52 protein-coding genes are annotated in these 57,671 nt (G+C 43.9%); 16 read left to right on the forward strand and 36 right to left on the reverse strand.

The window, feature by feature from the left end:
- Positions 1-310 precede the first annotated feature (310 nt).
- Both fabF and CSV67_RS07795 read right to left on the reverse strand, forming a co-directional pair.
- On the reverse strand, positions 311-1,546 hold the full coding sequence (gene fabF / locus CSV67_RS07790) for a beta-ketoacyl-ACP synthase II (protein ID WP_099631036.1): 1,236 nt from the start codon (positions 1,544-1,546) through the stop codon (positions 311-313).
- A 44-nt stretch (positions 1,547-1,590) separates the two neighbouring features.
- A complete protein-coding gene (locus CSV67_RS07795) occupies positions 1,591-2,523 on the reverse strand; it encodes a beta-ketoacyl-ACP synthase III (RefSeq protein WP_099631037.1) in 933 nt (310 codons plus the stop codon).
- Positions 2,524-2,713: 190 nt separating this feature from the next.
- Here CSV67_RS07795 and CSV67_RS07800 point away from each other — a divergent pair, with 190 nt between their 5' ends.
- Positions 2,714-2,884 (forward strand): DUF2929 family protein, encoded by a 171-nt coding sequence (locus CSV67_RS07800; protein WP_233192577.1) that lies wholly within the window; start codon positions 2,714-2,716, stop codon positions 2,882-2,884.
- Positions 2,885-2,941: 57 nt separating this feature from the next.
- Here the strand turns inward: CSV67_RS07800 and CSV67_RS07805 are convergent, their stop codons facing one another.
- From CSV67_RS07805 to CSV67_RS07830, 4 genes are all read right to left on the reverse strand, one after another.
- Positions 2,942-5,080, reverse strand: a complete 2,139-nt coding sequence (locus tag CSV67_RS07805) for an ATP-dependent Clp protease ATP-binding subunit (RefSeq protein WP_369803165.1) — start codon at positions 5,078-5,080, stop codon at positions 2,942-2,944.
- 155 nt (positions 5,081-5,235) lie between these two features.
- The gene (rraA, locus tag CSV67_RS07810) at positions 5,236-5,715 is read right to left on the reverse strand and encodes a ribonuclease E activity regulator RraA (RefSeq protein WP_099631040.1); all 480 of its coding nucleotides are present in this window, start codon (positions 5,713-5,715) and stop codon (positions 5,236-5,238) included.
- Positions 5,716-6,426: 711 nt separating this feature from the next.
- Entirely contained in the window at positions 6,427-6,741 is a 315-nt protein-coding gene (locus CSV67_RS07825) for a metal-sulfur cluster assembly factor (RefSeq protein ID WP_029052483.1), read from the reverse strand.
- A gap of 46 nt (positions 6,742-6,787) precedes the next feature.
- Positions 6,788-7,564, reverse strand: a complete 777-nt coding sequence (locus CSV67_RS07830) for a prolyl oligopeptidase family serine peptidase (protein ID WP_099631043.1) — start codon at positions 7,562-7,564, stop codon at positions 6,788-6,790.
- Between the two features lie 173 nt (positions 7,565-7,737).
- Here CSV67_RS07830 and CSV67_RS07835 point away from each other — a divergent pair, with 173 nt between their 5' ends.
- Both CSV67_RS07835 and CSV67_RS07840 read left to right on the forward strand, forming a co-directional pair.
- Positions 7,738-8,562, forward strand: a complete 825-nt coding sequence (locus CSV67_RS07835) for a Cof-type HAD-IIB family hydrolase (protein WP_099631044.1) — start codon at positions 7,738-7,740, stop codon at positions 8,560-8,562.
- 12 nt (positions 8,563-8,574) lie between these two features.
- The gene (locus tag CSV67_RS07840; RefSeq protein ID WP_099631045.1) at positions 8,575-9,432 is read left to right on the forward strand and encodes a DegV family protein; all 858 of its coding nucleotides are present in this window, start codon (positions 8,575-8,577) and stop codon (positions 9,430-9,432) included.
- A gap of 313 nt (positions 9,433-9,745) precedes the next feature.
- Here CSV67_RS07840 and CSV67_RS07845 read toward each other — a convergent pair whose 3' ends face one another.
- The 7 genes from CSV67_RS07845 to addB form a co-directional block, all read right to left on the reverse strand.
- Positions 9,746-11,116 carry an alpha-amylase family glycosyl hydrolase gene (locus tag CSV67_RS07845; protein WP_099631046.1) on the reverse strand — a complete coding sequence of 457 codons (1,371 nt, stop codon included), beginning with the start codon at positions 11,114-11,116 and terminating at the stop codon, positions 9,746-9,748.
- A 174-nt stretch (positions 11,117-11,290) separates the two neighbouring features.
- Positions 11,291-11,419, reverse strand: a complete 129-nt coding sequence (locus tag CSV67_RS16995; RefSeq protein ID WP_255397341.1) for a hypothetical protein — start codon at positions 11,417-11,419, stop codon at positions 11,291-11,293.
- A gap of 30 nt (positions 11,420-11,449) precedes the next feature.
- Entirely contained in the window at positions 11,450-11,824 is a 375-nt protein-coding gene (locus tag CSV67_RS07850; protein WP_099631047.1) for a YisL family protein, read from the reverse strand.
- Between the two features lie 92 nt (positions 11,825-11,916).
- Positions 11,917-12,813 carry a fumarylacetoacetate hydrolase family protein gene (locus CSV67_RS07855; RefSeq protein ID WP_099631048.1) on the reverse strand — a complete coding sequence of 299 codons (897 nt, stop codon included), beginning with the start codon at positions 12,811-12,813 and terminating at the stop codon, positions 11,917-11,919.
- A gap of 55 nt (positions 12,814-12,868) precedes the next feature.
- Complete coding sequence (locus tag CSV67_RS07860) at positions 12,869-14,056, reverse strand: DUF418 domain-containing protein (protein WP_099631049.1); 1,188 nt, start codon at positions 14,054-14,056, stop codon at positions 12,869-12,871.
- Complete coding sequence (addA, locus tag CSV67_RS07865) at positions 14,053-17,757, reverse strand: helicase-exonuclease AddAB subunit AddA (protein WP_099631050.1); 3,705 nt, start codon at positions 17,755-17,757, stop codon at positions 14,053-14,055. Before addA ends, CSV67_RS07860 begins: the two co-directional genes overlap by 4 nt.
- Positions 17,741-21,232, reverse strand: coding sequence for a helicase-exonuclease AddAB subunit AddB (gene addB, locus CSV67_RS07870; RefSeq protein ID WP_099631051.1), 3,492 nt, complete (start codon positions 21,230-21,232; stop codon positions 17,741-17,743). The genes addA and addB overlap by 17 nt, the downstream gene beginning before the upstream one ends.
- A 325-nt stretch (positions 21,233-21,557) precedes the next feature.
- On the opposite strand from addB, the gene CSV67_RS07875 reads away from it, so the two are divergent.
- Complete coding sequence (locus tag CSV67_RS07875) at positions 21,558-21,758, forward strand: hypothetical protein (RefSeq protein WP_099631052.1); 201 nt, start codon at positions 21,558-21,560, stop codon at positions 21,756-21,758.
- 3 nt (positions 21,759-21,761) lie between these two features.
- Here the strand turns inward: CSV67_RS07875 and CSV67_RS07880 are convergent, their stop codons facing one another.
- On the reverse strand, positions 21,762-22,394 hold the full coding sequence (locus tag CSV67_RS07880; RefSeq protein WP_099631053.1) for a TVP38/TMEM64 family protein: 633 nt from the start codon (positions 22,392-22,394) through the stop codon (positions 21,762-21,764).
- Positions 22,395-22,501: 107 nt separating this feature from the next.
- Between CSV67_RS07880 and CSV67_RS07885 the strand changes: the two genes are divergently transcribed.
- Positions 22,502-23,224 (forward strand): AzlC family ABC transporter permease, encoded by a 723-nt coding sequence (locus tag CSV67_RS07885; protein ID WP_233192578.1) that lies wholly within the window; start codon positions 22,502-22,504, stop codon positions 23,222-23,224.
- Positions 23,224-23,526, forward strand: coding sequence for an AzlD domain-containing protein (locus tag CSV67_RS07890; protein ID WP_099631055.1), 303 nt, complete (start codon positions 23,224-23,226; stop codon positions 23,524-23,526). Before CSV67_RS07885 ends, CSV67_RS07890 begins: the two co-directional genes overlap by 1 nt.
- A 111-nt stretch (positions 23,527-23,637) precedes the next feature.
- Here CSV67_RS07890 and CSV67_RS07895 read toward each other — a convergent pair whose 3' ends face one another.
- The 17 genes from CSV67_RS07895 to flaG all read right to left on the reverse strand — a co-directional run bounded on the left by CSV67_RS07895 (position 23,638) and on the right by flaG (position 40,505).
- Positions 23,638-23,889, reverse strand: a complete 252-nt coding sequence (locus CSV67_RS07895) for a CsbA family protein (protein WP_099631056.1) — start codon at positions 23,887-23,889, stop codon at positions 23,638-23,640.
- A gap of 14 nt (positions 23,890-23,903) precedes the next feature.
- Positions 23,904-25,076: a PDZ domain-containing protein gene (locus CSV67_RS07900; protein WP_099631057.1), complete on the reverse strand. Its 1,173-nt coding sequence runs from the start codon at positions 25,074-25,076 to the stop codon at positions 23,904-23,906.
- A gap of 173 nt (positions 25,077-25,249) precedes the next feature.
- Complete coding sequence (locus tag CSV67_RS07905; RefSeq protein ID WP_099631058.1) at positions 25,250-26,677, reverse strand: S41 family peptidase; 1,428 nt, start codon at positions 26,675-26,677, stop codon at positions 25,250-25,252.
- A gap of 70 nt (positions 26,678-26,747) precedes the next feature.
- On the reverse strand, positions 26,748-27,332 hold the full coding sequence (locus CSV67_RS07910) for a peroxiredoxin family protein (protein WP_099631059.1): 585 nt from the start codon (positions 27,330-27,332) through the stop codon (positions 26,748-26,750).
- Positions 27,329-27,982, reverse strand: a complete 654-nt coding sequence (locus CSV67_RS07915; protein ID WP_099631060.1) for a hypothetical protein — start codon at positions 27,980-27,982, stop codon at positions 27,329-27,331. The genes CSV67_RS07910 and CSV67_RS07915 overlap by 4 nt, the downstream gene beginning before the upstream one ends.
- A gap of 73 nt (positions 27,983-28,055) precedes the next feature.
- Positions 28,056-29,405: a murein hydrolase activator EnvC family protein gene (locus CSV67_RS07920; protein ID WP_233189646.1), complete on the reverse strand. Its 1,350-nt coding sequence runs from the start codon at positions 29,403-29,405 to the stop codon at positions 28,056-28,058.
- A 25-nt stretch (positions 29,406-29,430) separates the two neighbouring features.
- Positions 29,431-30,315 (reverse strand): permease-like cell division protein FtsX, encoded by an 885-nt coding sequence (ftsX, locus tag CSV67_RS07925; RefSeq protein ID WP_099631061.1) that lies wholly within the window; start codon positions 30,313-30,315, stop codon positions 29,431-29,433.
- A complete protein-coding gene (gene ftsE / locus CSV67_RS07930; RefSeq protein WP_099631062.1) occupies positions 30,305-30,991 on the reverse strand; it encodes a cell division ATP-binding protein FtsE in 687 nt (228 codons plus the stop codon). The genes ftsX and ftsE overlap by 11 nt, the downstream gene beginning before the upstream one ends.
- Positions 30,992-31,178: 187 nt before the next feature.
- The gene (cccB, locus tag CSV67_RS07935; RefSeq protein WP_099631063.1) at positions 31,179-31,523 is read right to left on the reverse strand and encodes a cytochrome c551; all 345 of its coding nucleotides are present in this window, start codon (positions 31,521-31,523) and stop codon (positions 31,179-31,181) included.
- Positions 31,524-32,138: 615 nt separating this feature from the next.
- Positions 32,139-33,240 (reverse strand): peptide chain release factor 2 gene (gene prfB / locus CSV67_RS07940; RefSeq protein ID WP_099631183.1). Its coding sequence is split into 2 segments (ribosomal slippage): positions 32,139-33,167 and positions 33,169-33,240, totalling 1,101 coding nucleotides; the frame shifts between segments, so codons are not numbered across the junction.
- 33 nt (positions 33,241-33,273) lie between these two features.
- Positions 33,274-35,772 carry a preprotein translocase subunit SecA gene (gene secA / locus CSV67_RS07945; protein WP_099631064.1) on the reverse strand — a complete coding sequence of 833 codons (2,499 nt, stop codon included), beginning with the start codon at positions 35,770-35,772 and terminating at the stop codon, positions 33,274-33,276.
- Between the two features lie 925 nt (positions 35,773-36,697).
- Positions 36,698-37,252: a ribosome hibernation-promoting factor, HPF/YfiA family gene (hpf, locus tag CSV67_RS07950; protein WP_099631065.1), complete on the reverse strand. Its 555-nt coding sequence runs from the start codon at positions 37,250-37,252 to the stop codon at positions 36,698-36,700.
- A gap of 116 nt (positions 37,253-37,368) precedes the next feature.
- Positions 37,369-37,740 (reverse strand): PilZ domain-containing protein, encoded by a 372-nt coding sequence (locus CSV67_RS07955; protein WP_158232901.1) that lies wholly within the window; start codon positions 37,738-37,740, stop codon positions 37,369-37,371.
- Positions 37,741-37,807: 67 nt separating this feature from the next.
- Positions 37,808-38,161 (reverse strand): flagellar protein FliT, encoded by a 354-nt coding sequence (gene fliT / locus CSV67_RS07960; protein ID WP_099631067.1) that lies wholly within the window; start codon positions 38,159-38,161, stop codon positions 37,808-37,810.
- Entirely contained in the window at positions 38,158-38,559 is a 402-nt protein-coding gene (fliS, locus tag CSV67_RS07965; protein ID WP_099631068.1) for a flagellar export chaperone FliS, read from the reverse strand. Before fliS ends, fliT begins: the two co-directional genes overlap by 4 nt.
- Before the next feature lie 33 nt (positions 38,560-38,592).
- The gene (locus CSV67_RS07970; RefSeq protein ID WP_099631069.1) at positions 38,593-40,110 is read right to left on the reverse strand and encodes a flagellar hook-associated protein 2; all 1,518 of its coding nucleotides are present in this window, start codon (positions 40,108-40,110) and stop codon (positions 38,593-38,595) included.
- 20 nt (positions 40,111-40,130) lie between these two features.
- The gene (gene flaG, locus CSV67_RS07975) at positions 40,131-40,505 is read right to left on the reverse strand and encodes a flagellar protein FlaG (protein WP_099631070.1); all 375 of its coding nucleotides are present in this window, start codon (positions 40,503-40,505) and stop codon (positions 40,131-40,133) included.
- 259 nt (positions 40,506-40,764) lie between these two features.
- Between flaG and CSV67_RS07980 the strand changes: the two genes are divergently transcribed.
- The 5 genes from CSV67_RS07980 (at position 40,765) to CSV67_RS08000 (ending at position 46,549) form a co-directional block, all read left to right on the forward strand.
- Positions 40,765-42,732 carry a methyl-accepting chemotaxis protein gene (locus CSV67_RS07980; RefSeq protein WP_099631071.1) on the forward strand — a complete coding sequence of 656 codons (1,968 nt, stop codon included), beginning with the start codon at positions 40,765-40,767 and terminating at the stop codon, positions 42,730-42,732.
- 113 nt (positions 42,733-42,845) lie between these two features.
- Positions 42,846-42,962 carry a YjcZ family sporulation protein gene (locus CSV67_RS07985; RefSeq protein ID WP_099631072.1) on the forward strand — a complete coding sequence of 39 codons (117 nt, stop codon included), beginning with the start codon at positions 42,846-42,848 and terminating at the stop codon, positions 42,960-42,962.
- A gap of 25 nt (positions 42,963-42,987) precedes the next feature.
- On the forward strand, positions 42,988-43,140 hold the full coding sequence (locus CSV67_RS07990; protein ID WP_099631073.1) for a YjcZ family sporulation protein: 153 nt from the start codon (positions 42,988-42,990) through the stop codon (positions 43,138-43,140).
- Positions 43,141-43,278: 138 nt separating this feature from the next.
- The gene (locus CSV67_RS07995) at positions 43,279-45,261 is read left to right on the forward strand and encodes a methyl-accepting chemotaxis protein (RefSeq protein WP_099631074.1); all 1,983 of its coding nucleotides are present in this window, start codon (positions 43,279-43,281) and stop codon (positions 45,259-45,261) included.
- Positions 45,262-46,036: 775 nt separating this feature from the next.
- Positions 46,037-46,549: a sigma-70 family RNA polymerase sigma factor gene (locus tag CSV67_RS08000; protein ID WP_099631075.1), complete on the forward strand. Its 513-nt coding sequence runs from the start codon at positions 46,037-46,039 to the stop codon at positions 46,547-46,549.
- Between the two features lie 441 nt (positions 46,550-46,990).
- On the opposite strand, the gene CSV67_RS08005 is transcribed toward CSV67_RS08000, so the two are convergent.
- Positions 46,991-47,545 carry a competence protein ComK gene (locus CSV67_RS08005; RefSeq protein WP_099631076.1) on the reverse strand — a complete coding sequence of 185 codons (555 nt, stop codon included), beginning with the start codon at positions 47,543-47,545 and terminating at the stop codon, positions 46,991-46,993.
- Positions 47,546-48,014: 469 nt separating this feature from the next.
- On the opposite strand from CSV67_RS08005, the gene CSV67_RS08010 reads away from it, so the two are divergent.
- The 3 genes from CSV67_RS08010 (at position 48,015) to CSV67_RS08020 (ending at position 51,682) form a co-directional block, all read left to right on the forward strand.
- On the forward strand, positions 48,015-49,349 hold the full coding sequence (locus tag CSV67_RS08010) for a sigma-54 interaction domain-containing protein (protein WP_099631077.1): 1,335 nt from the start codon (positions 48,015-48,017) through the stop codon (positions 49,347-49,349).
- Between the two features lie 221 nt (positions 49,350-49,570).
- Positions 49,571-50,893, forward strand: coding sequence for a GntP family permease (locus CSV67_RS08015; RefSeq protein ID WP_233192581.1), 1,323 nt, complete (start codon positions 49,571-49,573; stop codon positions 50,891-50,893).
- A gap of 21 nt (positions 50,894-50,914) precedes the next feature.
- Positions 50,915-51,682, forward strand: a complete 768-nt coding sequence (locus CSV67_RS08020; RefSeq protein WP_099631078.1) for a 3-hydroxybutyrate dehydrogenase — start codon at positions 50,915-50,917, stop codon at positions 51,680-51,682.
- 263 nt (positions 51,683-51,945) lie between these two features.
- Here CSV67_RS08020 and CSV67_RS08025 read toward each other — a convergent pair whose 3' ends face one another.
- Genes CSV67_RS08025 through CSV67_RS08035 form a run of 3 tightly spaced genes read right to left on the reverse strand, consistent with a single transcriptional unit; the run spans position 51,946 to position 54,756 of the window.
- A complete protein-coding gene (locus CSV67_RS08025) occupies positions 51,946-52,737 on the reverse strand; it encodes a putative hydro-lyase (RefSeq protein WP_099631079.1) in 792 nt (263 codons plus the stop codon).
- Positions 52,738-52,756: 19 nt separating this feature from the next.
- A complete protein-coding gene (locus CSV67_RS08030) occupies positions 52,757-53,983 on the reverse strand; it encodes an NRAMP family divalent metal transporter (RefSeq protein WP_099631080.1) in 1,227 nt (408 codons plus the stop codon).
- The gene (locus CSV67_RS08035; RefSeq protein ID WP_099631081.1) at positions 53,980-54,756 is read right to left on the reverse strand and encodes a LamB/YcsF family protein; all 777 of its coding nucleotides are present in this window, start codon (positions 54,754-54,756) and stop codon (positions 53,980-53,982) included. Before CSV67_RS08035 ends, CSV67_RS08030 begins: the two co-directional genes overlap by 4 nt.
- A 278-nt stretch (positions 54,757-55,034) precedes the next feature.
- On the opposite strand from CSV67_RS08035, the gene pxpB reads away from it, so the two are divergent.
- Entirely contained in the window at positions 55,035-55,775 is a 741-nt protein-coding gene (gene pxpB / locus CSV67_RS08040; RefSeq protein ID WP_099631082.1) for a 5-oxoprolinase subunit PxpB, read from the forward strand.
- On the forward strand, positions 55,766-56,752 hold the full coding sequence (locus CSV67_RS08045; protein ID WP_099631083.1) for a 5-oxoprolinase subunit C family protein: 987 nt from the start codon (positions 55,766-55,768) through the stop codon (positions 56,750-56,752). Before pxpB ends, CSV67_RS08045 begins: the two co-directional genes overlap by 10 nt.
- Positions 56,753-56,804: 52 nt before the next feature.
- Here CSV67_RS08045 and CSV67_RS08050 read toward each other — a convergent pair whose 3' ends face one another.
- Positions 56,805-57,560 (reverse strand): IclR family transcriptional regulator, encoded by a 756-nt coding sequence (locus CSV67_RS08050; RefSeq protein ID WP_099631084.1) that lies wholly within the window; start codon positions 57,558-57,560, stop codon positions 56,805-56,807.
- Positions 57,561-57,671: the final 111 nt, after the last annotated feature.

A 57,671-nucleotide genomic window follows, 5' to 3' on the forward strand; every position in this document is an offset into this window, starting at 1 on the left:
TCATGTGAGTCCTCCTTGGTTATTATTAGGGGTCAAGTAGTCGATGCCTTGACACCCCCGAATCATACCAAGGGGACTTTTCTATTTCAATAGGGCTCCACTAACCAAACAGGAATGCTCCGGGAGGATCAGCGTGAGTTCGAGACCCTGGACTGAACGTAGTGAAGGAAGCGGCTCGGGCCACGCCCTCCGGAAAGCGTCCGCCTGGAACGTCGGTCAACGGCGCCCTCCCCTTAGCCATGGCCCCTGAACTTGAACTTCTTCCATAATAAAAACGGAAAGGAGTCTAAACGACCCTTTCCGTCTATCTTTATATCTTCTTAAACACCAACGAAGCATTATGCCCACCAAAGCCAAGCGAGTTACTCATTGCATACGTAATATCTGCCTTACGCGCTTCATTCACTACATAATCCAAATCACACTCTGGATCCGGCGTCTCATAGTTCATCGTAGGAGGTAAAATCCCTTCCTGCAACGCCTTCACAGTAAAGATCGCTTCAATACCACCAGCCGCGCCAAGCAAATGACCCGTCATGGATTTAGTCGAACTCATCGCCAACTTATACGCATGATCACCAAACACAGTCTTTGCTGCCATCGTCTCAAACAAATCATTATACGGCGTGCTCGTTCCATGCGCGTTAATATAATTGACTTGCGTAGGTTCAACGCCTGCTTTTGCCAATGCCTGTTGCATCGCACGCGCTCCGCCTTCTCCGCCTGGTGCTGGTGCTGTAATATGGTGCGCATCTCCTGTTGAACCGTAGCCAACGATTTCTGCATAGATCTTCGCTCCACGTGCTACCGCATGTTCATACTCTTCCAAAATCAAAATACCTGCACCTTCACCCATTACGAAGCCATCGCGGTTTTTATCGAACGGACGGGAAGCTTTGCTAGGATCATCATTTAAAGATAACGCTGTGCTTGCAATGAAACCTGCTACTGCAAGTGACGTAATAGGCGCTTCAGTTCCACCTGTGATCATGACGTCTGCATCTCCGCGAAGGATTACTTCAAATGCATCTCCGATAGAGTTTGTACCGGATGCGCAAGCTGTTACGGAACAAGAGTTGATTCCTTTAGCACCCGTGAAAATCGATACCTGTCCTGCAGCCATATCCGGAATCATCATAGGAACGAAAAATGGACTGACGCGTCGGTACCCTTTTTCGAGGAATGTATTAAATTGTGTCTCATGTGATTCCATTCCGCCGATTCCTGAACCAATCCAAACTCCTGTACGAAGCGCTAGGTCGCCTTCAAGTTCCAGGTTCGCGTCTTTCATTGCCATCATTGCTGAAGCAACTGCATAGTGCGTGAATCGATCCATTTTACGGGCATCTTTGCGGGAAACGTATTCCTCAATATTGAAACCTTTAACCTCTGCCATTACGCTGACCGGGAATTTCTCCTGATCCAGTCTTGTCATCGTGTCAATACCTGATTTCCCTTCTAACACGGATTTCCAAGATTCTTCAGCCGAGTTACCTACCGGAGAGATTCCACCGATACCCGTTACCACTACACGTCGTTTTTCCAATTTCAAACTTCCTTTCTATTGTCAACTTTTATTTGCCAGGCTATTTACTTACCCCATTTTATACATAAGCCGCCCCATGTCAAGCCGCCGCCGAATCCTACAAGTACAATCACATCATCATCTTTCACTCGACCTTCTGCTAAATCGTCTGTCAATGAAATCGGTATAGATGCAGCCGATGTATTTCCGTACTTATGAACCGTTTTCGACATTTTCTCAACCGGCAAGCCTAAACGTTCACGTGACGCTTCCATAATACGAATATTTGCTTGGTGAGGAATCAGGTAGTCCACTTCGTCCGTCGTTAAACCAGCTTTTTCAGCGACACTGACTGCTGTTTCGCCCATTTGACGTACCGCAAACTTGAATACTTCACGGCCATTCATTTCTAAATATTTGTCATGATGAAGATGTTTTCCACCTGAACCGTCTGCACCCAATTCAAATGAAAGGATTCCTCTTCCTTCACTAACTTTCCCAACAACTGTCGCTCCTGCGCCATCTCCAAACAAGACAGCGGTATTGCGGTCTTCCCAGTCAACGATTCCCGATAACTTTTCCACACCTACTACTAAAACATAATCATACGTGCCAGATTCAACAAATTGCTTAGCTGTTACCACGCCATACATGAACCCTGCGCACGCTGCAGAAACATCCATTGCTGCTGCGTTCTTTGCACCTAAACGTTCCTGGATCATCGATGAAACTGACGGGAAAATAGTATCCGGTGTAACCGTAGCTACCAAGATCAGACCGATTTGATCAGCACGAATATCTGCTGATTGTAATGCGTTTTTTGCTGCTTCAAATGCCATGTCTGATGTTTTAATATCATCTGATGCGATTCTACGCTCTTCGATTCCCGTACGCGTCCGAATCCATTCGTCTGAAGTATCTAAACTTTTTTCTAAATCTTCATTTGTTACAATAGTGGGCGGAACATATTTCCCCATTCCTAAAAGTCCAGCTCTCATTTCATCTACCCCGTTCCTTATCATCTAATATTAGTACCTGGTAGTAATTATAGAAGAAAAAATATGTTTTTTCAAGACGAGGACACTTTTTCGTCAAATATAATACATATATTGTTTTCAACGATTTAGTTTGCTATGGTATGATGTATTATGAAATAGACTAGTCGAGGTGAAAATCATGCACTATATTATGACATTTGTTTGGTCGTTCCTCTTGGTAGCTATGTTAAACTACGTTGCGGGCTCCATTGGTGGCAATGCATTTGACTTCATGGCGGGCGTTACCGTCTCAATCGTTTTGGCTGTACTTGTATTGATTATCACTGCAATCATTCCAAACGAATCTCCAGCAGACGTTTGATTTACGATCAAAAAGCGTAAGAACTGTTCACCAGTTCTTACGCTTTTTATTTTGATCTCATCGGACAACTTCTACAACTAATTCCCCTTCGTGCATGGAAAGTTTGATTTGCTGTCCTTCTACAAGACCACCTCGTATTACTTCTTTCGCAACTTTCGTTTCCACATGTCGTTGAATGAATCGTTTTAACGGCCGCGCACCAAAGTCCGCATCTGCTCCTTCACGAACAATCCAGTCGAGTACTTCATCATCATAGACGAGCTCGAGATCCTGCTCTTCCAGACGACCAACCAAATCACCGAGCATCTTGTTGGTAATTGCTTTAAATGAATCTGTAGTCAATGAATGGAAAATGATGATATCATCCATTCGGTTCAGTAACTCAGGTTTGAAATGACCGCGAAGAGCTGCCATGATCAGATCTTCTTTGGCATGTTCAGTATCCTCCAAATCATTCTCAAGTAAATAAGCGGACCCGATATTCGATGTCATGATGACGACAGTATTTGTAAAGTTTACTAATCGTCCTTGACTATCTGTAATACGCCCATCATCTAGAATCTGCAGTAAAATATTTGCCACATCAGGATGCGCTTTTTCAATTTCATCCAACAATACTACGGCATATGGATTTCTTCTAACCGCTTCCGTTAACTGACCGCCTTCTTCATAGCCGATGTATCCTGGAGGTGCACCGACTAGACGTGACACACTGTGTTTCTCCATATACTCAGACATATCGATTCGCACGAAATGATCTTCCGAATCAAATAACGTAGCAGCCAGCGTTTTCGCAAGCTCTGTCTTTCCTACACCAGTAGGCCCTAGGAACAAGAACGACCCAATAGGCTTATTCGGATCTTGTATCCCAGCACGCGCACGCCAGACAGCTTCAGTGACGAGTTGTACTGCGTTGTCTTGTCCAATGACACGTTCTTTCAAAGTTTCATGTAAGCGCAATAACTTCTCACGCTCGCCTTCAACGAGTTTCGTTACCGGAATGCCTGTCCAGCGAGCAACGATAGAAGCAATTTCTTCTTCCGTCACTTCTTCACGTAAAAGACGTATATCTTTTGTTCCTTCTAACGGACTTTCCAATTCTTTTAATTCTTTTTCCAACGTCGGGATTTTACCGTACTGTAATTCAGCGGCTTTGTTTAAATCAAAATTACCTTGCGCTTCCTCAAGTTCACGGCGGTAGCGATCAAGTTCTTCCCGTTTTGCTTGAATAATTTTTAATGCCGCTTTTTCCTTATCCCACTGCTCTCGCATATCTTTTGAAGAATCCTTCAAGTCTTGCAGCTCTTCTCGTAAAGTCTGAAGGCGTGACTGACTCATCGTATCTTTCTCTTTACGTAATGCTTGCTCTTCAATTTCGAGTTGCATAATTCTACGAGTCACCGCATCCAGTTCAGATGGCATCGAATCAATTTCTGTACGAATCATTGCGCTCGCTTCATCAATTAAATCAATCGCTTTGTCCGGCATGAAACGCTCAGTTAAATACCGATCAGACAATGTCGCCGCCGCAACAATTGCACGGTCATGAATACGCACACCATGATGCAATTCAAAACGTTCTTTTAATCCACGCAAAATCGACACTGTATCTTCTATAGACGGTTCACGTACCATCACTTGCTGGAATCGTCGTTCAAGTGCCGGATCTTTCTCGATATACATCCGGTACTCGTCAAGCGTAGTTGCACCAATACAGTACAATTCACCACGTGCAAGCATCGGCTTCAACATATTCCCCGCGTCCATTGCACCTTCTGTTTTTCCAGCACCTACTATAGTATGAATCTCATCAATGAACATGATGATTTCTCCATCACTTTCTTTCACTTGTTTCAAGACACTTTTCAGACGCTCTTCAAACTCTCCACGATACTTCGCACCCGCAATTAGCGCACTCATATCCAGCTCGAAAATCTGACGGTTTTTCAACCCTTCAGGCACATCACCTTTTACAATACGCTGTGCCAATCCTTCAACAATCGCCGTTTTACCGACTCCCGGCTCACCGATTAAGACTGGGTTATTTTTTGTCTTTCTCGATAATATACGGATTACATTTCGAATTTCTTCATCCCGGCCAATAACCGGATCCATTTTCCCGTTTTTCACTTCTTCCACAAGATTGCGACCGAATTGCTCTAGTGGTGAGCGCTGATCTTCTTGCATTCCATCCATACGCATATACATCCGCCTCTCATTAATTTGACTTTGACTATCTTTGATTAATTTAATTATAGTATATTTTTTGCGTAATGTAAAAGATTAACACTCGAATGAATGTACGTTTGTTAGATAAAAAAGGTCGCCCGCAATTATGCGAGCGACGTGTATTAAACTAGTTGGCGAGACGCAACGACTACCCCGTCTTCATCCGCGTAAACATAGTGACCTGGTGTCCATTCAACGTTTCCGAAATGAAGGACTTCCTCTTTCTGCCCTTCGCCACGTTTGATACTTTTCACGGGCATGCTGCCAATCGCCATGACACCGATTTCCTGTGTACCAAGATCCGCTGTGTCGCGTGCACAGCCATAGATAATAACACCCGCAAGTTTACGATCTTGCGCGATTTCGCCGAGCATGTCCCCCATGAGTGCGCAGCGTTTTGACCCTCCGCCGTCTACAACCAATACATTGCCTTCCGGAATCGTTTGTAGTGCTTCCTTTACTAACACATTGTCTTCAAAGACTTTTACTGTTGAGATCGGCCCCGAGAATCTCTTGTGCTTTCCGTAGGATTTGAACTCTACTGTGCACACTTGCAGTTCGTCGATGAAGTCATCACACAGGTCTGCTGTTTTAACTGACATTTCCCATTCCCCCTAGTACATTCTGTTTGACGCTACCCTATTCCTATTCGACAAAATCTTGCATTTCCTTTTTTATTGTAAATATTGTTATCTAACTTAAAAGGGTTTGCCAGAGTGAGTTACTTAGTGTTCGTCATGGGATGGAAGCTCCAGCTGGGGACGCTTTCCTGAGGGCGTGGCTTGAGCCTCCTCGTCCGCTTCGCTCCCTGCGGGGTCTCAAGGCGCACGCTGATCCTCCAGGAGTCGCCCCAGCTTCCGCTTCAATCCTACTTATTAAAGTGGGAGAATTAGATTACGCACTGGCAAGTGGGTATGAATTATTGTTATCTCTTAAAATAGGGTAAATTCAAGTTCAAGTTCAAACTAAATTTAAATCCTAACTTCAAAGCACAACAACAAGTGGCTCCCACTCACCCCGTAAGGGATTGGTGCGAGAGCCGTTGCGAAGTACGGCTTTTGCGAGCATAAGCGAAGCGTTGGGAGCACATCTTTGCACTAGGAGGAATGCTCCGGGAGGATCAGCGTGCGCCTTGAGACCCTGGACGTAGCGAAGCGAAGGAAGCGGCTCAAGCCATGCCCGCAGGAAAGCGCCCCCTCTGAAGCGCCAATCCCCACCCCAACAACCTGCCACCTACTCCATTCCTTTTCATTCTGACTCATAAGCCATTAAAAAAACCACACCATATAAAACGGTGTGGTTGATGTATTCTATTAACGTACGCCTAGTGCAATCTTGGCATAACGTGACATGTTATCGCGGGACCATGGTGGATTCCAAATGATATCTACCACTGTGTCCTTGACCTCTGGAAGTTCCATTAGCTCTTGCTCAATATTCGCTACAATTTGTGGACCCATTGGGCAACCCATTGACGTCAGCGTCATTGTAACTTTCGCGACTCCTTCGTCGAGCAACTCTGCATTGTAAACCAATCCAAGATTGACGATATCAATACCTAATTCAGGGTCGATGACGTTTTCCAACGCACCAAATAAATACTGCTTGATTTCTTCTTCTGTGTTCATCGGAATGCTCCTCTCTGCTGTGTAGTAATCTTATCTTACCAACATACTACCTTGCACGCAAATGGTGTGCAAGCCAATCGACTGATGCAAGCATTCCTGGACGTGAAACGGAGTGGCCTGCATTTTCGTCAGGCATCCACTTCAAAAGCTCTGGCTGCTCTACGTAATCCTTTTGAATTTCCTCGTAAAATTCTTTCGTAAACTCAAACGGTACCATCGAATCTTGTTCTCCGTGCCAAATGAAAAGTGGCCGCTGATGTAGTCTGCCTGGATTTTGTGATAGATCTACTTGATCAAGCGCTGCGAATAGTTGCTCGCGTTCTTCTTGAGACACCGGGATTTCCCTACCGCCACGCTCTGCGTAAGAAATTTGTCCTTTCGCTAAGCGCGTGAATGCAGGTGAACCCATCATCACGGAAGCTGCGTCGACCCAATCATAATTCGCGAGGCAGCCGAATGTCGTGATTCCACCCATTGAAGTACCACCCATGCCGATTAATGTTTCGTCATCGATCAATTCTCTTTTATATAGTTCATCATGTAAAACATCTGCTTCTTGAATAGAAGTTAACACGATGTCCCAAAAGCTTAATGCTAGTTGAAACTCATCGAGTGATTTTGAACGTTCCCCATGCAGTTTAGCTTCGGGTAATATCACACGAATTCCTTGTTTTGCCAGATTGTATGCGTAGTGTAAATTATGTTCTTTCGCACTAGTAAATCCATGAAAAAATAGTACAACAGGAATGCGTTCTTTCTCTTTTGACTCTTCCACGATATGAAGTACCGGGATCTCTTGCCATTTTTCTGAACGAATAATCATGACGATTCCTCTTTTCCTACAATCATTTACTGTTATGTTAGAATAGCAACATGTAACAGATAAGACAATACCTTCGCCTTATCACTCATTTTTTTGACTTACTTACACCGTTAACGATAAACTATAAAGACATAACAATCTGAAAGTATTAGCACTAGTAGGAGAGGATTTTTTTGAAACCACATTTGATTGTTTTAGATTTAGATGGAACATTATTGACGGATGAAAAAATCATTTCACCCAAAACAGAACAGACACTTCGTAAGGCTGTTTCGCAAGGCCACCACGTCATGATTGCGACTGGACGACCATACCGCGCTAGTGAAGTCTATTACCAGCAGCTTGATCTGACCACACCCATCGTCAACTTTAACGGTGCCTTTGTTCACCACCCTACCGATCGTTCATGGCAAACTATTCACGAAACGATTGCGTTACCAGTTGTCAATGAAGTAGTAGATGCCATGCAGAACTTCCCAGTTAAAAATATCATAGCGGAAGTCATGGATGACGTCTATGCGCAGTATCATGATGAACGATTTTTAGACATTTTAAACTTTGGTAATCCACTCATCACTGCTGGTGATATTCGGAATTCATTAAGAACCGATCCAACAAGCTTGTTAATTCAAGCCGACCCGTTAACAGTTGATCCGATTCGACAGCATCTTGAAGACTTGCATGCGGAAGTCATCGATCACCGTCGTTGGGGAGCTCCATTTGACATCGTGGAAATAGTACGTCACGGCCTCAATAAAGCTGTAGGCATTGACGCGGTTGCGAAATGGATGAACGTACCGGTTGACCGAATCATCGCATTTGGAGACGAAGACAACGACCTCGAAATGATCGACTATGCTGGGGTAGGTGTCGCAATGGGGAATGCGATCGACCGTTTGAAATCCATTGCAGACGAAATAACCGACACGAATAATGAAGACGGAATTTCACGTATACTAGAAGAGCGATTATCCTTACAGAAAAACATCGTCGTATAAGGGGGAAAAGAAATGAAAATTTTTGCGGATAGCGCTTGTGATTTACCATTAGACTTCTTTACAGATAACGAAGTAGAACTATTCCCGTTAAGCGTTCTTCTAGACGGCAAAGAATACGAAGATATCGTCGAGATCAACTCCAAGGAAGTTTTCGATGCGATTCGCGAGGGACAACAACCAAAGACATCCCAAGCTTCACCCGATAAAATGATGACCAGCTGGAAAGACCTTGCAGCGTCCGGTGAAGACGGTATGTACATCGCCTTCTCCTCCCAACTGTCAGGAACATACCAAACAGCCGTTATGACGAGTGACCTAGTAAAAGGTGACAACCCTTCTATGAACTTGGCAGTAATCGACACACACTGCGCTTCACTTGGCATTGGTCTACTTGTAAAAGAAGCGGTCCGTCTGCGCAACGAAGGCCTCGGCATGCGAGAAATTGAACAAGAAATTCGCACCATGGCGATGCATATGGAACATCTATTCACAGTAGAAGACCTGGACTACTTGGCAAAAGGTGGTCGTGTATCTAAAGCGAGCGCATTTTTCGGCGGCCTGCTCAATATTAAACCACTGCTTCACGTAGAAGACGGAAAACTCGTCCCAATCGAAAAACATCGGGGACGCAAAAAAGTCCTACGTCGTATGATTGAAGTGATGGAAGAACGCGGCAGTAATCTTCAACAACAAACCATCGCCATCAGCCACGGCGATGACCTGACCACTGCCAAAGAGTTTCAGGAAATGATTCAAGAAGTCATTCAACCAAAAGCAATCGAAATCCACCAAATAGGCTCCGTCATCGGTTCACACGCCGGTCCCGGAACTATCGCCCTATTCTTCCTCAATCACACAAAAAACGAATAAAAAAACAGCCTGCATACACCGCAGACTGTCCAAGGCTCAAGACTTGTTCCAGTATCAGGAACTTTTCTTGAACCTTTTTCTTTTGAACTTTTTTGAACTACTCTTTAATTTCAATGGAATACGCCAGTTGATCGTAAGTGTAGGGTGGCGACTCCCGGAGGATCAGCGTGCGCCTTGAGACCCTGGTCAGGTGCCTTAATTTCTGCAAAGTACACAGAAATACGGCAAAGCAAACCCTTCGCTTTTCGCTTGGCTCAAGCCACGCCCTCGGGAAAGCGTCCACCCGGAACGTCGATCAACGGTGCCTTACCCCTTACTTCTTCTCTCTAACAGCTTCCTCAGTCCGACCCTGCTTACCCTTCCGTATAACCATATACAAGAACAAGACAAACAGAACAACTACCATAATCGAAGCAATCAGATAAGGCGTATTAAATCCTTTATCCTCCTCGACGATATATACTTCCGCCAACTCACGATCAAGGACCACGTGATACTTATTATCCTTCGTCTCTTTAATCAAATCTTGACCAAGCACGCCACGAAGTTTCTTATTCTCCCCAAGCTCAGCAGGATCAAGCTCCAAGCTTTGCACTTTCGACGTATTATTGAGCGCAATGATCCACTTCTCATCTTCAGAAGATCGTTCAAATACGACAAATCCGTCTTTATTATGCAAAATCTTGAAATCACCTGTACGAAGTGTTTCCGAATCATTTCGAAGAGTGTTTAGATCACCAATCCACTCATGTAACTCCATATCGGTTTTAAAATTAAAGAACGGATGAGATTCCGGTGCTTCTTTACCATTCACGGCTATTTCCGTTGCGTAAGGAACTAGTGGAACTCCAGGAAGCATGAATTGTGCAACCGTTGCGACTTTCCAACGTGTCGGTGGGAATTGACGAAGTTTCACCATTTTATATGTAAAACGCGGTCCAGTTAAATCATCAAGTTGCAGTAATTTACCTGCATCGTCATTACTAAACTGATCCAATGAAGAAGTATCTGGATCTACTTGCACGAATGATTCCTGAATGGCTGCACTTTGTTTTTCAGCCGGTACACTGTCAAATGACGCATCACTCTGTTCATTTGTAATCACGTATAACCCCTTGTTCGCATCCTTCACGGCTTCAATCATGTTGTTTAGGAACTCCGTATTCGCATGATCAAGTAATGTCAAACGAAGCCCGTCCAACTCATAATCGGAAACAAATTGTACAGCAGCATCCGTCAGTTCTTGCTGTACAGCTGGATCGCTAACATCACCTACTAAAGGAAAATCCGCCATAATTTTTAAATCATTCGCATGCATCTCTTCAATTAATGCGATGAACTCTTCCGCTGTACCGAAGTGCGGCTCAATCTCATAATAATCAAGAACTTCATTTCCATCATATGAAGCTGTTTTGAAAACCGGTCCGACAGAAATCATCGTAAAGTGCATGTCGATCAAGTGTTGCAATCGATTGCTGATTCCGGCAAAATCGCCACCGTTAAACGCAGCTGGATCTTGTGCGTTCACTTCGATATCATTTGATTCGATCCCATTATTGAAACGGTCGACAAGTAAATCATAGATACTTTCGTCGCTGAAAGCCCGGTCAGTATCTGCAAAAGCAGGTAGTGCTATCGAAAGGGCAAGCATACACGTTGCCAGTAGTCCGATTATTCGTTTCACTTTAGTATATCCTCCTCATACAAACTCTTCTTTTAGTTTATCAAACGGTTACAGACCATGCCATTCTTTCTCAGAAAAACCTGTGACGCATTCTGTAAATACGGCAATCTTGTGAAAGTATAGTTTCTGAACCAAAAAAACAGTGGAGGAAAGATCCCCCACTGCTTGCGCGCATTAGTTATCGTCTTCAGCAAAGAAGTCCAGATCCCGTTGTTTACGCGCACTGACCAAAACGGAGATAGCAAACAGTGCCATCAGTAACAGGATCACAATCAAAAATATCCAGCCAGCCTGTGTTGCCATTGGCTCATCTCCTATACTAGTCAGTAATTATTATGCGAAAAAGTTGAAACCTACCGGTAATTTGAAACCTACGAACATCGTTGCAAGTAATGCGATGATGAAGAGAATCCACATAAGACCTGTGTTCTTCCCTTTACTACCGCGAACCAGAACCATTTCCATAAATCCGATTGTCAGAATACCGAGGACAAATTTGATGCCATATAGCATAGAATCAATACTCATATGCTTAAAGAATAGCGCAGCTCCCGTGATGATGATCAATACATAGAACAGACGCAAAATCATATGTGTAATCTTTTTTCCTTTTGTTCCATTTGCCATGCTTGCTGTAACGAAAAAAAGTACAATGCCTACTACCCATGTAAAAATATGCATATGGGTTGTATCAGTTAAAAATCCCATTTCTTCCACCTCGTTATTTGTCTAGTCGATTAATATCCTACCATATCTTTCAAACTACGACTATTCTGAAGCTTATTTCATAGACCTGCCTATTATTCAAAACGGTTAACTAGTGTACCAATGCCTTCGATGGATACCTTTACCGTATCGCCCTTTTTTAAGTAGGTCGGTGGTGTCATACCTTTACCAACACCCGCTGGCGTACCTGTCAAGATGACATCACCTGGCTCTAATGTGACATACTTAGAGATTTCAGCGATCAACTCATCAATTTTGAAAATCATATTGGAAGTATTGCCATTTTGGCGCACTTCGTCGTTCACTTTCGTTACAACTGATAAATTTTGCGGATTGGGAATTTCGTCTTTCGTCACCACATAAGGACCCATCGGACAAGAATCGTCTAAACTCTTTCCTAGGAAGAACTGTTTGTGCTCTGTTTGAATATTACGCGCAGTAATATCATTACCAATTGTGTAACCAAACACGTAATCATACGCCAGCTGCTTAGGAATATTTTTGCCTGTCTTACTAATAACGACAGCCAACTCTCCTTCATAATCCAATGAATCCGTCACGTCACTATGGATCGATAATGTTTGCTCGTCTCCTGCAATTGATGTTGGAGACTTGGTAAATAGCATCAATTTCTCAGGTGCTTTTGATCCAAGTTCCTCTGCATGGTCAAGATAGTTCTTACCAACACACAAGACGTTTTTCGGTGTGCGTGGAATTGGAGACAACCATTCGATGTCTGTGAACGCATGCTTGAACTGCTCTACATTGCCTTCAACTTCAGTTTTCTCTACCAATTTACGAACTTCCTCCACAAAATCCATCCCATGTGAAACGCCTTCAATCATCGTTTTGGGGAAATCAGTTTGTTCCAAAGCTTCCGCCATAGCGAGTAGATCCCATACAGCTTCCTCACGTTTAACTTTTGGTCCGAATAAAGTCTGTCCTTCGTAACGGAATGACAATAATTTCATTTGAATACCCAACCCTTTCCATGTGAATTCACATATTCCTATGTTACGACAAAATCTACTTTTTTTCCTCTTTAACGACGAAATTCTTTCCGTAAGACCACTTCCGCCACATAGCTTCTAGTGGCCCCATTCGGAAATTCGTCAACCATACCTGCGCTATAATGAGCTGAATCGCAAAAATCCCGAGTGCCAGCCACGTGCCGGTCACTATATCTACTTTACCATACAGACCTACTCCATATGAATAAAATATCATCGTCGCAATGATTGACTGCATAATATACGTCGTAAACGCCATTCTGCCTACATTTGCAAACGGTTGTGTCATTCTTTTCAAAAACGAAACTTGAAACAGCAATAAAAATAATGCTGCGTAGCCAAGTGTCAGAATGGGGCCACCCACTATGGATTGAATGAGTAAGATATTCTCAAATTTCGGCCCGTCCCAGCTTGGAATGTTTTTCAAGGTTATGCCAATCGGAATGAATACTAGCATCGCAAGAAATAACTTTCCTTTCAACGCATACATACGCTCAATCATCTTGAATTTCGATAACGCTGCACCGAACATAATCAAAGGCAATATGATAAAGACTGCTGTAATCGAACCGACGATTTCAAAAGTAATAAATTCATTCAAACGGAAAGCTAGGATTTCTCTGAATGTTCCGTTTCCATAGGAGGAAATCGCACGTTCGATCTGTTGTGTATCCACGAATCCATCCAACATACTCGAAGTGGACTTACTGCGAGTCAGCGCCAATATACCGTACAACAATAGCGTGGGCACAAAATATATCACGAGTGAAAGTGTCAACAACCACTTTTTTGGAATACGGATCACCGCAATCATGATGAACCCCATCAACGCATAGGTGAACAAAATATCCCCTGACCAAATGAGCAACGCATGCAGCAAGCCAAAAATCAATAAAATCCCCATACGGCGTGCCATGAATGGCGCGAACTGTGTATGATTTCTCCATGACTTCTCATACTGCATATTCACACCATAGCCAAATAACATGGCGAATAGCGGATAGAAACTAGCTTCTATAAACACATCGATAAAATGAAACATCGACTGCTCATGCGGAATGGTATACCACGAATACGGATCCATATACGCATACGGTGAGTGGAAATGAAGCATATTCGCAATCAATATCCCGAGTAACGCAATACCTCTCAAATAATCAAGTGCTTCCACTCGTTCTGTTAAAGATGTAGGAGTCAACTTCAAACATATTCCTCCTGTAAGCGAATCATTTTTGCTCCACTGAATAAGTACAGCACCATTTCTTTAATTTCGATGGAAAGAATGGATTCCAACACATTCTTATACAAATTTAACTGAGTGCCATACCGAACTTGCATTTCTTTGGCAATCGCCGCATCAGAACGAAACTTACTGACATCGTCCGTTTTATAATCCACGAGTACCCACTCGCCGTCTTCATGAAATAGACAGTCGGCAATACCTTGTAACAACTGAAATTCACCTTCAACAGCTGGCAGCGCATAAGTAAACGGCATTTCACGCAACACCTCATCGGCTTGCTTCATCCGTTGGCCTAGTGACGTCTCGAAAAATGCTACAATCGCCTGAACGTCAATCGCAGCTGCTTCTTCTTTAGTCAGCAGTTCACGTGTTTCAAGCTGCTTGACAAATTTTTTGGCACTCGTTTGATCGAGTCTCTCTTTCAAATCCAGATGCTGCATGACGGTATGCATCGCGGTTCCGATTTCCGCTGTCGTCAATGAACGTTTCTGTAAAAACGATGGTCGTGCATGAAGGTTTGAGATGCGTTTTGTGGCGCCTTGTTCCATTTCTTCAAAGGGATCCGCGTCTCCTCGTTCTAACTCAAGCAACGCAATCCGCTTCAACTCACTGACGGATTGTTTCGAAGATAATTCCACCGCAAATTCAAACGGATAATGCGCATCAAAACGGCTTCGCACTTCTTCCACCAACTCGGGATCCGCCATGGCATTTTCCTGATCGACAGGTATCCAGTCCTCAATCTCCACTTCATTCGTATGATGAAAAGCAGAAAATGGCAAAGCATTGACTTCCCATGATGACGAATCCGCGATTAGTTCCCCGCCTGTCATCTTACCAAACTTACCAAAATCCATATGACGCGCAACGGCTGGTCCTATCCAGTCGAGGTAACCGGTTGCCCGTGACCGTGTGTATTCCGGCAAAGGATCCTCTTCATCCAATAACTGTGCTTCTTGCCACTTGTTTATCGTCTTTTCAATGTCTTTAACGGAGGCAATCAATTCCAAATGCTCTTTAGCACGTGTCATGGCTACGTAGAGTACGCGCATTTCCTCTGCTCGCATCTCTAGCTCCTTTTTCTCTTTAATCGCTAGAAACGGTAGTGACGTAAACATGATTCGTTTATCCGGATCGATCGCTTTGACGGCGAGTCCGAAATGCTGATCAAACAAATACGGATTATGGAAATCCATTTTATTAAACGGACGTCCCATTCCCGCTAAAAATACATACGGGAATTCTAGACCTTTCGATGAATGAATGGTCATGATCCGCACGACGTTTTCCTTTTCGCTCAAGAACCGCGCTTCCCCAAGATCATCTCCGCGTTTACGCATGCGGTCGATAAATCGAAGGAAACGGAACAATCCACGGAACGACGTCTTCTCGTAGGCCATCGCCCGGTCATGTAATGCACGCAGATTGGCTTGGCGCTGTTTACCGTTTGGCAAAATCCCAACCATTTCGTAGTAATGCGTATCTTGATATACTTGCCAGACCAATTCTGATAACGAACCGTGCCGGGCCATATTTCGCCAATCTTCAAGTAATAGGAAAAACCGTTGAAGCTTTTGCTGTGTAGCAGGATTCACTCCCGCACCACCTGTCTGCATGAATAATTGCAGTGCTTCATAAAACGTCGCATTGCGATTGACGAGGCGAATTTGCGCGAGTTCATTTTCGGTCATGCCAACAAATGGCGCACGCAACACCGACACGAGCGGAATGTCCTGGTATGGATTATCAATGACACGCAATGTATTAAGCATAATCATCACTTCAATCGCGTCAAAATAGCCTGAAGATAAAGATACATAGACAGGAATCCCAGCGGCTTTTAGTTCATCCGCAATTTCACTCGACCACGTCATCGACCGCATGAGTATGACAATATCCCGGTATTCGAGCGGACGTTGTGTACCACTGAATGCATCCGCTACCTGCGCCTGCTCATCTTTCCACGCCTTGATCTTCTGTGCAATACACCGCGCTTCCACTTGGGATTTCTTCAGCTCTTGCTGGGCTTCTTCCTCTTGCGACATGTCATCTTCTTCATTCTCATACAAAATCGTCAAGCCCGCAGATACGTCTTTTTCGGGATATTGCGCACCGTATTTTAACGCGGCCGCGTCATCATACTCTATTTCTCCCACTCGCGTTCCCATGATTTGCCTAAAAATATAGTTCGTTGCATCAAGGACTTCTTTACGGCTCCGGAAGTTGGCATTTAAGTCAATTTTTAATCCTTGATTCTCTACTTCAGATGTAAAGCGATCATACTTCCCTAAAAATAAACCTGGTTCTGCCAAACGGAATCGATAAATTGACTGCTTGACGTCCCCTACCATAAATAAATTGCCATCTACTTCTCCGCCTTGCTTCACTAACTGCAAAATAGCTTCTTGTAAGAAGTTGGTATCTTGATACTCGTCTACCAATACTTCCGCAAATCGATTTCGGTAATCGTTCGCAATATCGGAAGGTACTCGCTCCCCGTCGACTTCTTCGGATAAGATCTGTAACGCATAATGTTCGAGATCCGAGAAATCCACTAAGCCGCGTTCTTCTTTCAACGTTTGGTAACGCGCCGCAAAATCCTCTACCAATCCGACGAGCGTGTGCATAAGTGGTGCCATCAAACGAATTTCTTCTAATAATCTGGCAGGTGTGCGAGTAAAGTACGTATCTTTTAATGCAGTGACCATTTTCTTCACTTGATCACGCATCGTCTTACCACGTGCAGCCAAGTCTTCATCACATGTACCTTTACGAATCGTACCTGCTTTGACCCACTTCAACGTCTGGAAATACGCAAAGGCATCTTCCCACTTCCCGTGAAACATATAGTCGAGCGCTCCGTCAATCCATGCTTCATCAGCTTTCGCGGTTTCAAGCAACGGTGCCGGTCCGTCATTCATTTCTGCTACTCGCTGCAAATCGCGCGCAACCGTCTTAGCTTCTTCAAGCGTATGCTGAATCGATACTTTCAGCGATTCGATGAACGACAATTCGTCAATCGTCGCATCCTCACCAATTTCATATTGCTGTGGAATGAGTTCTAGCCACTGCGATGGATTCGGATGTACACGGGAATAATCATAGAGTTTATCAATCAGCGTCTCGATCGCCTGATCATTCCGGTCTGCTGTGAAACTATCACTCAAACGATAAATGGCTTCCGGATCGGGCTGACTGTAGGCATCTTCCAACACAAGGGCAATCGTGTCATCACGTAAAATCGCCGCCTCTGTTGCATCGGCAATACGGAATCCGGGGTCTATATCCAATACATATGAATACTGTCGAACGACTTGCAGACAAAATGAATGCAACGATGAAATCTGTGCTTTATTCAGTAAATTCAACTGTCTGCGCAAATGGACGGAAGAAGGATCCTTGACGATTGCTTCTTCGAGTGCACTAGCCATACGGTGACGCATTTCGGCAGCCGCCGCATTTGTGAATGTCACAACGAGTAGCTGATCCACGTCTATCGGGTGTTCCGTGTTCAATACTTTTTCAATCATCCGCGTGATGAGGACTTTCGTTTTCCCTGAACCTGCTGCGGCAGATACGAGAATATCTTTACCGGACGCGTGGATTGCTTTCCATTGATCGTCCGTAAATGTCTCATGTGGCGGCTTATCTGGAATTCTCATCTGGATCGATCTCCTTCCTCATCATTTCTAGTGATTCTTCCGGCTTATAGGCCGAATAGTTCCGTGTAGGCTGTGTCGGATCTGTACTATCAAACTGACAAATTGACTGATACGAACAGAACGTGCACGGCATATGTTCTTTTAGGCGGTACGGATAGACACGTGTATCACCTGACAGCATGCCGTCTCCTGCCTGCTGATGTTTCTTGCGGACAAATGAACGTAAGATATTAATATCTTCAGGAGGCACGACTTTCGAATTCGAATAAAACGAGCCGTCTTTCTTTAATCGTGCTGGAATAATTAACGACTCACTTTCAATATGGTCATCCATCGCCAGTGCAACGTCCGCATCTTCCACTATATAGCCTTGCATTTTATAGGATTTCAATAACTCTTTTTCCACAGCCTCTTCGTTTAACTCTTTTGTCAAACGCAACATCGGATTGTGAACATACATATAGAGCACACCTGCGGGATTTGCGTAAACGCCGAGCCAATCTTCCGCATGCTCGAGTGCAACATCTAGATACGTCAGCATTTGTAGCGATAAGCCATAATACACTTCGGTCAAATCAAGCGCACGGGCTGACGATTTGTAATCGACTACTCGCAAATAAGTCTGATCGTCTTTTTTCATCGTATCGATTCGGTCGATTCGTCCTCTAATATGCATCTGTTGACCATTTTTCAAATTGATTTCAAGCGGTGCGATTTCTTCATCCGGACCAAAACCTGCCTCAATCGCAATCGGCGTAAAGCTTGAATTACGCGCCTGCGACTGTAGTGCACGGATCGTCCGTTGAATAATTTGCATCAACTTTCGTTGTATATACGCATAGCGTGGACTCGACAATAAAATTCTATGGAAGAACTTTGGCGCAAGTGCATCGATCGCTTCACGACCTAACTGCCAGCATTGTTCTTTCGTCAACGCAGCCCAAGACAAACCTTGGCGCATGACTTCGTCAGATACCCATTTCAATGCCGCATGGAATAAATCCCCGATATCCGGTGCTTCCAGCTGGAATTCAAAACGCTCTTGCAAATTCAGACCATATGTCGTGAAATGTTGGAACGGACAACTGTAATACGATTCTATCCTGGATACACTCGTTGTAAAGGACGAACCATACAAACCTGTCGTCAGTTCCGTATCGAGCAACTCGGTTTTCTGTCGCTTCAATGCGGGTTGAACGATGGACTCTATAACTGAAGACCACAGTGGATCTTCCTTATAATACGCTAGAACCGCTTGCCATTCAGGTGCGATTTCTTCCTGTGTTGAAGCTTGGCGCATCATACGAATCGCGTATGACAGCGCAACGTCTGGATGTTCGATATAGGCAAGCTTGTCTTCATCCTCGGATAACTCCGTTGGTTCCATGACAGCGATCTCCGTAGGTATATTCGATACAATTTGCTGTAATCTAGGAATGTAAAGTGATGGAATTAACGCTTTCCCTTCTTCATCCGCAATGGGATAACTGACAGTCAAACGCGCACTCGCTCCGGTAAACGCTCGATACACCATATACGATTCACGCATGAGTTGAAGTTTGGTCGTAGGTGCGAGAGTCATGCCGATTTTACTAAACAACTCTCGGTCACTGTCCGAAAGTAACCCTTCATGATCATTACGCAAAGGCAATACCCCTTCATTCGCACCGAGAACAAACACCGCTTCAACATCCATCGCATTGAATAACTCTATCGTCGTCACAGTGACTTGATCGAGCGAAGGCGGAATCAATTTGAATTCTAGCGTATCGAATCCTTCATCCAATATTTTAATGGCTTCTGCAATCGGCAGTTCTTTCTCCCCGAACATCAGCACAAACTGTTCCAGCACATTAATCCAACTCGTCCACGCTTGTTCATGTTCCGCTGCTGCTTGCAAACGATTTATTGTATGTTCCGTTTGCTGCAATTCTATTATTTTATCGTAAATATGAAGAGATTCTATTGTGTAAAACAGCGCTTCTGCCACGTCTTGACCGGTACGAGCAGACGTTAACTTCTGCTGTAACTGCTCAATCGGTTCACGAATCCTATCGCGGGTCTCAGCAAACTCTGCTTGAGTCGCGAGTTCTTCATCCGTCTGTACGGTACGGACTTTTTCCAGACCTCTATAGCGACTGACCTTCCAACGCTCTTCATCTTGCCAGCGGGATTTACCATGGATTCCTTTAGCCAGTACGAAATTCTCCAAACGGTCTGCCCGCTCTCTCCACACTTGTTTACTTTCATTGATCGGGAAAAACAAATCCGTCTTCACTGCCCTAAACACCGCTTCATACGACCAATCTGTCCGCACCGCCTCAAGCAATGAACGCACAAATTCAATCAACGGATGATGAAGCATCGGTTTCTTTTGACTAATGAACACAGGAATATCATATTGCGTGAAGATGTTCTGGATCAATTCGTTATAGACATCCGGTTGACGATTGACAACCGTCATCCCACGGTAACGCTTGCCTTCACGCATCATCTTGCGAATCGAACGCGCCACTGCATGAACTTCCGCGCGGCGATTCGACGCTTCAATTAGTTGGATTGCGCTTTCTGATTCAAACGATTCAGGAGGATAGTGATCAAACTGCTCTTCCAAATGCACCAATTCTTTACTGGAAAAGCGTTTCAACTCTGTCAAATGAATACGTTCTTCACGATCGACTGATTCACTATAGGCCAGCTGCTGAAGCGTTTCATACTGTTGCTGTGCTGTATGGAATAATTCATGCTCGCTGTTATGCACTTTTTCCTCCATTGGTAACACGACCGTAACGCGCTTCGTATATTTCATTAATTGTGTAATAATTGTGTATTCCTGTGTCGTGAAATCGCCGAATCCGTCTATATAGATCGACGCATCCTGCAGCCACTCCGAATGCGCTAACTGTTCAGCTAACGCATTTAGTTGCCCTTCACTGTCCATATAGGTCGTTCCGAGACGTTCTTCTATTTTCTTAAGCAACAAGTGCAAGTCATGCGCTTTATCTTGCAAAATTCGAGGAGCTTGCTGATCGGCAAGCGAAGTCATCAATTCGGAAAATGCTTGCTGATCGATACAATATTTACTGAATTCCTTCATGATGTCACTTATTTGCTCAGCGAACCCGTGCTTCGAAGCCGCTTGCTTAAATAGCTTGAACGATTCCTTATTGTCTTCTAGCACACTGCGTACGAGCATGCGATAGCCGAAACTATCTACCTCTTCACGTGTAATGCCGCCGACTTCCTGCAGGACCCGCCATGCAAGACGCTTGAATGTCAATACTTGGGCACGGATCATACCAGTCAATCCAGATTTGACGGATAAGCTATATTCCATCGAGTACGATAGCTGATCGGGTACGATGACGATAATAGGCGCTCCCATCGGCCGTTCTTTCAATTCTTCCGCAATTTCCTGTTCAATAAAAGTGGTCTTTCCTGTCCCGGAGCGACCTGTAATAAAGCGCAGTGACATAGTTCTCTCCCCTTTCGTTGGAAGTTGGGTTTATATAAGTTCATTTAGTAAGTTAGTAAGCAGCTCTGGGTTGTGGTTCTGCACGTGTTTTATCTATTTGCGGTTGGTCAGGTGTTTGTTGTTTTGCTGACCGTGTTAGTTGAGATTTCATTGTCCCACTTCGTTGCTCGTGGATGGCTTTCGCAAGGCGCCTTCGTTAGATTATGCGTAGGACAATTCATCCACTTTACTCTCAAGAAATAAATGATAGGAAGCACGATGTCGCTGATTTTCTCCCTTTCACAACCACAAACTAGTTGATCGGAGTGGAAGGCGGCGACTCCCGATGGATCAGCCCGATCAGGTGAGACAACCAAAAGAGAGCGTAGCGAACTGGTTGGCTCACCGCGGGCCCATGGGAAAGCATCCGCCTGGAACGCAGATCAACGGTGCCCTCCCCATCACTTCTCTCTATTTCGGAAAGAAAAAAATCCCTATCGCTCTTTCTTCCATTGTACCGAAAGAAAAGAAAGACAGGAACCGTTAACCTTTATTCTTTTTTACGATCACCATGCACACTAGAAAAACTCCTGAAATCTTCTTCGACTTTCCGCGTCAACCTGCGCTCGAACCATTTCCCAACCAACCACAGCAAGAAAATAACGACAAACATAATCAACGTCCGAATCGGCTGCGTGACGAGCGCTCGCACATCATACCCAATAAACGTAATCATCATAATCATCACCAGCTTACCAAGCATCAGCACGAACAAATAATTCTTCTTATTCATATTCGACAAGCCCGCCACGAGATTCACCAAAGCGGAAGGCGTAAACGGAAAACAAATTAAGACAAACAACGGACCAAAACCATTACGCTCGACCCATTGAATTAACTGTTGCACCTTTTTAGGACGGGTCAGGAACGAGAAGAACTTGTTGCCGCCAAATCTCCGGACGAGCAAGAACACCACATACGAACCCGCTACCGTTCCAGCCCAGGAAAGCAGAAAGCCTAGCCAAAAACCGAATGCGATGGCATTGGCGATAACAAATACGAAAAGTGGCAGAAATGGGAGGAATGCCTCCAAAAACGTTGGAATTAATCCCATGAAAAAACCTAGAGCCTCATACTGCTCTGCCAAATCCTCCACTTTATCAATTGATAGCCATTCATTCATCGCCAACACCCTCACTGATTTTCATAATTTTTAGTCATAACGCTGTAGAATTTGTTGAATTATAGTATACTAGCTCCTAGATTGGTAAAAGAAAGATGGGCTGCCTAGTGAATACAACCTTTTTTCATGGCCTGAAAGCAGGATCGAGCATTGCCATTGGCTACTTTCCCGTTGCGCTGACATTCGGACTGCTCGCTAAAACGACTGGCCTCTCGATTATCGAAGCAACCGCAATGAGTTTATTCGTCTACGCGGGAGCCGCTCAATATATGTCACTTAGCTTACTTGCGACCGGTGTTGCGCCGTGGCTCATCGTGACGAATACATTTATCGTCAATATTAGGCACTTTCTCATGACGGCTGCTCTAAGCGAGAAAGTGGAGCCTGCGCCAAAATGGAAGAAAGCCATCTACGCATTTGGAATCACTGATGAAACATTTTCCGTTCTTGCTACGCAGAAGAATCGGCAAGTCACTACCGCCTTTACGTTTGGCGTTGCCTTGATTGCCTATAGTAGTTGGGTGATCTTTACAGCAGTTGGTCACGTCATCGGAGCCAACTTACCACAATTTCTGCAAAAAGCGATGTCCGTTGCGCTCTATGCGATGTTCATCGGCCTGCTTGTCCCGTCCATGAAAGGCAATCGCAAAGTGGTGTTGCTCGCCGTGATTGCAGCAGCCATTCACTGCGCACTGTTTTACACGCAGTTACTATCTACTGGATGGTCGATCTTGGTCGCGACGCTCGCCTCCGCTATATTTGTTGAGATTCTTTATGTAAAGAGTAATAAGAACGTCGAACGCTTTACTAAACGGAAGGAGGCTAACTGATGGGATCTATGTATTGGTGGATGTTGCTTGGCATGGCCGTTGCTACATATGTACCCCGAATGATTCCGTTGACCATTCTTGACGGCAAGGAATTACCGCCAATCGTCAGTGGTGTGTTGCGCAATATTCCATATGCAGTGCTTGGTGCACTTATTTTCCCGGCTATTTTACATATCCAAGATGATATTCTTTTCGGTGTAATCGGTGCGATCACAGCGTTTACACTAGCTTTCCTCGGCCTCGACGTAATGTTTGTCGTGATTGGTACCATTGCAGCGCTCGCCGTGTACAGTTTATTTTAACTCTTACTCTCACTATTCCCCACTGTGGAGACAATTAAAACAGGTACTAGCTAGTATTTGAGACAAAAAAAGCGGTTTTCAAAGCATATACGCTCTTTGAAAACCGCTTTTTCACTCCTCGGTTTGATTCAGTCGTGCATTCTTCACCATGCGCGATGCAAACCAAAAACCTACTGTCAAAGACACCGCATCCGCTACATACAACATCCAGTTATGCGTATAGCCCGCATAGACCGATGCTGCGATAAGCGACAATGTCAATATTAATCCAACGACGTGATGAAATGTCACGCGCGTAAAAAATACAACTAAAATCCCTGGCAACAACATCGCAAATAGTAACTTCGTATCGAAATCATGCATATTGTTCTCCCCTTTTAACGCACAACCACAATACCTAGACGGAAGTGGTCATGACGGAACAGCACTTGTTGCTTTAGACGTACCTCTTGATCACGGCCGATTACTTGTAAACGACAGTGTGCGGCATTGACTTGGATCGCATCGTATAATTCATCTTCATTATGAATCGAGATCCCGTTTACCGACTTGATCAAATCACCCGGCACTATGCCCATTTTCTCTGCAGGTGAATCGCTAAGAACCGCTACTACATACACACCTTCTGATTGAGGCACTAACAACACTTGCTTATTCCGTTCTGATAGTGAAATCATAGCACTCAACAAGATACGGCATAGAACCCCGGCGAGCAATGCTGCCCAACCAAGTACCGGCATCCAAATTGCACCAATACCTACCACCGCGACAGCTACACCGAGCCAAGCTATCGCTTTTCCCATTTTAGGAAGTAGCACGTCCGGGAACGTAGAACGAATCCATTGCGAGAATCCGATGACTACTGGAACCGGAATGAATGAAAATTGTTCTGAGCCCAGTGTGAATTGCGGCCAGTATGGAGCAAATTCCGCTACCATATGTCCAGGTACTATAAATACCACCGGCACGAGCCATAGTAACTTCGACTGATAAATTGCACCACGCATTCCGCGCTGAGTCGGAACAAACGATGGAGACGTATGACGCGCCGCATGACGACGAACCAACAAGCCTTCTGAAATTAACAACAATCCTGCAATAATCGGTACCGTAATCGCTAATGTACCGAAGAAGTCTAGGTCTTCCTGAACGAACCACGTGCCGATTGAAAAATCTCCCGCAAAACGATCCAATGCCCACAGCGCAAAAAATGCGAGAGTTACATAGTAGATCGGTGAGGCTAGTTTATAGGAGAAGGATACGATAACGAGCAACATGATAACGGATAAAACAATGATCCAGTTAAAATCGACGATCAATCCAACGCCAGCGATTAAAATCGATAGAACTAGACCGTGCAACCAACCTACTGAAATAGCATGTTTCATTTCAGTGGAACTTTTGTTTATGCCCACATTGAAATCTGTTCGCTCGCGGCTTACGCGTTTACTGCCAAGCATATAGGCAGCCACTAAAGCGATTAGCCAGACGGGATTCAGAAAAAAGTACAGTACTGCATCTTTTAAATTAAGTAATAGTTCGCTAGACATCTTCTGTCACCTTTCTCGCTTGTCTTTATAGCTCTTTTCTTCATTGTACAAAAAAAGAAGGAAAATAGCGAGAGAGTTCTGAAGGAAGTTCCAATTTAAGCTAAATTGCATGAAAAAAGAGGCTGTTCGCACGTGTCCTGTTTTTTCAAGACCTTGCCGAACCGCCTCAGCTATTATTTTTCCAGTTTATTGACGAGGAAATCGACCGCCATACGCAACTGTTTGTCGTTCTTTGGCTCAGCCCGATATTCTTCTGCAGCCGTTTTTAATGCCGTGAAGAATTCTCTGTCCATATCATAGCCTTCTTTGATTTCATACTCCGCGCGGAATGCATGTACCGCTTCTGCCGTTTCGCGATCGAAATAGCCATCCGTTCTACCTGGACGATGATCAAATGCTTTGAGCATGCGTTGCGCATAAGCAACTTGGTCATTGAAATGCCCTTCTTTCATAGTATCTGTTACCATCTGCAAGTGCTCTGTAAATAAAGCATTCTGTTTTACTTCAATATCTGCTGTGACCCCTTTGCCATGAATCCACTTTTCTTTAGGCGTCAACCATTTACTCGTCGATAGTTTTAATTCTCCACCGTTAGATAATTCCATCGTTTCTTGTACGGTTCCTTTGCCAAAACTTGTCGTGCCGATAATCTCACCACGTTTCAAATCTTTGATCGCTGCACTCAACACTTCACTTGCAGATGCGCTACCTACATCCTGTACGATAACAATCGGGACGTGTTTCAAGCGTTCATTAAATGAAAGCTTATCGTCCTTCTCCGTTGACACTGGCGTTAAATTCCCTGTTGCATCTTGCATCACGACGAACGTTCGATCTTCTTCCAATAGACTACTGGAAATTTCGGATACAGCCGTCAAATAGCCGCCCGGATTACCGCGCACATCAATGATGATAGCTTGGGCACCTTTTTTGAGGACGTCAGACGTAGCCTTTTGCCACTCTTTTGCTGTCTCTTCACCAAACATGCTTAGCGCTATGTACCCGAGCTTAGCATCCCGTTCTTTAATCAGCTCATGCGACACAGATATCACAGGCATGTGATCGCGTGTGATGGTGTATTCCATATGCTTATCCGCTTCAGGCCGGAAAATAGTCAACTTCACTTCCGTCCCTTTTTCGCCCCGTATCATATTGACTACGTCGCGTAATGTTTCATTGGCCAAACGTTCTCCGTTGACACGCACAATTTCATCATAAGGCTGTAATCCCGCCTTTTCAGCAGGACCTCCTTTAATTGGCGCTACGACAATATACTTGCCATTCGTCCGTGTCATTTCCGCACCAATCCCTACACGTGATCCTGCGAGTGATTCCCGGTGAGACTCTGCTTCCTGTTCGGTCAAATACGTCGAATACGGGTCACCGATTGTATCGGTCATCCCACGCAACGCCCCTTCAATCAGCTCGTCCTTCTTGACTGGGTATACGGCTCGCTCTTGAATCTTTTCAAATACCTCATCTACTACAGGTAACTTACTGATCGACTCATTCTTTGCAGCTTCCTGCTTCCCGCAGCCATTTAGCCATATGGCGCCGATCAGTAATAACACCCCCACCAAAAAAAGCCTGCTCTTACGCATTCATAACCTCCTCCTCTCTTCACTATATGAAGAAAGACAAGGAGTTACGACACGAGAACAGACTCTTTTTTCAGTCCATGGAATCGACTAATTCATTCAATGTTTTTTCATCTAATGGGCCAATGACTTTTTGTGCAATGCGCCCTTCTGTATCAATCATATACGTTGTCGGCATCGAGAACACACCATACGTATGTGTGACTTCCGCCGTCTTGTCTAGCGGAATCGGGAAGCTTAATTCATAGGAAGCCACAAACTTTTCCACTTCACCTATACCACGTCGCTCAGATTCTGTGACGTTGACTGCGATGAGTTCCACTTGGTCTTCATCCGTAAGTTTTGAATAATAACTTTCCATATGCGGCATTTCTGCTTTACATGGAGGACACCATGTAGCCCAGAAGTTCAAAATAACTTTCTTCCCTTTTAACTCGGAAAGCGTCACCGTTTCGCCAGCAAGTGTTTCAAGTGTAAAGTCCGGGGCAAGTGAATATTGCTCCAAACCTTCCTCTTCTTGCAATGCATCTGCCTGGCTTGCTTGTGTAATCGGTGTTTCCACCGGTTTTTTCTGGCCAGTAGAATTTTCTACCATGATAAAGATCAATGCACCGACGAGCAATGCGGTAATAATATATCCGATCATTTTCTTACTCACTTTACCTCTTCCTTTCCACTAATCGGTTGGGCGGAAGATTTCTCTACCCCCCACATTAACAAACCAATAAAAATGGTCGTGATGAATGCTGTGTTCAACAGATTTCCTTGAATGGCGGATACGAGAAAATGAGCCGCTAGCAAGACACCAGCAAGTTCGCTCACTGTATTGATTTTCTTTTGTTGACACCACCACGACAGCATAAAGACGGCGACAAATAATAGAATCGTTGCGCTTTTCACAACCAGACTGCCTTCATTAAGAAACGTCATAGCGATTTGATAGACAGCTTGCCAGCAAATTAACGCAAGCAATAACGACCATTTATCGATACGCTTCCACTTCTCTTTATATACTCGCCGAAGCATCAATAAACCTGCTACGACTAGCCCGAGTATCCAACCAAACTTTCCCCCGTGGAAATAAAGAATAGACAGTGGATTTTTCATGACCATAGTGAAATCTGTTAAAATCACTGACAATTTCCAAATGATTACGACATGGAAAAATAAATCTCCGATTCGTTCGCCATGCACTTTGCCAAAGTATAATCGAATGAAAAGATAGGTCACTAGGAAACCCGCAATGAAGGCAATCCAAGAAGACGGCATCGTAATAGAACCGATTGGATAATACTGCGTAACCGGCATTGTCCATCCTCCTAATCTTTCTATGAACGTATGAAAACCCACCTTTTCAGGCAGGTTTTCAATTTATGCTATACTAAAAAGAAACGTAATGCAAAGGATTGACTGCACTTGGTCCTGTGGCGGAGAAGTTTCCTATATGCACTTCAAAATGCAAATGCGGACCTGTTGAGAAGCCTGTCGAACCGACCGCTCCAATGAATTGACCTTTATCGACAGATTGTCCTGAACTTGTACCAATCGAGGAAAGGTGAGCATAGACCGTCGTCATGATCTGACCCTTTACAGAGTGCGTGATCATAATCACGTTACCGAACCCTTCCATACTGCCCGTATACGATACTACACCATCTCCTGCCGCTACAACCGGAGTTCCTGTAGGTGCACTAATATCCATTCCACGGTGCTGTTTTCTCACTTTCGATATCGGATGAGTCCGCCAGCCAAATCCTGAACTGAAACTACCCGTTGTCGGTTTTGTCCAGGATCCACTTGAGACAGGCGGAGCAGCATTGGAACTGGAACTGGAACTGGAATTCGAAGATGCACTTGAACGGCTATTTGCCGCGGCGGCTGCTGCTTCTGCTGCCAATCTTTCTTGCTGCAACTTATGCTTTCTCGCCTGTTCCTTACGAGCGATTTCCGCTAAACGATTTTGCTCTGCGATAATCTTCTTCTCAAGTTTAGAACTGAATGCTACCGTTTCGCTATATTCTTCTTCTAACGCGCCTTTTTCACTCGAAAGTTTTTCTTGACTCTTTTCGAGCTGATTGACAACTTCTCTTTTTTCAAGCTTTTTGTTATGCAATTCGTCTTTCAATGCTTGAATTTTTTGCTTGCGCTCTTCTTGTTCCGCTAATTTCTGCTCAACAAGTTTCTTTTCTTCCTCAAGCAACGCTATATCTTCTTCTTGCTGTTGAATGATTTTTCGATCTGCATCCATCAATGTAGATACTGCCGAGAAACGGTCAATGAAATCCGCGAAACTGTTAGCGCCAAGAAGCACGTCCAAATAACTGACTTGGTTCCCCTTGACTTGCATAACGCGAACGCGCTCACGCAAAACTTCGTCTCGTTGTTTGATTCGAATCTCTAATTCTTTAATAGATGATTGAAGTTCCTCAATTTCAATTTGGGTCTGATTCATTTCTGCAATGATCCGATCCATATTTTGATTGGTTTCTTCAATTTTGTCATTTAGTTTTTTAATTTGGGAGACCAGTACATCGACTTTCGCCTGTTTCTCCTGTATCTGAATTTCTTTTTTCTGAATAGTAGAATCTAAATTTTTCTTCTTGATATCTGCTGCATTTTTTTCATTCTGCAAATCTTTCAAAGAGTCCGCGAAGACGTCTGCGCTGCCAACCGTTGTGGTAAGCAGACAAATCGCAAGGACACTTGAAATGATTCTATGTCTTTTTATCAAATTCTATTTCTCTCCTTAGTAAAACTTACGATTTCAAGAATTTCCTGACGGACATGAAACTGCCCCAGACGCCAATAAAGACGGCGACGAATAGTAGTAAAAAGTTTAATTGTAATAGGAATGGGTTAGGATCTAGCAAATGGAATAATTGATTTTGCAAACGACCTTCCCAGAAACTATACAACTTCGAATAAAATGTCGTCATAAGAGCCATCGGAAGAATCGCACCGAGAATTCCAAGCCACACGCCTTCGAGCATGAAAGGAATCCGTACGAAACTATCTGTTGCACCGACCAGTTTCATAATATCGATTTCTGTACGTCTCGCCACGATGGTGAGTCGTATCGTATTCGATATGAGGAACATAGCGGTAAACAGCAAGGCTACTATTAAGCCGAGTCCGATGTTTCGTCCTATTTTTAAGACATGGAAAAGTTTTTCTACCTTGCCTTCTCCGTACTCCACGTCAAAAGTATGCGGGTACGTTGCGATTTCATTTGCGATGGATGCGGTGTTTTTCGGATCATCCGCTTTAACATATAATGCATCACCGAGGGGATTGTCCTGTTTATAGAGCGCTAACTCATCACCGAACGATTGAATCATGCTCTCCAATTCCTGTTTCCGTGAAGAATACTGGACTTCGGCAACACCTGAGGTTTCTTTGACTTCCTGCAATAGTTCCTGGACTTCATCTTTACTAGCGCCTGGTTCCGCGACTACTTTGATTTCCACATCATTTTCGATGTTATCAGCCAGTTGATTCAAGTTCATCATGATGACGATGAATACGCCAATCAATAATAAAGTCACGGTCACAGCGCTCACTGAAGCAAAGGTCATCCAGCCGTTTCGACTAAGACTTTTGAAACTTTCCCGAATATGACGTCGTACTGTTCTAGATTTCATTGGAGTATTCTCCTTCGTTCTCATCTCGTGTGATGAGTCCGCCTTCGATCTGTATCACGCGATGTGGTTGATTATCTACAATATCTTTATTATGTGTAGCCATAATAATTGTGGTGCCTTGTGCATTTATCCGTTCAAAAATCTTCATGATCTCCCATGAAGTCTCTGGATCTAAATTCCCTGTCGGTTCGTCTGCAATAACGAGTTTCGGTTGATTGACAATCGATCGTGCAATCGACACGCGTTGCTGTTCTCCACCTGACAGTTCATTTGGAAACATTCTAGTTTTCTTGGTGAGTCCTACTAATTTCAGCACTTCTGTCACTTTTTGACGTATGACACTCGGTGATTCTTCAATTACCTCTAGCGCATACGCGATATTTTCGTAGACAGTCAGTTTTGGCAGAAGTTTAAAGTCTTGAAATACTACGCCAATTTGTCTTCTCAAATAAGGGACATCTTTTCTTTGCATTTTTGTTAGTTCCGTATTGTTGAAGTAAATCAAGCCACTAGATGGGACTTCTTCACGATACATCATTTTAATGAACGTGGATTTACCTGCGCCACTCGGTCCAACAACATATACAAATTCCCCTTTTTCGATTTCGACATGAATTCCGTTAGACGCTACAACGCCATTCGGGTACTTTTTGTATACATTTTTCATTACAATCATACATCATAACCACCTGAATTTTGTTTTTCTCTCATATTCGCCATTTTTATTATAGCATGGCCTTCATATTACTATGTATTACAGTTATGTATCAATTAATCAAGCAAGCGAAATAGGTAAAAAATGTTCTTTATGAATGAACAAAAAAATCGCCACCAAGAAAATCTTGGAGACGATTGAGTATTCATTATTTCTTTTCAGCTAACCAAGCAGCAACTGCGTCTGCTTCTTCGCCTTGAATAATACCAGGAGGCATAGCGCCTTTACCGTTCACAATCACGTCGTGGATTTCTTCTTCAGAAAGTGTTGCACCAATTTTATCAAGTGCTGGTCCTGCTCCACCTTCTAAGTTTCCTCCGTGACATGACGCACAGCTTTGTTGTACAACTGCTTCTGCATCTACTTCGGAAGTAGCTGCGCCGTTGTCTTTTGTAGCGTCATCATTTGGTTCTGAAGCGTTGTCGTTGCCTCCACCACAAGCACCGAGAACTAGTGCTGCTCCGAAGAGTGTAGCCAATAGTTTGTTCTTCATGTAATATCCTCCCTTTTACTTAAATTTTTCTAACATATAGTAGTATACCAAATCTCGATCGATTTATGGTGAATAGAGAGGATAAAGTTACAAATTATCGAGGATAATCATGTTTTTCGTCTCTTTCATCCCATAAAAGACGCTTTGGTAGTAAGTACATATATAGTATTGACCAAATTGACAATTCTTAAACATAACATTTTGTCATGTGGGTAAAATTACGAGTAAATGCGGCGTCCACTATGGAATAGGAGATAAATAAAGATAACTCTTTGTCACAGTCTGTAATATTGTAACGTCTTTGTAATATTCAAAAGACAAATGTGACAAGAGTTCACATACATAATCAATTACAAGATGTTTTTTCATTTACTATGGTCTGCTTTCAGTTTAACGGTGAAAATTAACAGCCAAGCCAACTTACGGTAAACTATACTAATTGTCACCCACTTACATTGTAGGGATTTGCGCGTCCCCTCCGAAGCGAAAATCCCCCACCCCAACAACCATTCCAGTCTATCTACCTCAAAACTCATAATGAAACTACTCCCATTTTTCAAAAAGACAGCCACAACAAGTCATGAAGAAATGACTTGCCCGGCTGTCTTTTTATGATTAAGAAATTCTTGAACGCAAATACGCATTAATAAATTGGTCGATCTCGCCGTCCATCACAGAACTAACGTTACCTGTCTCTTCATTCGTACGGTGATCCTTCACCATAGAATACGGATGGAAAACATACGAACGTATCTGACTGCCCCAACCGATTTCCTTCTGCTCGCCACGGATATCCGCCAAACGCGCTTCCTCTTCCTCCACGCGAATCTGGTAAATCTTCGCTTTCAAAAGATTCATCGCACGCTCACGGTTCTTAATTTGCGAACGTTCCGTCTGACACGTAACAATCGCACCTGTTGGAATGTGAGTCATACGAACAGCGGAGTCCGTCGTGTTAACGTGCTGTCCGCCGGCACCGCTTGAACGGTACGTGTCAATTTTGATGTCTTCCATCTTCAGATCCAATTCAATATCGCCGTCAAACTCTGGCATGACTTCAATAGAAGAGAATGATGTATGGCGTCTGCCTGAAGAGTCGAATGGGGAGATCCGAACGAGTCGGTGTACACCTTTTTCCGCTTTTAAGTAGCCGTATGCATTATGCCCTTTAATTCCAAGTGTGACAGATTTCACGCCCGCTTCGTCACCTGCTTGATAATCGAGTGTTTCGACTTTAAAGCCATGGTGCTCTGCCCAGCGCGTGTACATGCGAAGCAACATCGACGCCCAGTCTTGGGACTCGGTGCCGCCTGCGCCTGAGTGTATTTCAACTACTGCACTATTTTTATCAAATTCATCGCTCAATAACATTTGAAGATCGAATTGCTCCATCTTCTTTTTGAACTCTTTTAATTCGGCTATCAGATCTTCTTGTAACTCTGCGTCTGCTTCTTCCCGTAGAAGTTCAAGCGTCATTTCCAAATTTTCTTGTATTTCGTTCAATTCGTTATATTCACCGACAATGTCTTTCAATGCATTCGATTGTGAAATAACCTTTTGAGCCGCGTCCTGGTCATCCCAGAATCCTGGCTCCAACATCATTTCATCTAATTCCTGCATGCTAGCCTCTTTGTTTTCTAAGTCAAAGAGACCCCCTAAAGTCCGCTAATTTCTTAGCTGTTTTGTCGAGATCGTTGCGAACATCGGATAATTCTATCATAATGGTTTCCTCCTGAGTGGTTGTTTCTCTTTATGCTTTGCCGTGGCAGTTCTTGTACTTCTTGCCGCTACCACACGGACAAGGTTCGTTACGTCCGATATTGACAGTACGTCGGATAGGCTTTTTAGCAACCGGTGCGCCGTCTTCTTTCGGGTTGTTCGCTTGACCTTTTGCTACTTCTTCGCGCTCCAAGTTATTGCGAATTTCTGCCTTCATGACATACTTCGTCGCATCGTTTTCGATGGCCATTAGCATATCTTCAAACATGGCAAATCCTTCTGCCTGGTATTCACGAAGCGGGTCACTCTGTCCATATGCACGTAAATGAATTCCATTACGAAGCTGATCCATCGCATCGATATGATCCATCCACTTGGTATCAATCGCACGCAACAAGACCACCTTCTCAAATTCACGCATACGCTCTTCAGACATTTCCTGCTCTTTCTCATTATAGCGCGCAATCACCAATTCGTGAATAAATGTTTGCAATTCTTCTGGTGTTTTACCTTCTAAGTCTTCTATTGTCACAGTATCTTCAGCCAATAAGTTCGCTTCCAAATAGTCTTTCAAGCCTTTGGAATATACAGTATTGTCTGCAGTGTGAATCGCCACGACACGTTCAATAACCGAATTCAACATATTCTCAAGAACCGGGCGAATATTTTCTGAACCAAGTACTTCATTACGCTCTTTGTATATCACTTCACGCTGCTGACGAAGTACATCATCATATTGTAATAAACGTTTACGTGAATCAAAGTTATTACCCTCTACTCGTTTCTGAGCAGATTCAACTGAACGAGACACCATTTTCGACTGGATCGGTGTTTCATCGTCCATACCGAGTTTGGTCATCATCGATTTCATTTGTTCAGAACCGAAACGACGCATTAATTCATCTTCTAATGATAGATAGAATTGCGTAACCCCTGGGTCACCTTGACGCCCTGAACGTCCACGTAGCTGATTATCAATTCGCCGTGACTCGTGTCGCTCCGTACCGATGACTGCTAAACCGCCAACGTCTTGGATGTGATCACCCAGTTTAATATCCGTACCTCGACCAGCCATATTGGTTGCAATCGTTACAGCACCTTTTTTACCAGCGTCTTGAATGATTTCAGCTTCACGTTCGTGATTCTTCGCGTTCAAGACATTATGCGGAATGCCGTACTTTTTCAAGAATGCTGAAATGATTTCAGACGTTTCAATCGCTACTGTACCGACTAGCACGGGTTGACCCTTTTCGTGTCGTTCTCTAATATCTTCCGCTACCGCTTTATACTTTCCATCCATCGAGGCGAAGATCAAGTCCGGACGGTCATCACGAGCAATCGGTTGATTGGTCGGAATCGCAATCACGTTCATATTGTAGATGTTGCGGAACTCTTCTTCCTCTGTCTTCGCTGTACCCGTCATTCCAGACAGTTTTTCATACATACGGAAATAGTTCTGGAACGTAATGGTCGCCAGTGTCATCGACTCGTTCTGAACTTCAAGTCCTTCCTTCGCTTCAATCGCTTGGTGCAAACCATCGCTATAACGACGGCCTTTCATCAAACGGCCTGTGAAGGAGTCAACGATGACCACTTCGCCTTCTTCCACCACATAGTCTACGTCATTATGCATACTAACATGCGCTTTTAATGACTGATTGATTGCGTGGTTTAGCGTCACGTGTTGCAGATCGAATAAGTTATCGATACTAAATGCTTTCTCAGCCGCTTCAATCCCTTGTTCCGTCAAAACCACACCTTTAGTCGACTCGTCAAATGAATAATCTTCTTCTTTTTTCAGCGTGATCACAAAGCGATTGGCTAAGCGATATAATTCTTGCGCTTTTGCTGCTTGACCTGAAATGATCAGCGGTGTACGTGCTTCATCGACTAAAATGGAGTCTACTTCATCAATTACGGCGAAATGAAGCGGGCGCTGTACTTTATGTTCATTATAAAGCACCATGTTATCACGCAAATAGTCGAAACCGAGTTCGTTGTTCGTGCTGTATGTGATGTCGGCTTCATACGCTTCCCGCTTTTCTTCTTTGCTGAGACTGTTCAAGTTCAAGCCTACGCTCATGCCGAGGAATGAATACAACTGCCCCATCTCTCCCGCGTCACGGCTAGCCAAGTATTCGTTAACGGTTACTACGTGGACGCCTTTGGAAGTCAGCGCATTTAAATAAACGGCGAGTGTAGAAGTCAACGTCTTCCCCTCACCGGTCTTCATCTCTGCGATATTCCCTTCGTTCAGCGCTGCAGCACCCATGATTTGCACGCGGAACGGATATAACCCGAGCACGCGGCGAGAAGCCTCACGAACGACAGCAAACGCTTCAGGTTGCAAATCTTCAATGGTTTCGCCTTGCTGATAGCGCTCTTTAAATTCATCTGTTTTCGCTGTCAGTTGTTCGTCTGACAGTTTTTCCATATCCTCAGCCAATAATTCTACTTGATCGGCAATTTTCTCAAGTCGTTTTAAGTCACGTTTGTTTGGGTCGAACATTTTATTCAATACGCCAAGCATTTATCGTCACATCCTCATAGCTTCATCAATTAGCAGGACGCACCTGCCAGTTGTAAGTTCGTTGTCTAAGTATATTTAAGCCACACTCCATTTTAACATTGTAAAAAGCTAGGTGCAAATGGTGCGCTGTATCTTTTTTCCTAAGTTTGATTGGGTTAGGCTGAACGGGTGTGGGGGTCACTTCAGTTCCTGAGGGCTCGCGGTGAGCCAACCAGGTCGCAAGCTCCCTTTTGGTTGTCTCACCTGTCGAGCTGATCCTCTGGGAGTCGCCCCTCCTACGCGCCAATCCCTTGCAATGTTAGTGGGTGACACTCATTGTTGTGCATTGAAGATAGGCTTGTAATCGTTTCTATATTAGCTCTTAACACACTTTTGAACTAAACCAGGTTCAGGGTTTTTTACTTATTCACATACTATCGATAGTAAATGATATACGTCTTCCCTCTATATAGTTAGGAGTGCAACGGAAGCTGGGGGCGACTCCCGATGGATCAGCGTGCGCCTTGAGACCCTGGACGAAGCGAAGCGTAGGAAGCGGCTCAAGGCCACGCCCATGGGAAAGCGTCCTCCAACTGGAGTGGAAATCCCTTCCCATACACCAATTAACTCACCACTCCACAGCACTCGCTTTTGATCCCAAATAATTCTAATGACCACAATAAGTAACACACTATCTCTAATGAGGGATTCAAGTATCTCCACTATCTACTTAGGATTGAAGCGGAAGCTGGCGGTGACTCCCGATGGATCAGCCCGATTAGGTGAGACAACCAAAAGAGAGCAACGCGAACTGGTTGGCTCACCGCAGGCCCATGGGAAAGCTTCCGCCAGCTGGAGCTTCAATCCCCTCATACACACCCCGTCACTCACAAGTCATAAACCAAAAAAACAAGCCCAGCATAAGCTGGACTTGTCTCGATTCGTATTAGTTTGTTTCGATTAAGCCATACTTGCCGTCTTTACGCTTGTAGACAATATGCGTGCCGTCGGAATCTGCATCTGTAAAGATGAAGAAACTGTGGCCTAACATGTTCATTTGAAGGATCGCTTCTTCTTGATCCATCGGCTTCAAATCGAACTGCTTCGTACGTACTACGTCGAACTCCGCGTCGTCTTCGATCTCTTGAGTATTATTGCCATCAACCGACTGGAAGAAAGCCGCTACACCCTCACGCTCACGTGACTTACGATTAACACGTGTTTTATATTTGCGAATTTGACGCTCTAGCTTGTCGACGATTAAATCCACAGCTGCGTACATATCATTGTGACGCTCCTCTGCGCGAAGTGTCAAATTCTTCATTGGAATTGTAATTTCCACTTTTGTTTGTTTATCACTATACACTTTCAAGTTAACATTAGCTGTAGCGTTTACACCTTCTGTAAAGTAACGCTCCAGTTTCTCAACTTTCTTTTCAACGTACTCTCTGATCGCCGGAGTTACCTCGACGTTTTCACCGCGAATATTGAAGTCTAACATATGAACTCCTCCTTTTTTAAACCCTCACTACCTTACTTCTTCATAGTACCCTTAAAATCCTTTCTAAAACTTAAGAAGTATGCAGAATTGTAAAGAAACTTCTGATTCATGTTAATTTATTCTGTTTCTTTCACTTTACGGGCATGATGTTTTAATTCTTCGGTGATCAGCGCATCCATTTTTTGCTCTTCATCAAACTCGAATCCATACTCAAAGCCATATTCTGTTTCCTTCTTCCAAGCCACATTACCTAAAATTTCAAAATGATGCTGATAGATTGTAAACTCTAATTGCAGTGCAAGAATTTCTAAACGAACAGGCAGATCCAGATGCGTCACGAACTTCACTCCGCCTGTGCTAATATCCAAAATTTCACAATTTCCTTCATTAGACATGCTTCTCTCTTCATTATTTAGTTGAATGCGGAATGTGGCCGGTATGTATGGATTGAATGTGTACCGAAAGTAGTCGTGGCGATTATAACGCATAGGATTAGTCCTTTCTTTTGAATACGTATATGTAAAAAAACCGAAAGAGATTCCTCTCTTCCGGTTATCAGTGCTTCGAATCGAAATAGGCACCGTCTGGGGACATCTTACCATATGGATTTACATAGCTATTCATGTTTTCTTTTTTTGCTTGGGATTGTGAAATGTCTGTGCGAATCGTATGTGTGAAGCGTTCCAGACTCGTTTGTACATCTTTCTCCAAACGAATTAATTCCTCACCAAATGCATCTTCTTCTGCTGTGAAAGGCTGGGCTATTTGTGACTGCAACAGATCACGTTCATTCAGTATCTGATTAATTTGCTCGATGACTTCATCACGTTTTTCTTCATCTACTACCTGTACAAGCGCAATCAATCGAAGAGAGCGGTCACGCCACATCGTCATGGCAGGTCGGATCATATCTCGCTCACGTTGGAGTATTGTTTCGTACGATTAATCTGGATTACTTGTTTCCACGTATCGCGGAATTCCGTAATGATTCCTGCTGCTTCTTCAAACATCGCCGGATCATTTTGGATATTGCCATCAATCAAGCGGCTGTTCACGAATTCGTACAGGACCAGCATGTTTTTGGATACGTCATAGGATGTATCCAATGTCAGCATCAATTCCGTCACAATCGCTTGTGCTTTTTGAATTGCAATATTTTTTTGCTCCAAATTACCTTTAGCCAGTTCCATCTTCCCTTGCTGAATAAATTTAAGGCATCCGTTATAAAGCATTAAAGTTAGCTCACCGGGCGTTGAAGTCGTCACTGTATTCGTTTGATATGCTGCATAAGGGTTGTTAGTAGCCATGTATGTCATTCTCCTTTTTCTAGCTAAGTTGCGTTACATGCCGCCGCCAAGTGAACTCATCAACTGAGCAGACTGTGAATTCGCACGTTGGATAGCTTGCTCCATTGCGTTAAACTGTTTCCAGTAACGACTTTCCATCATTTTTAACTTACTTTCAAAGCGCTCGATTTGTTTGTCCATGCTTTTGAGGGAGCGACCCAGGGCAAACGTGTCGTTTACCGCTGTTGAACTACCCGCTTTAACGGTAATCTTTTTTTGAGCGTCTTGTAATTCAGTTCGGTATTGTTGTGCAATTCCTCCCTTTTTAGGATTCGTATTGCTTTTACCGATTAAATCATAGACTGCGTTTGGATTTTCCGAAATTTTCGCACGAAGTGTATCTTCATTGATTGTTAATTTACCGTTGTCTAAATAATTACTCGTTGTTTCAATGCCTAAATCTTTCAGGCTGATATTGATTTTTTTTCCATCTTTGTCAGTAGAGGCAACAGTGCTACTCATAATAGAACGTAAATTATTTAGCATCGAAGTTAGTGCTGGATCGCCCTTTAAGGTACCGCTCTTGGCTTTTTCTTCCCAAAGTTCAATTTCCTTTTCTTTCATATCGGCTTTTTGTTCATCGGAAAGCGGGTGAAAAGACTTGAATTGTTTTTCTTTAATTTTGCTGTTCAGTTTTTCGATCATTTCGTTATAGTCATTGACGAATTCTACTACTGATTTTAAGATTTGATCCGTGTCGGTTGTTGAGTTAAATGTTACAGGCGAAGTTGTCGTCTGTTTAAGTGAAACTTCAAATCCATTAATAGTGAATGTGTTAGATGCGCGTGTTGTTTCTAGACCATTAAAGGTAAACTTTGCGTCAGAACCTTCTTTTGAAACCGCTTTGTTTATACCTTCTCCATTAATATCTAATTTTAAGGCTGACGCAATAGTACCTTCAATCTTGATTTCCCCTGCACCGCTACTTTTCGTATTCAATGCAATTTGACCTGATGATGAATCATAAAATGCACTGACACCAGTTTTTTCATTGATTTGAGTCAAGATAGAATCTATTGTTGAATCCTTATCAAACACTACATCGTATGGTTCCCTTCCAGGCGCTGTTATCTTTAATGTCGGGCTAGTAATAGCAGAATCTAATTGCGATATTTTCAAAGTTTTCACTTGTTCGTCGGTAAGATTTTCTTCGACGTTATCTTTGTTTTTTTGTGTAAGTTTACCACTTTGAAATGTCGCTTGCTTTGCTAACGTTGTCACTTCAATCGTCCCCGAAAAGTCAGAAATTGATCCCTTAGCTGTAATACTAACCGCCTTATCATCAGACACACTGACGCTTTTCTTCATATACGTGCTCTGCTTCATGACCGTGTCAAATAGCTTATCGCTCGACTTTCTCAAGTCACGGTTGGTGGAACGATAATCGTCTAGTTGCCATTGTGTGTATTGTTTCTTTTGTGTAATTTTATCAAGAGGAATCCGATGCGCTTTCATCATGTCTCTGATAATGGATTCTGTATCGATTCCGGATGCCAATCCGCCGATTCTCATCGTGCCTCACACCTTTTTAGTTATATTTTATGATCGATTAGTAATCCAATGAAGTCTCTCATGGCTGCATGTATGTCGAGCAATTTTTTTGGCGGTATTTCACGCACTACCTCTTCCGTTTCAGGGTCCACGATCGTTACGTAATATTCATTCAGCTGTTCGTGAAATTTAAATCGTAACTGGACATTCGCACTTTCGAGGAATTTATTCATACCATCCGTTAATTCTTTCGCCTCACTCTTTGACAACTCCACTTGTAGTTCTGGTGTCATCTGTTGAGTTGGTTGACCAATGGGCTGAATACTTGGAACTTCACTTCTGTTTTCAACAGTCCCACTCGCATATGATGTTTGCACTGGTTGGGTTGCGGGGCCTTCGCCAATTCGGTTGACCATGCTGGTTCCCCCCGTCTGTAATGAACAATCGTTATGTATAGTATCGGATTGAAATACGCGATGTTGAGCGTATCCCCTGTTTTTCTTCTATAGATTCACAGCTATTGTATTTTTACGTTGCGTATGATGTATGGAAATTCTTGCGACTTCTATTCTTATGCAAATAAATATTTACCCCCGTTATGAAAAACAGACTATTAGATTAGTCGAAAGTACTGTATGATTAGAATAATCTATAAGAGTAAAGGAGCATACATCCATGTTTCATTCCATCAAAACGAAAATGATCCTTCTTGTCCTCGTGCTAGTTGCTGGCGGGGTCCTGACAATGACGGGAATTAGTAGCTGGTTAGTCAAAGAACGGACAGAGAAAAATCTTACAGAATCGAGCAGTACGTTGCTAAATGAAATGAGTGCATCGATTGAAGCGGATTTACTGCAATACAGTAAAGGGTTAGACTTGCTGACCGATTCATCAGACTATACGAATGCGACCGCCACAAGCGGTGAGGCAGACGTTGCGAAAGCACTTACCCACACGTTGGAGACGTACCCTGACGTATCTAGTACGTATCTTAGCTTTGCGACAAAAGAAACGATGATTCGTCCTTACGTGGATTTGACAGACTTCGATCCGTCTACACGTGAATGGTATCAAAAGGCAGTAGCAGAAACAGATCGCGTACACTGGACCAAACCGTATATTGACGCAGCGACAGGTAACTTCATTATTAGTGCTTCAAAAGCCGTGATGAACGGCAATCAACTAGTTGGTGTTGTAGGCATTGATATTCAATTATCCACCATGTCAGAAGATATCTCAGCAACAGCTATCCCCCATGGCGGTTATGCATTCATTCTCGATTCGGAAGGGACAGCTATCGCCCATCCTTCACTCGTCGGGGAGAATCTCATGGATCGTGACTATGTAGCCGAAATGTACAAAAAGACAGCTGGCCACCATACATTCGAGCAAGAAGATGTCAAAAAGGTGGACATGTTCACGACGATTCCAAACTTTGACTGGAAACTCGGGGTCATTTACGATCAGAAAAACATGCAATCTCTCGCAACCGGTTTACGAAACGTCATGATCATTGCAGCTATCGTGACCCTAGCGATACTGGCGATTATTCTATTCATTTTCATCAGCCGAATATTGAAGCCGATTTTCCGTTTACAAGAGACCGTGCAGCAAGTAGCCGACGGCGATTTAACAGTCAGAGCCAACATCCAATCCACTGATGAAATTGGAGAATTAGGCACAGGGTTTGATAAGATGCTCGACCACATGAACAGTTTGATTACGACCGTTACGCATTCCGCATCCAATGTACTGGCGAGTTCACAAAACTTGAGTGCAGTATCCGAAGAAACCAATGCGACAAGTGAAGAAATCGCGAGTGCTTTGGCAGAAATTACGCGAGGCGTTGTGGAGTCTGCGGACAATGCGGAAACCGTGACGACTCGTGCGGAGTTATTGAATCAGCAAATTCAAGAAGCCAATGATACAGCCAGCGAAATGGCAAGTTTGGCAACAGAAGCCGTAACATTCAACGCAGATGGGCGCGCACAGATGAGTATTTTAAGCTCTTCCTTCAATAACTGGAATCAAGACTTGCAACAAATGGGCACGATGATCGGCTCATTAGAAGATAAAGTGAAAGCGATCAGTTCCGTCATTGACGCCATCACGTCGATCTCTTCCCAGACCAATTTACTTGCGTTAAACGCTAGTATTGAAGCAGCGAGGGCCGGAGAACACGGTAAAGGCTTTGCAGTTGTAGCAAACGAAGTCCGTCAATTGGCAGAGCAGTCTGCGAAATCTGCGGAACAAGTACGTTCTACGATTCAAGAACTGCAAAACGGCACACAACATGTCATTGAGCAAATGGACAATACACGGAATACATTTGAACGACAAAGTACAGTCGTACTAGATACAGAAGGAATATTCGAAAATATTTCTAGTTTCATTGGCGATATGCAATCCCGGATTAATCAATTCACTATGGCTCTTCAAGAAATGGATGTGCATAAAAACGATGTCTCCGAGCAAATTCAAATTTTACTATCCACAACAGAAGAATCTGCAGCGGCTTGTGAAGAAGTGAGTGCCTCTTCAGATGAACAACTCCACGCAATTGGTTCTGTTGCCGAAGCGGCTGAAGCACTGACTCAGTTGAGTGAAGACCTTAGTAATGCCGTGGAACGATTCAAAATCTAACACGATCCGCCTTTCCTTCTCTAAGGATTGGCGGATTTTTTTATAAAAGCCAAGGCACTCCGAGAATCTTTGCATAGAATAAGGGTAGTTCCACATTTGGAGGTGAAATCAATATGGGAGAATCAGTTAAAGGATCTGGATACGATGGAGGCTTCGGCTTTGCAATGATCGTTGTTCTGTTTATCTTATTGATCATTGTCGGCGCAGGATTTATGGGTTACGGTTGCTAATTACTAAAAAATTGGAGGTGGAGACATGTTTGGATTCGGTGGATATGGCTACGGTGGTGGCGGTTACGGAGAATCCGGTTGTGAGACTGGTGGCAATTACCGCTCATGCGGTAACGGATTCGCATTGATTGTCGTTCTGTTTATCTTACTCATTATTGTAGGCGCCGCTTGCCTATAATAGGTTAAAAAGAAACCTGTCGATTTTTCGACAGGTTTCTTCGTTTTCTTGACACAACGATGAACATATAGGAAATATAGCCGATATCAAGTTAGTCACACTAACGCATTACACATCTTAGAAGGAGCTGAACACCACATGTTACGGTCAATTAAAACAAAAATCATCTTAACCGCTATCATTTTATTCATTCTCGGCATTTCATTCATGACATGGATGACGAATGAGCAAGCGAAGAAACAATCTATTGCCAATGCCATTGATTCGAGTAATGCTATCGTCAATGAAATGAGTTTTGGTATTTATCATTTTATGGACAAGTATGAAAAAGGATTGGCATTGCTCGCAACGACCGATACAGTAACTAAATTTATCGGTGAAAATGGCAAGGACGTATCCGTTAAGGAATTAGAGGAACGTTTGGGCAATTTCTTGTCCATGTATCCAAGTACGGATGCCGTCTATTATTCATTGACATCTAAATTTACTGTCATCAAACCGAATGGTGATTTAACGGATTATGATCCAACGACTAGAAACTGGTATATATTAGCGCAACAATATCCAGACGAAGTGCAATGGACGGAACCGTATTTTGATGATACGACCAATCAGTTTGTCATCACTGCTTCTAAAGCCATTATGCTAGACGGCACGTTTGTCGGTGCTCTCGGACTGGATCTGGAACTAGCCGCTCTAACAGACGAAATAGCGGGTCGTGATATCGGCTATAACGGGTATCCTGTGTTGCTCGATGATCAAGGACTGGCTATCGTGCATCCTTCCAAATCAGGAACCGATGTAACAAACGAAGCGCACTACAAAAAAATGTATGATGCAGACCATGGTGTCATCCAATATACCGATGATCACGGTATCGACAAGCGCAATATCTATACGACAATTCCCGACTTTAACTGGAAAGTTGGAGCAGTTTTTGAAGAACGCAATCTAAGCGCGATGGCGAATTCATTACGCAACTCCATGCTACTTATTGCACTCCTTACGTTGCTTCTGACATTCGTTGGTCTATTTATCACAATCAGCCGTATGTTGAAGCCACTCGATACGGTCAAAGAATTGATGGCTAAAGTGTCTGGCGGGGATCTGACAGTACGTTCAGATAACCAAAGTACAGATGAAATTGGTGAACTGAGTCGTGACTTCAATCATATGGTGCAAAATATGAACACTATCATCACAGTCGTCCATACATCAGCAGACCATGTCCGTTCGAATTCCGAAAGCTTAAGTGCCGTATCAGAAGAAACAAGTGCCGCAAGCAATGAAGTCGCCATGGCTGTTGGGGAAATTGCACAAGGTGCCGCTAAATCTGCAGAAGACGCAGAAATTGTGACAGAACGCATCGACCTTCTCAGCCAGGAAATCAATGAAATTCAAGAAAAATCGCAAGTGATGCTGGATATCGCAACACAAACTGGGATTCAAAACACCAATGGCCAACAACAAATGCATGCACTGAAGACTTCCTTTACGACTACGAGTAAAACGCTAGAAGAGATGTCCTACGACATGAATTCACTCGCAAGTAAAGTACAAGCAATCGGTAGTGTCATGGAAACGATTATGAACATTTCAAAACAAACCAACCTCTTGGCACTAAACGCAAGCATTGAAGCAGCTAGGGCCGGCGAGCACGGAAAAGGATTCGCAGTCGTAGCAGAAGAAGTCCGCACACTGGCTGAACAATCCGCACGTGCCACAGACGATGTCAAAGTAACAATAGAAGAATTACAAAAAGAATCACATATCGTATCTGAACAAATGCAACAAACCATCCACACATTCCGCGACCAAGGCGTAGTCGTCGGAGATACGGAAAATACGTTTGAAGAACTGTCTTCACTCATGGACACGATGCAAGAATCCATCCATATAGTATCCGATGAAATTCGCTTGATCGCTACGCACAAAGACGACGTGTCTTTAACCGTGGAAACCATGTCCGCCACATCACAAGAAACCGCAGCGGCCTGCGAAGAAGTCAGCGCGTCCTCAGAAGAACAACTTCGCGCCATCCAGTCGGTGACAGAAGCTGCCGAAACATTGACTGAACTCAGCGAGCAGCTAACAGAAGTCATTGCACAATTTAAAATGTAAATGATTTTAGAGAAGATCCCTGGTATGTGGGATCTTCTCTTTTTCGTGTGAGTGCTCTGTTAAACGTGGTATCTGATCATACCCTGTGTGGGGGCGCTCTATTAAACGTGGTACGCGCTCATACTCTACGCGTGGACGCTCTATCAAACACGATATCCGATCATACTCAACGCGCGAGCGCTCTATCAAACGTGGTATCCGATCATACTCGATGCGTGAGCGCTCTATCAAACGGGGTATCCGATCATACTCAATGCGTGGGCGCTCTATCAAACGGGGTATCCGATCATACCCAACGCGTGAGCGCTCTATCAAACGGGTTATCCGATCATACACAATGCGCGGGCGCTCTATCAAACGGGTTATCCGATCATACACAATGCGCGGGCGCTCTATCAAACGGGGTATCCGATCATACACAACGCGTGAGCGCTCTATTAAACGGGGTATCCGATCATACTCAATGCGTGAGCGCTCTATCAAACGGGGTATCCAATCATACTCAACGCGCAAACGCTCTATCAAACGGGGTATCCGATCATACTCAATGCGTGGGCGCTCTATCAACCCCCAAATCCAATCCTCCCACTATCCAAAAATAACCAAATCTATTCAACTTCATTCTATAAAAGCATTTGCTTCCCCCAAACCAAAGCATACGCTTCACCTCAGGCATAACTACAACATGACGATTCGATATCCCCTTCAAAACTTCCTATTATATAAATACCCAGGGAATCCAATGTGTCGTGCACGGCCTGAAGAGGTCGCTTTTATGGAAAATAGTCGGAATGAAAACTTTGAACAACTAATGGAACAATACGAACCTATGATTTCAGCCGTCATCAGAAAATTAAACATTTACCGTGATTTCGACAACTTCCGTCAAACCGGACGCATCGCACTGTTTCATGCGTGGACACGCTTTGATGAAACGAAAGGAAATTTCACGCCCTTCGCCTATCGTTCCATCTATGGCGCCATGCTCGACGACCTGAAAAAGGAAAGTCGATTCAGCGAAGACAACACATCAGTCGAAACCGAAACGTTAGAACACTTAACACAACACCACTTCACCGAAGATCCTGACAACGAACTACATGAAATCATTACCGCACTCCCGACAAGCGAGCGCGAACTCCTCATCCATCTTTACGTAGAAAACAAAACCCAAGCTGAATGCGCCATTCACTTCAGCATTTCAGTTTCCGGAATCAAAAAACGTCGGGAAAAACTACTAAAGAAATTAAAAGACCAACTAACTACTAAAAGAAATATTGACGTATAAACAAAAGCAAGAGCACCCTATGCGGGTAGCTCTTGCTTTTGTTCGCTCTATTGATCGTGCTTTTGTCTCTTTTTATGTTAATTGACGATTCCAGTTCAACTTAAGTGGAAGGTGACACCTAACCCTACGTCAGCCCTTCCACTTGCGAAACCCACGGCGTTGCGCAAAACGCGCGCAAGACGAACAAACTTTTATCTTCTTATCATTCGGCAAATAATATCCCTGATAGACAGACGTCCGTTTCTTGCAATATTCACACTTCGGCTTAAAGAAATCAAACAACATACTCTTCCCTCCTGACCGCTCATGAACAGAGTCCCTAACCAAACGATTCATTATTACACTGATTATACCACCCCGCCTACCAAAACAGTGAACATTTCACAATACTATTCGACAAAAAAGCGCTCCTCCAATGAGGAACGCTATGTATAACCCTATTTACTCATCCGTGATTTCATAATTCCCACGCTTGTGATTCTTTCGGATCAAATACGTTTTATACCCCTTCTTCTCACCGAGCGCCATTTGCGTGAACCTGGCCGTCAATCCATTCTTTAACATGCAGGTCCGCTGGTATCTTTTCTGAAACACTGAAAAACTACAGGTTACAGTGAACACATTGCCATCACGGAATATCACTTTTGTATGTTCTTTATCGAACGGTAAGAACGTCAATATGTGTGACAATGAAAACCACACGCATTCAGTACTTGAAGGTGAATTACTTGGAAACCAATACATATCCAATCGCTCATTGACCATCACAGGTGTCATATGTATTCTGCCCATCAACGCCTTACCACCATCGATTCCGCCACGCAAACTCGTCCCGTAAAACTGCATACTCAAGTCCACTACCTCAGTTGGACTTTGATCCACCCGTACAAAATCACCGTTTTTCAGTAACACCGAACATAACTTTCCCTCATCGTCATAATACGGATATACCATACTCGTCCCCGGTGAAATCACTGACTTTGTTTCTTCATCCATGCCCCGTTATCCCCCTTTTTATAGAAACTCCTTTCGGTTAGTAGGATAAAGGGGTATACTAACGATATGTTGGTATACACCAGCTATTAAATCCTCGAGTCTGTCTCCCATGACATGAAGCACTCGGGGATTTTCTCTATCCACTACGTGACGCATTCATTTCTCACCTCCTTTCAGACATACATTGACGCACTAAAAACAGGCCAATAAGTATTGCTTCAGTTATCGACCCGCATTCATTCATTTTAAAGATAGTAAGCGTTTACATAGATGGTTATGCATAAAGTACCTGTCTTAAGAACAAGTATATAGTACTATAATGTTTTCGTCTACATTAATTCCCATTATTCTGATTTTATTGTTGAACTACTGTATCATTTGCCATATTGTGTATGTAAATGATGGAGTCTGTAGAAGCATTGCATATAAGTTCGGTGTAAAATAAAATATGACAGGATGGTGTATATTTTTGAATCGCTTAATCACTAATCTCCCTGAATATGTACTCAATCAAATATTAGAAAATGCATTTCAATGGTTCGTTGTAGTGGACCAAGATGCCAATATTATCTATATGAATCAAGACTATTGTAAATTTCTTCACATGGAACAGCGAGATACTATAGGCCGCCCCGTACATGAAGTGATTGAAAACACCCGTATGCACGAAGTTCTGAAATCTGGTGAAGATCATATTGCCTCTCCTCATTATATTAAAGGAACGTATATGCTCGCGAATCGAATACCAATCAGGGTGGATGGCGATGTGGTCGGCGCATTCGGTAGCGTAGTGTTCCGGGATCTGCACGACTGGCATCATCTAAGTTCTCATGTGAAGCAGACGTTAGAGAAAATTAACATGGGGGTAATGGCACAAGAGCCGAACGCTTACCCAATGACGGATATTAAAGGATCTTCAGCAAGTATTCTTTCAATTAAAGAGACTATTCATATGATCGCCCCGAGTGACTTGCCTGTGCTTATCCAAGGTGAAAGCGGAACGGGGAAAACATTGTTCGCTCATAGTATTCACCAACTATCGAATCGTTTAGATGAGCCGTTCATCACAGTCAACTGTGCTGCCATTCCGCCCGATTTATTGGAAGCCGAACTGTTTGGACGAGGAAGTAAGAGTGATCGAAAAAGCAGAATTCAACTAGCTGACGGAGGCACCTTGTTTATAGATGATATCGGTAGCCTGCCCTTACCTGTTCAAGTGAAGCTTCTTCGATTATTAAATGACGGTGTAGTCGAATCATTGAATTCACACCAGGCAGAACCCGTAAACGTTCGGATTATCGCTTCTTCTAGTCAGCCATTAACTGAACTCATCGAAATGAATCGATTCCGAACTGATCTCTACTACCGTATACAAGCGATTACCTTGAATGTACCGCCACTGCGTGAACGGATGGAAGATTTCTCTGAGATTATCAGTTTCATATTGCATAATACCATTAGTCAGACTGGAAAGAGAAGCTTGGAGTTTTCCAAAGAGACATTGGACTACTTGAACTCGTACCGATGGCCAGGCAATATACGTGAACTTCAACACGTCATTCAGGCGGCTGTTTATTTAACAAGCGGTGATACGATTACACCGGATGCCCTGCCGCCACAAGTTAAACAGCGCAAAATTAACTATTCCCCTAGCTCAAGAACACTGGCTGAATCACTAGAAGAAGTGGAACGAACGATTCTTCTTGATACGTTAGCACAATTTCCGAATAAAAAAGAAGCCGCTGTTGTACTCGGATTAAGTAAAAGTACATTATATGAGAAATTAAAAAAATATGAGATATGACCTATTTTCCGACGAATCGGAATTCATTCCAATATTCCGGACTAGCATCCTATTATTTTACTTCTGGAATTCCGAAAAACTGGAATTATTTTTAGTGAAAAACATGTAAACGTCGCTATTTAGCGGTTTGCATGTTTTTTTATTATCTGTTTTAATACTTGAAAGCGCTTTACTTGTAACAATTTAGACAAACTTTTAAAAATGGGGGGATACGAATGGGTATATTAGGGATGATTGGACTGATTGGTGGTTTGGCATTACTCATTGTATTAACGATGAGAGGCGTGAACATTTTAATCGCCGGACCGGTCTCCGCTTTATTTGTTGCATTATTGAGTGGCATGACATTATTCCCACAACTGGCTGGAGAAGGTGAAGAAAACTTCGTCACTAGCTATATGACAGGATTCACGAGTTTCATCATGTCGTGGTATTTAATGTTTCTACTCGGGGCCATTTTCGGTAAAGTAATGGAAGACAGTGGTGCGGCAGATGCCGTTGCGAAATGGTTCGTAGAAAAGCTCGGCATGAAGTTCGCGGTACTTGCAATTGTTATGGCTTGTGCGATTCTGACGTATGGCGGAGTGAGCTTGTTCGTCGTTGCGTTCTCTGTGTATCCCATGGCGATCTCGCTATTCAAGCAAGCAAATCTACCAAGACGTTTCATACCTGCCACACTTGGACTCGGCTCCGTCACGTTTACGATGACATCTGCGGGATCACCTGAAATCCAGAACTGGATCCCGATCGAATTCCTTGGAACGAACGCTTATGCTGGCTGGGAAGTTAGTCTCGTAGTCGCATTGTTCATGGCCTTCTTTGGCTACTGGTGGCTTAAACGCATCATCACGAAGGCTGTAAAGAAAGGCGAACGTTTTATTGACAGAGCATCAGATCCTACATTCGATACGACGCGCGCATTGCCAAACCCTTTCCTATCCATGATTCCATTGGCAATCGTCTTGATTATTTCCTATGTATTCCATGACAAACTAGCACAATCTGCTTTAATCCTAGCTTTACTAGGCGGAATCATCTCCACATATTTCGTTGGTAGAAAATACTCACAAAACTACGGTGCAGCTGTTTCAGCAGGTACACTCGGTGCAATGGTCGCAATCGGGAACACAGCAGCCGTCGTTGGATTCGGTGGCGTTGCTAAAGCAGTCCCCGCATTCCAAGATGCCGTCGCAGTGATGACAAGTATCCCTGGCTCTCCGTTAATCGGCGCAGCTATCGCGGTATCGGTTATCGCAGGTATGACTGGATCCGCTTCAGGCGGGCAGGCAATCGCTCTACCACTACTCGCACCACATTATATGGATATGGGTGTCGATCCGGAAGCACTTCACCGCGTCGTTGCGATTTCATCCGGTGCTCTGGATTCATTGCCACATAATGGCTACGTTGTCACGACGATTCAGTCTATCGCTGGTGAAACGCATCGTGCAGCTTACGGTGCAATGGCAGCCGTTACGGTGATTGTACCTACCATCGGTGTCGTCATCGCAATCGTTTTATTCTCTCTAGGATTCGGTATTTAATAGGTCAAGGAGGAAATCCATATGGTACAAGATAAAGTATTGCTCATCACAGGAGCAGCTCAAGGAATAGGATTCGAAATATCGAAAGCATTCGCAGAAGCTGGCGCTATTGTCGTGTTGACCGATTTGAATGAAGAAAAAGTAAAGGAAGCGGCTGGCGTATTGGGTGGCAGCGCAATGGGCTTAGCGTGCGACGTAACGAAAGAAGAAGATATTCAGCATGCAATCGATGAAGCGATTGCGCGCTTTGGCAGAATCGACATTTTGATTAACAACGCAGGCTTGCAGCACGTCGCAAAGCTCGAAGACTTCCCTACTGCAAGGTTTGAATTACTCGTGCAAGTGATGCTTACTGCGCCTTTCATTGCGACAAAGCTTGTATTGCCACATATGAAGCAACAGAAATTCGGTCGAATCTTAAATATGGCATCTATTAACGGACTCGTAGGATTCGCAGGCAAAGCGGCCTACAACTCTTCCAAACACGGCGTCATTGGGTTGACGAAAGTAGCCGCTCTTGAAACGGCGGCTGACGGCATTACTGTTAATGCGATTTGCCCTGGCTACGTCGATACACCACTCGTCCGCAATCAGTTTGAAGACTTAGCAGAAGTTCGAGGTGTGCCACTCGAATCGGTACTGGAAGAGATTATTTATCCCCTAGTTCCACAAAAACGTCTACTGGGTGTGGAAGAAATAGCCGATCTCGCATTGTATCTTTCAATGGATAGTGCGAAAGGGATTACCGGCCAGGCCGTTGTGCTCGACGGTGGATATACCGTGCAGTAAGGTTTAATTCATTTGCGGATAAGTGGAGGTTAGCTTGTAGAACCGCGCTATTCATCTGCATGACCGCGCTAAAGTGTAGCCCAACCGCGCTATTAACACCGAACACCGCGCATTGACTCTTCGGAACCGCGCTATTAACACCGAACACCGCGCATTAACCCTTGCGAACCGCGCTATTCACTAATCAAATCGCGCCATTCCACAATTATCCACAATCAAAAAAGTTCTCAACCGACAACTAGTCGAGTTGAGAACTTGTTTCCTTACAAAACACTAAGCTCTGAATCCTTCATATCACTAATAAACATACAACCTGGAGAATGCGTGATCATAATAGCCGGCTTACTATGCATAGCTACGGCTTGCGGAGTGACGCCGCATGCCCAGAATACGGGGATCTCGCCTTCATTGATCGTCACCGCATCTCCAAAGTCCGGCGCAGAAATATCGTCTATTCCAATCAAACTCGGATCACCAAGATGAATCGGTGCCCCGTGAACGTCTGGGAAACGAGTCGTAATTTGAATCGCACGAATCGCGTCTTGCGCGTTCATTGGTCGCATGCTGACTACGGTCGGCCCTTCAAAAATGCCCGACTTAGTGCATGCAATAGACGTCTTATACATCGGGACATTGCGGTTTTCTTCGATATGCCGTATAGGAATTCCGCCCGCAAGTAACGGTGCTTCAAACGTGAAACTACAGCCGATTAAAAAGCCGACCATATCGTCTTCCCAGTACTCTGTAATATCGTTCACTTCTTCGGTCAACACACCGTCTCTATAGATGCGGTAACTCGGTAGATCACTGCGAATGTCTGCATCTTCCGCAATCTTAGCCGGACGATACGAACCAGGTTCTGTGACGTCTAGCAGTGGACAAGACTTAGGATTGCGTTGGCAAAACAGCAGGAAATCAAGCGCATGCTCTTGTTTTAATATGACCAAATTCGCTTGCGTAAAGCCTGTGGCCATTCCAGACGTCTGCCCTGTAATTTTTTGCTCTCGAATCAACTTCCGAACTTCTTGCGCATTCATGGAACGATACGTTTCCATCAATCAAACCTCCTATGCATCAGTCAAAGAGTAGTGGAATCTGTTCAATCAACGTCATAACACTTAACACGCCCATTATGCCAACAACAACCGCTCCGCCAATCGTGAGCCAAAGTGGATGCTTGTATTCACCGACAATATCTTTCTTATACGCCGCAACGAGCAACGTACCAAGTGCTAACGGCAGAATCAGTGCATTCAATGCCCCAACCAACAATAGAATCGTGACGGGCTTTCCAACAAATGCGAACGTCGCAGTTGAAATGACAATGAATAAAATAATGATCCAGTTGTGATACTTTTCAATGAGTGGGTGGAAGGATCGGATGAACGAAACCGAAGTATACGCTGCCCCCACAACAGACGTGATAGCTGCTACCCACATGATGACACCGAACAATCGTAACCCAAGTTCTCCTGCTCCAAGCTGGAACACAGAAGCTGGTGGATTGTCTGGATCAATCTGCAATCCTTGTGCAACGATGCCGAGTACTGCTAAGAATAATGCCACTCGAATGATTCCAGTGACTGCAATACCTGTAATGGAACTTCTCGTGACTAACGGAACAGAATCAATTCCTTTAATTCCCGCATCTAGCAAACGGTGTCCACCTGCAAACGTAATGTAGCCCCCAACTGTCCCTCCAACCAACGTGACGATCGCAAAGAAACTAATTTCAGACGGATTAAACGTTCGAACGATGGCTTCTCCGACTGGTGGAGATGTCTTAAACGCGACGAATACGACCAAAATGATCATGATCACACCCGCAACAGCAACGACTTTGTCCATCACCTTACCCGCTTCTTTTACCACGAAAATCAAAATCGCAAAGACCGCACTGATGACCGCGCCCATAATAGGATCAATGCCAACCATCGCGTTAAGCCCTAAACCTGCACCCGCCACGTTTCCAATATTGAACGCAAGACCTCCTGCAACAATGAGGAAAGCGAGGACGAAACCTAGACCTGGTAGCACTTTATTGGCAATTTCTTGTCCACGTAAGCCGGACACCGCGATAACTCTCCAAATATTCATTTGAGCAAAGACATCTAAAATTAATGAAATTAAAATAACGAAACCGAAACTTGCCGCAAGCTGCTCTGTAAATACAGTAGTCTGTGTTAAAAAACCGGGTCCGACAGACGAAGTCGCCATCAGGAAGGCGGCGCCAAGTAAGACGCCACGCGTTACCTTTTTCTGTTCCTGCTCATGAGTAAGTCCTAACTTCTCATTTTTCATAAGGAATCCTCCCTGTCAGTAATAGCGCTAATAATGATCCCTTCACCGCTTAACCGGTCTGTAATGTATTTCGCGAACTCGACTGCGTGCTCACCATCTCCATGAATGCAAATGGTATCTGCTCGTAGCGCGACATCGGTCTGTTGCTGCGAACGTACTTTTCCTTCTTTCACCATCCTGATGACTTGCTCAGCAGACTTTTCCTGATCGGTAATCATCGCATCGTCTTGCGAACGCGAAGTGAGCATGCCGTTTGATTGATACGTACGATCAGCAAATACTTCATGCGCCGTCACAAGTCCAATCGCTTCCCCAGCTCTCGACAATTCACTATCCGCAAGCGCAAACAGTACAAGGTCCGGCGATACATCATAGACGGCTTTTGCGATCGCTTCGGCAATGCCTTGATCTCTTGACGCCATCTGATAAAGTGCGCCATGCGGCTTGACATGCTGCATCGGTTCTTGATGTACAGCTAAAAACGCTTGCAATGCCCCAATTTGATAGACGACCATGTCATACGCCTCTTGAGGAGTAATGTTCATATCTCGTCGCCCGAATCCAACTAAATCCGGTAACCCAGGATGCGCACCGATTCGTACTCCATTATCGATCGCAAGCTGTACCGTCTCCCGCATCACAGAAGGATCTCCCGCGTGGAATCCGCACGCTATATTTGCAGACGTGACATATTTCAAAATTTCTTTTTGTTCTCCTAATGTATAGCGGCCAAAACTTTCCCCTAAATCACTATTCAAATCTACTTTTGCCATGTATATGACCTCCTTTAGTTTTCACCATAAACGAATCCGCCAACAAGAAGTAAGCGTTTGCATATCGCCTAGTTCCGAAATTCGAAACTTAGGTTTTGAACTTGAAACTTAGTCTATCACAAAAATCTTTTGTTGAATAGACCATTGTCGAAATATGGTGAGTATTTTTATAAACTGAATAATACGCTTGTATTTTCTCTTTAGAAATCTATAATAGAACTACGATTCGTTTTTCAGAATAACGGTTTCGAATTTCGGAATTTGAAGGAGATGTTACGATGAGTGAGCAGAAATCTCTTGATATTAAAGCACTTGGCGATTCTGCCATTATGATAAAATTAGGCGAAGGCATCCATCCTTCTGTCCACCAGCAAGTAAAAAACCTGTCTTTCCTTTTGGATGAATATCCATTTGACGGATTCATCGAGTCGGTTCCGGCTTATAATAGCTTGGCGGTATATTACTCTCCATATTTGGTGTATCAATCAACACAAGGATTTCAAATAGACGGCACACCATTGGAAAAAGTCATTGATTATATGAATAAACTAGCTATCCAAATGTCTGATCTTCCCGTTACAGAAGGAAGGTTAGTAGAGATTCCCGTTCTGTATGGCGGTGAATTCGGTCCCGATCTACAAATCGTAGCGGAAACGCATACTATGTCGATTGAAGAAGTCATTGAGATTCATACGACACCAGAATATCTCGTGTACATGATCGGCTTCGCACCCGGTTTTCCGTTTCTAGGTGGTCTCGATGAACGAATTGCGACACCGCGAAAATTAACACCACGGACATCGATTCCTCCTGGCTCTGTTGGAATTGCAGGCAAACAAACAGGTGTCTATCCACTTGAAACGCCGGGCGGCTGGCAAATTATCGGACGTACACCAACCGAACTATTCGTACCGGATATGTCCCCCCCTTCTTTATTGCAGTCGGGAGATAGAATTACATTTTATCCGATAACACAAGAAGAGTATGATGAGCAAAAGAAGGTGACGACATGTCAGTAAACGTATTGAATGCCGGGCTTTTGACTACTATACAAGATATCGGTCGGACCGGTTCGCAAAAATTCGGTGTACTTGTAAGCGGTGCCATGGATAGTTATTCGATGCGAGTCGCGAATCTCCTTGTGGGCAATGAGGAACGAGAAGGCGTTTTCGAAATCACGTTATTTGGAACGATACTACAGTTTGAAGAAGATACATTGATCGCCATTACGGGTGGAGATCTTCAAACGACGATTGACGGGATACCGGTTGCGAATTGGCGGCCTCTTATTGTCAAAAAAGGCTCCATACTGAAATTTGGCTTTGCGATTGAAGGTTGCCGAGCGTATTTAGCAATTGCCGGAGGAATTGACATACCGGTTGTGATGGGAAGTAAAAGTACGTATCTAGTGGCGGGAATTGGCGGATTTAAAGGAAGAGCACTGCAGCAAAACGATCACCTTTCATTCGGTCAGTTGACGGAAACAAACGACAAAGTCTTTACATTGATTAACCGACTGGGCACACCTGACTGGGCTGTACCTTATCATTCGTTCATTAGTGTGGCTTCCACGCAAACTATTCGTATTATTGAAGGCACTGAATATCAGCATTTTGATGATGCCAGTAAACAACGACTGGTACGCGAGCCGTATGTCGTCACGCCGCAATCTAATCGAATGGGCTTACGACTCGAAGGACAGGCGCTTTCGTTAACCGAAAAACTCGAACTCCTATCAGAAGGCGTGACGTTCGGTACGATTCAAATACCCCCTAACGGCAAGCCGATTATTTTAATGGCGGACAGACAAACTGCTGGGGGCTATCCGAAAATCGGACAAGTCATTACCGCCGACTTAGGTAGTTTATCGCAAGTGAAACCTAACGCGAAACTCTATTTCAAGCTCATCACCCATGCAGAGGCAGAGCGTGAGCTTATCGCGAAAGAAGAACTGATTCATCAAATCAAAATCGGCATACAGCAGAAACTTCAGTAATAAAGCAAAAACCTGCATTTCAGTATCACTCTACTAAAATGCAAGGTTTCATTCATCCTGTATATCCAAGCTGCCTGGAAATTTCCAAGGCAGCTTCTTTTACTTTTGGAATTAAAATCTCTAAATTCTCTTCCTGATAATTCGCTTCGATACCCGCTATACTGATCCCCGCAATGACATCACCGCTAAAATCAAAGATCGGCGCCGCCACAGCAGAAGTGAAATTCTCAAGCTCTGAATGACTAAGCGTATAGCCATTTTGTCGCGTTTCCTGAATAGACGCAAGTAACGACTCCCGATCCGTGAACGTACCGTTACCAAACTGCCGTAATTCGGTTTTATCCAAATACTCAGCGATGTAACGATCAGACAGGTTGGATAAAATAATTCTCGAACAGGCGCCTGCATAGAGCGGACTACTCCTACCGATCGCCGTATACAAACGAACTTTCTGATAGGTATCAATCTTCTCCACATAAATCGCCTGATCCCCTTGGCGGACAATCAAATTAATCGCTTCCTTCACATCATTGTGAAGCTCTTCCATAATCGGATACGCAATCTTCCGTATATCCAACCGTTTCGAAACGAGACTGCCGTATTTCAAAAACAACAGACCGAGACGATACTGTGAATCCGCGCCTTTCTCAAGGAACTTCATTTCCTCGAGTGACGACAACATGCGATAGACGGAGGATTTTGGGATTCCCGATAGGTCGATGATTTCTTGGAATGTGAGCGCTGGGTGATCGACAAAAAGATTGAGTCTGTCCAAGGATCTGACGACTGTTTTGTTGTTTGTGCTCATGTTGGCTCCTTTCTGATGAATTATCTAGGTCGATTAGTAGGTTTAGGATGAAAACTTGTATGGTTGATTATAGCATTGAAGTGAAATGTTGCCTAGATGGTGTCTTTTCTA

This window comes from Sporosarcina sp. P2, from assembly GCF_002743255.1.
In the GTDB taxonomy this organism is placed as follows: Bacteria; Bacillota; Bacilli; order Bacillales_A; family Planococcaceae; genus Sporosarcina.

Coding starts and splice junctions, on each gene's coding strand:
- CSV67_RS07795 (WP_099631037.1), bottom strand. CDS start 2,523: ATGAGAGCTGGACTTTTAGGAATGGGGAAATATGTTCCGCCCACTATT.
- CSV67_RS07800 (WP_233192577.1), top strand. CDS start 2,714: ATGACATTTGTTTGGTCGTTCCTCTTGGTAGCTATGTTAAACTACGTT.
- CSV67_RS07805 (WP_369803165.1), bottom strand. CDS start 5,080: ATGGATGGAATGCAAGAAGATCAGCGCTCACCACTAGAGCAATTCGGT.
- rraA (WP_099631040.1), bottom strand. CDS start 5,715: ATGTCAGTTAAAACAGCAGACCTGTGTGATGACTTCATCGACGAACTG.
- CSV67_RS07825 (WP_029052483.1), bottom strand. CDS start 6,741: ATGAACACAGAAGAAGAAATCAAGCAGTATTTATTTGGTGCGTTGGAA.
- CSV67_RS07830 (WP_099631043.1), bottom strand. CDS start 7,564: ATGATTATTCGTTCAGAAAAATGGCAAGAGATCCCGGTACTTCATATC.
- CSV67_RS07840 (WP_099631045.1), top strand. CDS start 8,575: ATGAAAATTTTTGCGGATAGCGCTTGTGATTTACCATTAGACTTCTTT.
- CSV67_RS16995 (WP_255397341.1), bottom strand. CDS start 11,419: ATGGCAACACAGGCTGGCTGGATATTTTTGATTGTGATCCTGTTACTG.
- CSV67_RS07850 (WP_099631047.1), bottom strand. CDS start 11,824: ATGGGATTTTTAACTGATACAACCCATATGCATATTTTTACATGGGTA.
- CSV67_RS07855 (WP_099631048.1), bottom strand. CDS start 12,813: ATGAAATTATTGTCATTCCGTTACGAAGGACAGACTTTATTCGGACCA.
- addA (WP_099631050.1), bottom strand. CDS start 17,757: ATGAGAATTCCAGATAAGCCGCCACATGAGACATTTACGGACGATCAA.
- addB (WP_099631051.1), bottom strand. CDS start 21,232: ATGTCACTGCGCTTTATTACAGGTCGCTCCGGGACAGGAAAGACCACT.
- CSV67_RS07875 (WP_099631052.1), top strand. CDS start 21,558: ATGGATCAGCCCGATCAGGTGAGACAACCAAAAGAGAGCGTAGCGAAC.
- CSV67_RS07880 (WP_099631053.1), bottom strand. CDS start 22,394: ATGAATGAATGGCTATCAATTGATAAAGTGGAGGATTTGGCAGAGCAG.
- CSV67_RS07890 (WP_099631055.1), top strand. CDS start 23,224: ATGGGATCTATGTATTGGTGGATGTTGCTTGGCATGGCCGTTGCTACA.
- CSV67_RS07895 (WP_099631056.1), bottom strand. CDS start 23,889: ATGCATGATTTCGATACGAAGTTACTATTTGCGATGTTGTTGCCAGGG.
- CSV67_RS07900 (WP_099631057.1), bottom strand. CDS start 25,076: ATGTCTAGCGAACTATTACTTAATTTAAAAGATGCAGTACTGTACTTT.
- CSV67_RS07905 (WP_099631058.1), bottom strand. CDS start 26,677: ATGCGTAAGAGCAGGCTTTTTTTGGTGGGGGTGTTATTACTGATCGGC.
- CSV67_RS07915 (WP_099631060.1), bottom strand. CDS start 27,982: ATGCCGGTTACGCAGTATTATCCAATCGGTTCTATTACGATGCCGTCT.
- ftsX (WP_099631061.1), bottom strand. CDS start 30,315: ATGAAATCTAGAACAGTACGACGTCATATTCGGGAAAGTTTCAAAAGT.
- ftsE (WP_099631062.1), bottom strand. CDS start 30,991: ATGATTGTAATGAAAAATGTATACAAAAAGTACCCGAATGGCGTTGTA.
- cccB (WP_099631063.1), bottom strand. CDS start 31,523: ATGAAGAACAAACTATTGGCTACACTCTTCGGAGCAGCACTAGTTCTC.
- secA (WP_099631064.1), bottom strand. CDS start 35,772: ATGCTTGGCGTATTGAATAAAATGTTCGACCCAAACAAACGTGACTTA.
- hpf (WP_099631065.1), bottom strand. CDS start 37,252: ATGTTAGACTTCAATATTCGCGGTGAAAACGTCGAGGTAACTCCGGCG.
- CSV67_RS07955 (WP_158232901.1), bottom strand. CDS start 37,740: ATGCGTTATAATCGCCACGACTACTTTCGGTACACATTCAATCCATAC.
- fliT (WP_099631067.1), bottom strand. CDS start 38,161: ATGATCCGACCTGCCATGACGATGTGGCGTGACCGCTCTCTTCGATTG.
- fliS (WP_099631068.1), bottom strand. CDS start 38,559: ATGGCTACTAACAACCCTTATGCAGCATATCAAACGAATACAGTGACG.
- CSV67_RS07970 (WP_099631069.1), bottom strand. CDS start 40,110: ATGAGAATCGGCGGATTGGCATCCGGAATCGATACAGAATCCATTATC.
- flaG (WP_099631070.1), bottom strand. CDS start 40,505: ATGGTCAACCGAATTGGCGAAGGCCCCGCAACCCAACCAGTGCAAACA.
- CSV67_RS07980 (WP_099631071.1), top strand. CDS start 40,765: ATGTTTCATTCCATCAAAACGAAAATGATCCTTCTTGTCCTCGTGCTA.
- CSV67_RS07985 (WP_099631072.1), top strand. CDS start 42,846: ATGGGAGAATCAGTTAAAGGATCTGGATACGATGGAGGCTTCGGCTTT.
- CSV67_RS07990 (WP_099631073.1), top strand. CDS start 42,988: ATGTTTGGATTCGGTGGATATGGCTACGGTGGTGGCGGTTACGGAGAA.
- CSV67_RS07995 (WP_099631074.1), top strand. CDS start 43,279: ATGTTACGGTCAATTAAAACAAAAATCATCTTAACCGCTATCATTTTA.
- CSV67_RS08000 (WP_099631075.1), top strand. CDS start 46,037: ATGGAAAATAGTCGGAATGAAAACTTTGAACAACTAATGGAACAATAC.
- CSV67_RS08005 (WP_099631076.1), bottom strand. CDS start 47,545: ATGGATGAAGAAACAAAGTCAGTGATTTCACCGGGGACGAGTATGGTA.
- CSV67_RS08020 (WP_099631078.1), top strand. CDS start 50,915: ATGGTACAAGATAAAGTATTGCTCATCACAGGAGCAGCTCAAGGAATA.
- CSV67_RS08025 (WP_099631079.1), bottom strand. CDS start 52,737: ATGGAAACGTATCGTTCCATGAATGCGCAAGAAGTTCGGAAGTTGATT.
- CSV67_RS08030 (WP_099631080.1), bottom strand. CDS start 53,983: ATGAAAAATGAGAAGTTAGGACTTACTCATGAGCAGGAACAGAAAAAG.
- CSV67_RS08035 (WP_099631081.1), bottom strand. CDS start 54,756: ATGGCAAAAGTAGATTTGAATAGTGATTTAGGGGAAAGTTTTGGCCGC.
- pxpB (WP_099631082.1), top strand. CDS start 55,035: ATGAGTGAGCAGAAATCTCTTGATATTAAAGCACTTGGCGATTCTGCC.
- CSV67_RS08045 (WP_099631083.1), top strand. CDS start 55,766: ATGTCAGTAAACGTATTGAATGCCGGGCTTTTGACTACTATACAAGAT.
- CSV67_RS08050 (WP_099631084.1), bottom strand. CDS start 57,560: ATGAGCACAAACAACAAAACAGTCGTCAGATCCTTGGACAGACTCAAT.